Origin of the sequence: Variovorax paradoxus B4, from assembly GCF_000463015.1 — a bacterium.
Classification (GTDB): domain Bacteria; phylum Pseudomonadota; class Gammaproteobacteria; order Burkholderiales; family Burkholderiaceae_C; genus Variovorax; species Variovorax paradoxus_E.
Genome location: NC_022247.1, coordinates 2,634,041 through 2,688,769, shown reverse-complemented (window position 1 = coordinate 2,688,769; position 54,729 = coordinate 2,634,041). Strand labels below are relative to the sequence as shown.

58 protein-coding genes and 1 tRNA gene (2 of these 59 only partly in view) are annotated in these 54,729 nt (G+C 65.9%); 26 read left to right on the top strand and 33 right to left on the bottom strand.

What is annotated here, in order from left to right; all coding sequences use genetic code 11:
* Window positions 1–648, top strand: the 3' portion of a protein-coding gene (locus VAPA_RS12470; protein WP_041946437.1) for a TonB-dependent siderophore receptor. It extends 1,521 nt beyond the left edge of the window; the window shows 648 of its 2,169 coding nt (coding positions 1,522–2,169); its start codon lies off the left edge, out of view; it ends in the stop codon at window positions 646–648.
* A gap of 89 nt (window positions 649–737) precedes the next feature.
* Window positions 738–813, top strand: a tRNA-Asn gene (locus VAPA_RS12465).
* A 300-nt stretch (window positions 814–1,113) separates the two neighbouring features.
* Here VAPA_RS12465 and VAPA_RS12460 read toward each other — a convergent pair.
* On the bottom strand, window positions 1,114–1,347 hold the full coding sequence (locus VAPA_RS12460) for a hypothetical protein (RefSeq protein WP_021007126.1): 234 nt from the start codon (window positions 1,345–1,347) through the stop codon (window positions 1,114–1,116).
* Between the two features lie 99 nt (window positions 1,348–1,446).
* On the opposite strand from VAPA_RS12460, the gene VAPA_RS12455 reads away from it, so the two are divergent.
* The 3 genes from VAPA_RS12455 (at window position 1,447) to VAPA_RS12445 (ending at window position 2,876) form a co-directional block, all read left to right on the top strand.
* Window positions 1,447–1,851, top strand: a complete 405-nt coding sequence (locus tag VAPA_RS12455; protein WP_021007125.1) for a hypothetical protein — start codon at window positions 1,447–1,449, stop codon at window positions 1,849–1,851.
* 113 nt (window positions 1,852–1,964) lie between these two features.
* Complete coding sequence (locus VAPA_RS12450; protein ID WP_021007124.1) at window positions 1,965–2,198, top strand: hypothetical protein; 234 nt, start codon at window positions 1,965–1,967, stop codon at window positions 2,196–2,198.
* A 468-nt stretch (window positions 2,199–2,666) separates the two neighbouring features.
* The gene (locus VAPA_RS12445) at window positions 2,667–2,876 is read left to right on the top strand and encodes a hypothetical protein (RefSeq protein ID WP_021007123.1); all 210 of its coding nucleotides are present in this window, start codon (window positions 2,667–2,669) and stop codon (window positions 2,874–2,876) included.
* Between the two features lie 15 nt (window positions 2,877–2,891).
* Here VAPA_RS12445 and VAPA_RS12440 read toward each other — a convergent pair whose 3' ends face one another.
* The 5 genes from VAPA_RS12440 to VAPA_RS12420 all read right to left on the bottom strand — a co-directional run bounded on the left by VAPA_RS12440 (window position 2,892) and on the right by VAPA_RS12420 (window position 7,594).
* Complete coding sequence (locus VAPA_RS12440; protein ID WP_021007122.1) at window positions 2,892–3,194, bottom strand: hypothetical protein; 303 nt, start codon at window positions 3,192–3,194, stop codon at window positions 2,892–2,894.
* Window positions 3,195–3,214: 20 nt separating this feature from the next.
* The gene (locus VAPA_RS12435) at window positions 3,215–4,690 is read right to left on the bottom strand and encodes a DegQ family serine endoprotease (protein ID WP_021007121.1); all 1,476 of its coding nucleotides are present in this window, start codon (window positions 4,688–4,690) and stop codon (window positions 3,215–3,217) included.
* A gap of 94 nt (window positions 4,691–4,784) precedes the next feature.
* Window positions 4,785–6,113, bottom strand: coding sequence for an ATP-binding protein (locus VAPA_RS12430; RefSeq protein ID WP_021007120.1), 1,329 nt, complete (start codon window positions 6,111–6,113; stop codon window positions 4,785–4,787).
* Window positions 6,110–6,769 (bottom strand): response regulator, encoded by a 660-nt coding sequence (locus tag VAPA_RS12425; RefSeq protein ID WP_021007119.1) that lies wholly within the window; start codon window positions 6,767–6,769, stop codon window positions 6,110–6,112. Before VAPA_RS12425 ends, VAPA_RS12430 begins: the two co-directional genes overlap by 4 nt.
* Window positions 6,770–6,823: 54 nt before the next feature.
* Window positions 6,824–7,594 (bottom strand): IclR family transcriptional regulator domain-containing protein, encoded by a 771-nt coding sequence (locus tag VAPA_RS12420; protein WP_021007118.1) that lies wholly within the window; start codon window positions 7,592–7,594, stop codon window positions 6,824–6,826.
* Window positions 7,595–7,724: 130 nt separating this feature from the next.
* On the opposite strand from VAPA_RS12420, the gene pobA reads away from it, so the two are divergent.
* A complete protein-coding gene (pobA, locus tag VAPA_RS12415) occupies window positions 7,725–8,906 on the top strand; it encodes a 4-hydroxybenzoate 3-monooxygenase (RefSeq protein ID WP_021007117.1) in 1,182 nt (393 codons plus the stop codon).
* On the opposite strand, the gene VAPA_RS12410 is transcribed toward pobA, so the two are convergent.
* From VAPA_RS12410 to VAPA_RS12395, 4 genes are read right to left on the bottom strand one after another with little or no spacing between them, the layout of a single operon-like run.
* Window positions 8,903–9,304, bottom strand: a complete 402-nt coding sequence (locus tag VAPA_RS12410) for an SRPBCC family protein (protein WP_021007116.1) — start codon at window positions 9,302–9,304, stop codon at window positions 8,903–8,905. The genes pobA and VAPA_RS12410 overlap by 4 nt on opposite strands.
* Before the next feature lie 15 nt (window positions 9,305–9,319).
* Window positions 9,320–9,679, bottom strand: a complete 360-nt coding sequence (locus VAPA_RS12405) for a VOC family protein (protein WP_021007115.1) — start codon at window positions 9,677–9,679, stop codon at window positions 9,320–9,322.
* Window positions 9,658–10,569: a helix-turn-helix transcriptional regulator gene (locus VAPA_RS12400; RefSeq protein ID WP_021007114.1), complete on the bottom strand. Its 912-nt coding sequence runs from the start codon at window positions 10,567–10,569 to the stop codon at window positions 9,658–9,660. The genes VAPA_RS12405 and VAPA_RS12400 overlap by 22 nt, the downstream gene beginning before the upstream one ends.
* Before the next feature lie 39 nt (window positions 10,570–10,608).
* The gene (locus VAPA_RS12395) at window positions 10,609–12,939 is read right to left on the bottom strand and encodes a xanthine dehydrogenase family protein molybdopterin-binding subunit (RefSeq protein ID WP_021007113.1); all 2,331 of its coding nucleotides are present in this window, start codon (window positions 12,937–12,939) and stop codon (window positions 10,609–10,611) included.
* 219 nt (window positions 12,940–13,158) lie between these two features.
* On the opposite strand from VAPA_RS12395, the gene aat reads away from it, so the two are divergent.
* Genes aat through VAPA_RS12380 form a run of 3 tightly spaced genes read left to right on the top strand, consistent with a single transcriptional unit; the run spans window position 13,159 to window position 15,536 of the window.
* On the top strand, window positions 13,159–13,914 hold the full coding sequence (gene aat, locus VAPA_RS12390; protein ID WP_021007112.1) for a leucyl/phenylalanyl-tRNA--protein transferase: 756 nt from the start codon (window positions 13,159–13,161) through the stop codon (window positions 13,912–13,914).
* Window positions 13,911–14,660: an arginyltransferase gene (locus tag VAPA_RS12385; protein WP_021007111.1), complete on the top strand. Its 750-nt coding sequence runs from the start codon at window positions 13,911–13,913 to the stop codon at window positions 14,658–14,660. The genes aat and VAPA_RS12385 overlap by 4 nt, the downstream gene beginning before the upstream one ends.
* 30 nt (window positions 14,661–14,690) lie before the next feature.
* Window positions 14,691–15,536: an IclR family transcriptional regulator gene (locus VAPA_RS12380; RefSeq protein WP_021007110.1), complete on the top strand. Its 846-nt coding sequence runs from the start codon at window positions 14,691–14,693 to the stop codon at window positions 15,534–15,536.
* Between the two features lie 58 nt (window positions 15,537–15,594).
* Here VAPA_RS12380 and VAPA_RS12375 read toward each other — a convergent pair whose 3' ends face one another.
* The 8 genes from VAPA_RS12375 to VAPA_RS12340 all read right to left on the bottom strand — a co-directional run bounded on the left by VAPA_RS12375 (window position 15,595) and on the right by VAPA_RS12340 (window position 25,166).
* Window positions 15,595–16,776, bottom strand: a complete 1,182-nt coding sequence (locus tag VAPA_RS12375; RefSeq protein WP_021007109.1) for a serine hydrolase — start codon at window positions 16,774–16,776, stop codon at window positions 15,595–15,597.
* 115 nt (window positions 16,777–16,891) lie between these two features.
* The gene (locus VAPA_RS12370) at window positions 16,892–18,430 is read right to left on the bottom strand and encodes a 2-isopropylmalate synthase (protein ID WP_021007108.1); all 1,539 of its coding nucleotides are present in this window, start codon (window positions 18,428–18,430) and stop codon (window positions 16,892–16,894) included.
* 51 nt (window positions 18,431–18,481) lie between these two features.
* Window positions 18,482–20,185, bottom strand: coding sequence for a 2-isopropylmalate synthase (leuA, locus tag VAPA_RS12365; RefSeq protein WP_021007107.1), 1,704 nt, complete (start codon window positions 20,183–20,185; stop codon window positions 18,482–18,484).
* 184 nt (window positions 20,186–20,369) lie between these two features.
* Window positions 20,370–21,194 carry a CDP-diacylglycerol--serine O-phosphatidyltransferase gene (gene pssA / locus VAPA_RS12360; RefSeq protein WP_021007106.1) on the bottom strand — a complete coding sequence of 275 codons (825 nt, stop codon included), beginning with the start codon at window positions 21,192–21,194 and terminating at the stop codon, window positions 20,370–20,372.
* Between the two features lie 184 nt (window positions 21,195–21,378).
* Entirely contained in the window at window positions 21,379–22,395 is a 1,017-nt protein-coding gene (ilvC, locus tag VAPA_RS12355) for a ketol-acid reductoisomerase (RefSeq protein WP_018906096.1), read from the bottom strand.
* Between the two features lie 53 nt (window positions 22,396–22,448).
* Window positions 22,449–22,721, bottom strand: a complete 273-nt coding sequence (locus tag VAPA_RS12350) for a DUF4282 domain-containing protein (protein WP_021007105.1) — start codon at window positions 22,719–22,721, stop codon at window positions 22,449–22,451.
* 55 nt (window positions 22,722–22,776) lie between these two features.
* Window positions 22,777–23,268: an acetolactate synthase small subunit gene (gene ilvN / locus VAPA_RS12345; RefSeq protein ID WP_012747479.1), complete on the bottom strand. Its 492-nt coding sequence runs from the start codon at window positions 23,266–23,268 to the stop codon at window positions 22,777–22,779.
* Between the two features lie 113 nt (window positions 23,269–23,381).
* Window positions 23,382–25,166, bottom strand: coding sequence for an acetolactate synthase 3 catalytic subunit (locus VAPA_RS12340; RefSeq protein ID WP_021007104.1), 1,785 nt, complete (start codon window positions 25,164–25,166; stop codon window positions 23,382–23,384).
* 285 nt (window positions 25,167–25,451) lie between these two features.
* Here VAPA_RS12340 and VAPA_RS12335 point away from each other — a divergent pair, with 285 nt between their 5' ends.
* From VAPA_RS12335 to VAPA_RS12310, 6 genes are read left to right on the top strand one after another with little or no spacing between them, the layout of a single operon-like run.
* Window positions 25,452–26,018: an RNA polymerase sigma factor gene (locus tag VAPA_RS12335; protein ID WP_021007103.1), complete on the top strand. Its 567-nt coding sequence runs from the start codon at window positions 25,452–25,454 to the stop codon at window positions 26,016–26,018.
* Complete coding sequence (locus VAPA_RS12330) at window positions 26,015–26,437, top strand: DUF3619 family protein (protein WP_021007102.1); 423 nt, start codon at window positions 26,015–26,017, stop codon at window positions 26,435–26,437. The genes VAPA_RS12335 and VAPA_RS12330 overlap by 4 nt, the downstream gene beginning before the upstream one ends.
* 14 nt (window positions 26,438–26,451) lie before the next feature.
* A complete protein-coding gene (locus VAPA_RS12325; RefSeq protein ID WP_021007101.1) occupies window positions 26,452–27,348 on the top strand; it encodes a DUF3106 domain-containing protein in 897 nt (298 codons plus the stop codon).
* A 14-nt stretch (window positions 27,349–27,362) separates the two neighbouring features.
* Window positions 27,363–27,929 (top strand): RDD family protein, encoded by a 567-nt coding sequence (locus tag VAPA_RS12320; protein ID WP_041946100.1) that lies wholly within the window; start codon window positions 27,363–27,365, stop codon window positions 27,927–27,929.
* A complete protein-coding gene (locus VAPA_RS12315; RefSeq protein WP_021007099.1) occupies window positions 27,926–28,333 on the top strand; it encodes a diacylglycerol kinase in 408 nt (135 codons plus the stop codon). The genes VAPA_RS12320 and VAPA_RS12315 overlap by 4 nt, the downstream gene beginning before the upstream one ends.
* Before the next feature lie 31 nt (window positions 28,334–28,364).
* Window positions 28,365–28,955 (top strand): LOG family protein, encoded by a 591-nt coding sequence (locus VAPA_RS12310; protein ID WP_021007098.1) that lies wholly within the window; start codon window positions 28,365–28,367, stop codon window positions 28,953–28,955.
* Between the two features lie 24 nt (window positions 28,956–28,979).
* Here VAPA_RS12310 and VAPA_RS12305 read toward each other — a convergent pair whose 3' ends face one another.
* Both VAPA_RS12305 and VAPA_RS12300 read right to left on the bottom strand, forming a co-directional pair.
* On the bottom strand, window positions 28,980–29,318 hold the full coding sequence (locus VAPA_RS12305; protein WP_012747471.1) for a P-II family nitrogen regulator: 339 nt from the start codon (window positions 29,316–29,318) through the stop codon (window positions 28,980–28,982).
* Window positions 29,315–31,009 carry an NAD+ synthase gene (locus tag VAPA_RS12300; RefSeq protein ID WP_021007097.1) on the bottom strand — a complete coding sequence of 565 codons (1,695 nt, stop codon included), beginning with the start codon at window positions 31,007–31,009 and terminating at the stop codon, window positions 29,315–29,317. Before VAPA_RS12300 ends, VAPA_RS12305 begins: the two co-directional genes overlap by 4 nt.
* Before the next feature lie 19 nt (window positions 31,010–31,028).
* Between VAPA_RS12300 and VAPA_RS12295 the strand changes: the two genes are divergently transcribed.
* Window positions 31,029–32,210 (top strand): GNAT family N-acetyltransferase, encoded by a 1,182-nt coding sequence (locus tag VAPA_RS12295; RefSeq protein ID WP_021007096.1) that lies wholly within the window; start codon window positions 31,029–31,031, stop codon window positions 32,208–32,210.
* Window positions 32,211–32,240: 30 nt separating this feature from the next.
* Here VAPA_RS12295 and ppa read toward each other — a convergent pair whose 3' ends face one another.
* A complete protein-coding gene (gene ppa, locus VAPA_RS12290; protein ID WP_021007095.1) occupies window positions 32,241–32,768 on the bottom strand; it encodes an inorganic diphosphatase in 528 nt (175 codons plus the stop codon).
* Between the two features lie 254 nt (window positions 32,769–33,022).
* On the opposite strand from ppa, the gene VAPA_RS12285 reads away from it, so the two are divergent.
* Window positions 33,023–35,569 carry a sodium-translocating pyrophosphatase gene (locus VAPA_RS12285; protein ID WP_021007094.1) on the top strand — a complete coding sequence of 849 codons (2,547 nt, stop codon included), beginning with the start codon at window positions 33,023–33,025 and terminating at the stop codon, window positions 35,567–35,569.
* On the top strand, window positions 35,569–35,937 hold the full coding sequence (locus tag VAPA_RS12280) for a nuclear transport factor 2 family protein (protein WP_021007093.1): 369 nt from the start codon (window positions 35,569–35,571) through the stop codon (window positions 35,935–35,937). Before VAPA_RS12285 ends, VAPA_RS12280 begins: the two co-directional genes overlap by 1 nt.
* 47 nt (window positions 35,938–35,984) lie before the next feature.
* On the opposite strand, the gene VAPA_RS12275 is transcribed toward VAPA_RS12280, so the two are convergent.
* Window positions 35,985–36,617: a TetR/AcrR family transcriptional regulator gene (locus VAPA_RS12275; protein WP_021007092.1), complete on the bottom strand. Its 633-nt coding sequence runs from the start codon at window positions 36,615–36,617 to the stop codon at window positions 35,985–35,987.
* A 113-nt stretch (window positions 36,618–36,730) separates the two neighbouring features.
* Between VAPA_RS12275 and VAPA_RS12270 the strand changes: the two genes are divergently transcribed.
* Window positions 36,731–37,567 carry a metal-dependent hydrolase gene (locus VAPA_RS12270; RefSeq protein ID WP_021007091.1) on the top strand — a complete coding sequence of 279 codons (837 nt, stop codon included), beginning with the start codon at window positions 36,731–36,733 and terminating at the stop codon, window positions 37,565–37,567.
* Here the strand turns inward: VAPA_RS12270 and VAPA_RS12265 are convergent.
* The 8 genes from VAPA_RS12265 to VAPA_RS12230 form a co-directional block, all read right to left on the bottom strand.
* Window positions 37,561–38,142, bottom strand: a complete 582-nt coding sequence (locus VAPA_RS12265) for a hypothetical protein (RefSeq protein ID WP_021007090.1) — start codon at window positions 38,140–38,142, stop codon at window positions 37,561–37,563. The genes VAPA_RS12270 and VAPA_RS12265 overlap by 7 nt on opposite strands.
* 222 nt (window positions 38,143–38,364) lie before the next feature.
* A complete protein-coding gene (locus VAPA_RS33885; protein WP_012747462.1) occupies window positions 38,365–38,595 on the bottom strand; it encodes a hypothetical protein in 231 nt (76 codons plus the stop codon).
* The gene (locus VAPA_RS12255) at window positions 38,582–38,950 is read right to left on the bottom strand and encodes a hypothetical protein (RefSeq protein WP_021007088.1); all 369 of its coding nucleotides are present in this window, start codon (window positions 38,948–38,950) and stop codon (window positions 38,582–38,584) included. Before VAPA_RS12255 ends, VAPA_RS33885 begins: the two co-directional genes overlap by 14 nt.
* Before the next feature lie 17 nt (window positions 38,951–38,967).
* Complete coding sequence (locus tag VAPA_RS12250) at window positions 38,968–39,867, bottom strand: DUF6999 family protein (RefSeq protein ID WP_021007087.1); 900 nt, start codon at window positions 39,865–39,867, stop codon at window positions 38,968–38,970.
* The gene (locus VAPA_RS12245) at window positions 39,851–41,794 is read right to left on the bottom strand and encodes a StlD/DarB family beta-ketosynthase (RefSeq protein WP_021007086.1); all 1,944 of its coding nucleotides are present in this window, start codon (window positions 41,792–41,794) and stop codon (window positions 39,851–39,853) included. Before VAPA_RS12245 ends, VAPA_RS12250 begins: the two co-directional genes overlap by 17 nt.
* A gap of 3 nt (window positions 41,795–41,797) precedes the next feature.
* Window positions 41,798–42,748: a fatty acid desaturase gene (locus tag VAPA_RS12240; RefSeq protein ID WP_021007085.1), complete on the bottom strand. Its 951-nt coding sequence runs from the start codon at window positions 42,746–42,748 to the stop codon at window positions 41,798–41,800.
* Window positions 42,732–43,520: a sterol desaturase family protein gene (locus tag VAPA_RS12235; RefSeq protein WP_021007084.1), complete on the bottom strand. Its 789-nt coding sequence runs from the start codon at window positions 43,518–43,520 to the stop codon at window positions 42,732–42,734. Before VAPA_RS12235 ends, VAPA_RS12240 begins: the two co-directional genes overlap by 17 nt.
* Before the next feature lie 9 nt (window positions 43,521–43,529).
* Window positions 43,530–45,104: a phospholipase D family protein gene (locus VAPA_RS12230; RefSeq protein ID WP_021007083.1), complete on the bottom strand. Its 1,575-nt coding sequence runs from the start codon at window positions 45,102–45,104 to the stop codon at window positions 43,530–43,532.
* 44 nt (window positions 45,105–45,148) lie between these two features.
* On the opposite strand from VAPA_RS12230, the gene VAPA_RS12225 reads away from it, so the two are divergent.
* The 5 genes from VAPA_RS12225 to moeA all read left to right on the top strand — a co-directional run bounded on the left by VAPA_RS12225 (window position 45,149) and on the right by moeA (window position 50,398).
* Window positions 45,149–45,703 (top strand): peroxiredoxin, encoded by a 555-nt coding sequence (locus VAPA_RS12225; protein ID WP_021007082.1) that lies wholly within the window; start codon window positions 45,149–45,151, stop codon window positions 45,701–45,703.
* 48 nt (window positions 45,704–45,751) lie between these two features.
* Window positions 45,752–47,185 carry an aldehyde dehydrogenase family protein gene (locus VAPA_RS12220; protein ID WP_021007081.1) on the top strand — a complete coding sequence of 478 codons (1,434 nt, stop codon included), beginning with the start codon at window positions 45,752–45,754 and terminating at the stop codon, window positions 47,183–47,185.
* Window positions 47,186–47,286: 101 nt separating this feature from the next.
* Window positions 47,287–48,438: a GTP 3',8-cyclase MoaA gene (gene moaA / locus VAPA_RS12215; protein WP_021007080.1), complete on the top strand. Its 1,152-nt coding sequence runs from the start codon at window positions 47,287–47,289 to the stop codon at window positions 48,436–48,438.
* Complete coding sequence (gene mobA, locus VAPA_RS12210; RefSeq protein WP_021007079.1) at window positions 48,435–49,085, top strand: molybdenum cofactor guanylyltransferase MobA; 651 nt, start codon at window positions 48,435–48,437, stop codon at window positions 49,083–49,085. Before moaA ends, mobA begins: the two co-directional genes overlap by 4 nt.
* A complete protein-coding gene (gene moeA / locus VAPA_RS12205; protein ID WP_021007078.1) occupies window positions 49,082–50,398 on the top strand; it encodes a molybdopterin molybdotransferase MoeA in 1,317 nt (438 codons plus the stop codon). Before mobA ends, moeA begins: the two co-directional genes overlap by 4 nt.
* A gap of 33 nt (window positions 50,399–50,431) precedes the next feature.
* On the opposite strand, the gene rnhA is transcribed toward moeA, so the two are convergent.
* Window positions 50,432–50,881, bottom strand: coding sequence for a ribonuclease HI (gene rnhA / locus VAPA_RS12200; protein WP_021007077.1), 450 nt, complete (start codon window positions 50,879–50,881; stop codon window positions 50,432–50,434).
* A gap of 36 nt (window positions 50,882–50,917) precedes the next feature.
* Complete coding sequence (locus VAPA_RS12195) at window positions 50,918–51,673, bottom strand: class I SAM-dependent methyltransferase (RefSeq protein ID WP_041946098.1); 756 nt, start codon at window positions 51,671–51,673, stop codon at window positions 50,918–50,920.
* A gap of 19 nt (window positions 51,674–51,692) precedes the next feature.
* On the opposite strand from VAPA_RS12195, the gene gloB reads away from it, so the two are divergent.
* Window positions 51,693–52,472, top strand: coding sequence for a hydroxyacylglutathione hydrolase (gene gloB, locus VAPA_RS12190; RefSeq protein ID WP_021007075.1), 780 nt, complete (start codon window positions 51,693–51,695; stop codon window positions 52,470–52,472).
* On the top strand, window positions 52,469–54,076 hold the full coding sequence (locus VAPA_RS12185; RefSeq protein WP_021007074.1) for a transglycosylase SLT domain-containing protein: 1,608 nt from the start codon (window positions 52,469–52,471) through the stop codon (window positions 54,074–54,076). The genes gloB and VAPA_RS12185 overlap by 4 nt, the downstream gene beginning before the upstream one ends.
* Before the next feature lie 41 nt (window positions 54,077–54,117).
* Here VAPA_RS12185 and VAPA_RS12180 read toward each other — a convergent pair whose 3' ends face one another.
* Window positions 54,118–54,729: the 3' portion of an ABC transporter permease gene (locus VAPA_RS12180; protein WP_012747446.1), read on the bottom strand. 222 nt of this gene lie beyond the right edge of the window; only the last 612 of its 834 coding nucleotides appear in the window; its start codon lies off the right edge, out of view; its stop codon occupies window positions 54,118–54,120.

Sequence of the window (54,729 nt, the reverse complement as noted above, 5' to 3'; positions counted from 1 at the left end):
TCGCAGTACACCAACGCAGGCGAGGCGCTGCCTGCACTGACCTCGCGTCAGTGGGAACTGGGACTCAAGGGCGGCAGCGACGCCTTCGCCTGGCAGCTCGCGTGGTTCGACATCAAGCGCCCCATGACGAATCTCGACGCCTGCAACCGGCTCGGCACCACGCCCTGCGACGGTCGCTACGACGGCAGCGCCTTGCACCGCGGGCTCGAGGCGGGCGCGCAATGGAACACGGGGCCCTGGCGCCTTGGCGGCAGCGTGACCTTGATCGACGCCAAGCGCCGCGGAAGCACCGCCGAGCCCGCCACCAACGGCCAGTCGCCCACCAACGTGCCCAAGCAGGTGTTGCGCGCGCAAGCGGCCTACCGCGTGACTTCGGTGCCCGGACTCGAAGTGCTGGGACAGCTTTCGCATGAAGGCCGGCGCAACGTGCTGCCCGACGGCTCGATCACTCTGCCCTCATGGACGCGCGTCGATGCAGTGCTGCGCTACGACACCAGGCTGCGCGGCGTCCAGACGAGCTGGAGCATCGCCATCGACAACCTGTTCGACCGCCGCTACTGGAAGGAATCGCCCTACCAGTTCGGCCACATCTATCTCTTTCCCGGAGCGCCGCGCACGCTGCGGCTCGGCTTGAGCGTGTCGCTCTGAGCACCGGTCAAAAAATTTTCAGAAATTTATGGCGGCCGTATTCGCGCACTCGAAAGGCTCAAAAAACCACGCTATAATCTGAGGCTTGTTCCTCGATAGCTCAGTTGGTAGAGCGCCGGACTGTTAATCCGTAGGTCCCTGGTTCGAGCCCAGGTCGAGGAGCCACTACAAGCCGCAAGGCCTCTGGATGCCCCACTACTCAAAAGGTAGTGGGGCATTTCCTTTTGGAGCGGCTTATTTGGCAATCGCCAAATATCCAGTAGTCGCCGTAGCGCCGACCGACTCCACGCCGCCATATACCGCCTCGAGCGAAGGTCGACCCAACTTCGGTAGCCCAAAGCCCAGACAAAAAAACGCCCAGCACGCAGCTGGGCGGAATCCTTGAGGTGTCGCCACATCAAGGGCCCCGCAAAACCAAGATTCGGGGGCAACTGCAAATCAGGTTTCGAGCACCGGCTCGAGATGTCAGGTGTGGCCGACTTCCAGGCCAGCGGCCACCCGGCCGACGGAGCCGAGTCGCTCGGTGATCGGTTTCAGCCACTCCACGGCCGCAGCCTCGGGTGGCATCGATCGCAGGCGTTCATCGCGCCACAGATCACGGGCGACATCCTCCAGCTCGAGCGGGTCGACGGTGTGCCACTGCTGCTGCAGCCGATGCGCGCAAGCGGCAATCCAGAGAGTTGCGGGCATGTTTTCCATACCCCAATACTACTGTATATTCATACAGGTTTACAGCAAAGTGTTTCGATCCCGGCGGAAGTGCGCAGAGCTTTGCCGAACTCGACGGAGGACATGAACATGAACCAGGCTGAACTTTTTTACCCCCAAGCCGCAGTTCCACAGCCGGTCGCAGCCCCGCACACCGATGCCCCGGAAGACCCGCCCTTCAGGTTCGAAGACATCGAGCCGGAACCTCGGGTCGCGTACACCGTGCGGCTCGCCGACTATCCGCACCCGGCGGCCGATGCCGCCAAGGTTGCGGAGCAACGTTTTCGGCGCGAACTCGATCGACAGCTCGACGGCGAAGTCGTGCGGGCATTGCGCGCGTTCCAGAGTGCCAGCGAGTCCAGCGAAACCGATCTCACGAGAGAAGAGATGGCGCTGGCAAAGCGATGGATGAAGGCCTATGACGCGGCCCGAACTGCTGGCTTTCGCGACCTCGGCGATACCGATGAGGCGTTCTTCGACGTGCGGCCGATCTGAGCAACAGTCCTGTTGGCCATGCGCCCTGTCCGACGCCTGTAGGGTGATCCGCACGAATTCCATCGGCTCAGGCTGAGCGCAAGCCGTCACGGTTGGGCCATCATCGCCCGACGGTGCCAGCTACACCCATCGAGTACCTGCTCGAGATCGAGCACGCCAGGTTCCCGGTTCATGTCCGGGATCCGGAGTTGATCCAGGCCATTGCGGTTCTCAAGGCGCTGGGCTGCGTGGAAGCGGACATCTCTCCTCCGCTCGATCTTTGCAGTTCGTTCAGGAACTACGAATCCGCGGTGGTCGTGAAGATCACGTCAGAAGGAATCACGGAACTCGCGCTGGCATACGGCTGACCGTCGTCTTCGCTCTCTTCAGATTCTTCCGGTCTGGGACGAGTGGCTCATCCCCTCTTTTGAATTCGTCTGTCCGCCAACGGACTCCTCGGCTGGCGAACCCGCCGTCACTTTCACGGTGTCGATATCCCTGTTGCGGTGTCCCTTGGGTAGGATCACGGCCGAGGGATCCTCGGATGCCAGCTTCGGATCTTCGGAAGGATGGAAAGGCTTGCGCGTACGCGGCGTGGATAGTACCTCCGGTGTTTCGGACACCGTAGGACAGCTCGCTTGCGCATGCATGTAGGAGTGAGCCGCGGAAGATCTATCGATGGAGCGCTACGCCCCCTGCGGCACGGCAGGCCAGGAGCCCCAAGGCATTTAAGGCAGATCGAGAAATGCCAAAAAGAGGGTATATCCCAAACCACAAGTCAGGCGCCGAACGGTAACGACGCGTACATTAGCGCCAACGTACTATCGGCTTGGGCCATGCACTTGAAATCTCTACTCATCACCGCGCTGCTGCTTGTTGCGGGCGGTTTGTTCTGGTGGTGGGCCTTCGACGGCGGATTCATTGCCGTGATTGTTGCCATCGGCCTGGGTGCCGTGCTCTTTCTGGCCCTTCGGGGCAACAAGTCCATCAAGGACGAACTCGACGCGCAGGTTCCCGACAAGGATCCGGGCAACAAGGAATCCTGAGCCGGGGCGCCAGCCTCAGCGCAGCGCAAACGCCAGCGTCACCGCGCCCAGGGCCAGCAGCGCGAGGCCCGCGATGAAGACCATCTCGCCCCAGGCCTCCAGCCGCACGCCCGAGTTGCGCGAGCGCATCGAGATGAAAGACAGCAGCGCGCTGGCCAGGAAGACCAGCGCGTCGATGGCCAGCAGGCGGTCGATCAAGAGCCGCAGGTCGTCGCGCGGGCCCAGGTGGCCGATCGACATCACGGTCATGCACACGCCGATCATGGTGGCCGACGTGGGCAGGATGTGCGCCGAAAGGCCGCCCGCGGACGAAGCCATCTTTTGTCCCTGCGCGGGCTTCAGCCGATCCGCACCGGCACGAAGATCTTGTCTTCGCCGCGCTGGATCAAAAGGGCCACCGACTTGTCGGCCTTGGCCACCACCTCGCGCACCTGTTCCAGGCTCCTGGCGGGGGTGCCGTTGATGGCCAGCAGCACGTCGCCCGCCTGCACGCCGGCCATGGCGGAAGGGCCGGCCACATCCTCGACGAGCAGCCCGTTCTCGATGGCGGCCTCGCGCTTTTCCTGCGGCTGCAGCGGCCGCAGCGCGAGGCCGAGCTTGCCCTGGCCCGCCGCACTGTCGTTCTTGGCGACCTGTGCGGGCTTGTCGCTCGCATCGCCGAGCTGGGCGGAAAACTCCTGCCTTTCGCCCTGGCGCCAGACTTCGAGCGCGACCTTCTTGCCCGGCGTCAGCTGCCCGATCACCGCGGGCAGGTCGCCCGACGAAACGATGGGCTGTCCGTCCACCTTGCGGATCACGTCGCCCGCCTTCAGGCCGGCCTTGTCGCCAGGGCCGCCCTTCTCGATATTGGAGACCAGCGCACCCTCGGGCTTGTCGAGCTTGAAGGAGTCGGCAAAGGCCTGGTTCACTTCCTGCACCGCCACGCCGAGCCGCGCATGCGTGGCCTTGCCGGTTGCAACGATCTGGTCCTTCACCTGCACCGCCACGTCGATCGGAATGGCGAACGACACGCCCTGGTAGCCGCCGCTGCGGCTGTAGATCTGCGAGTTGATGCCGACCACTTCGCCGCGCGTGTTGAGCAGCGGGCCGCCGGAGTTGCCGGGGTTCACCGCGACGTCGGTCTGGATGAACGGCACGTAGCTGTCGTCGGGCAGTGAGCGGCCCTTGGCGCTCACGACGCCGGCCGTCACCGTGCTCTCGAAGCCGAAGGGCGAGCCGATGGCCAGCACCCATTCGCCGACCTTCAGGTCCTTGGTGTTGCCGAGCGCGAGCGTGGGCAGGTTCTTGGCGTCGATCTTGAGCACCGCGATGTCGGTCTTGGCGTCGGCGCCGAGCACCTTCGCGCGGTACTCGCGCCGGTCGGTCAGCTTGACGGTGACCTCCTTGGCGTCTTTCACGACGTGCGCGTTGGTCATGATGATGCCGTCGGGGCTCACGATGAAGCCAGAACCCTGCGCCCGCATCGGCACTTCGCGCTGCTGGGCGCGCGGGCCCATCTGGCCCTGGAAGCGGCGGAAGAACTGGAACATCGGATCGTCCGGATCGATGCCCTGCATCTCGACCGCAGCCTGGTCCCCCGACGCCTTGGCGGTGCCGGTCACGCTGATGTTGACCACCGCGGGGCCGTCACGCGAAGTGATGGTCGAAAAGTCGGGCAGCGTCACCATGGCTGCGGGTGCCATGCTCGTGGCGTTGGTGGTCGGCGCATTCACGGCACGGGCACTGGTGTAGGCGCCGGCACCGACGGCACCGATCACCCCGGCGGTCGCCAGGGCCAGAACCAGGGCATGGGGAGAAGTCAGGCGGGTGTTCATTTCTAGCTTTCCTTTCAATGCGTCTGCACGCAAACACGATGAAAGGAATGTCGGCCCGCTGGCTTAAGCGCGGCTTAAACCACGCGCGGCGATTTCAGGCCTTGGCGGCAAAGCGCACCAGCACCCGCAGGCCGCCCAGCGTCGGGGAAGCCGCGAGCGCGACCGTGGCGCCATGCAATTCGGCGATCGACTTCACGATGGCCAGGCCGAGCCCGCTGCCCGGCGCCTGCGGCTCGCCCGAGCGATAGAAGCGGTCGAGCACGCGTTCGCGCTCTTCCTGCGGCAAGCCGGGGCCGCTGTCGTCCACGCTCAACTCGACCGACGCGCCGAGGCTTGCGATGCCGACGTCGACGCGCCCCTCTTCGGGCGTGTACTTGACGGCGTTGTCGATCAGGTTGCGCAGCAGCATGCGCAGCGCCTCGGGCTGCCCGTTCACCACGGCCGGGTCGGCATGCGAGATGCCGATGTCGATGCGCCGGGCCTGTGCGGCCGCGACCGCATCCGAAATGGCCAGGCGCGCCACTTCGCCCAGGTCGACCGGTTCGGACTTTGCGCCCGCAGCCATGCTGGCCTCGTGCCGGGCCAGCGCGAGCATCTGCTCGACCAGGCGCGTCGCGCGGTCGATGCCTGCAACCAGCCGGCTTACGGCCAGCTCGCGCGACGCGGCATCGGATGCGCGCTGCAGGCCCTGCACCTGGAGCTTCAGCGCGGCAAGCGGCGAGCGCAACTCGTGCGCCGCGTCGGCGACGAAGTGCTTCTGGGCATCGAAGGCATGCCGCACCCGGTCGAACAGAAGGTTGAGCTCGTGCACCAGCGGGCGCACCTCGTCGGGCAGGTTCTCCTCACTCACGGGGGAAAGATCGTCGGCCTGCCGCGACGCGACCTGCCCGCGCACGCGCGCCACCGGCGCGAGCGAACGGCTCACGACCCACCACACCACCAGCATGAGCAGCGGCGCCATCAACGCCACCGGAGCGATGGTGCGCAGGGCCAGCGCGCCAGCCATGTTGCGGCGCGCCGCCATGTCCTGCGCGACCTGGATCACGAGCCCGCTCGTCTGCATCGAGAACACGCGGTAGGTGGTCCCCCGCGCGCGCACGTCGGCAAAGCCCAGCACCGCCAATTGCGGCAGCGCGGCCTGCTCGGCGGATTCGAAGATGCGCACGCCGTCGGCGGTCCACACCTGCACCACGAAATCGAAGTTCTGCTCGCCGCTGCCCAGGCCGCCCACGGCTGCGCTCGGCGGCAGGCCGGCGCGCAACGACAGCGCCATCTGCTGCATGTGGTAGTCGAAGATGTCGTCGGCCTCCTTCAGGACCGTGCGGTAGGCCACCAGCGCCTGCGCGCCGGCGGCCAGCACGATGGCCGCGAGCAGGAACCACAGCAGGCGCGCGCGCAGCGATCCGGTCAACGCGCGGATCATGTCTTCGGCACCATGTAGCCGACACCGCGCACATTGCGGATCAACTCTGCGCCCAGCTTCTTGCGCAGCCCGTGCACGTAGACCTCGACCGCATTGCTGCTGATCTCGTCCTTCCAGCTGTAGAGCTTTTCCTCGAGCTGGGCGCGCGACAGCACCATGCCGGGCCGCGCGATCAGCGGTTCGAGCACGGCCCACTCGCGCGCCGAAAGCACCACCGGCTGGCCATCCACCGCGACCTCGCGCGTGGCCGGGTTGATGCTCACGCCCATGTGTTCGTACACCGGCTCGGCGCGCCCCGCGGCACGGCGCAGCAAGGCCCGGATGCGGGCCAGCAGTTCGTCGAGGTCGTAGGGCTTGAGCACGTAGTCGTCGGCCCCCGCATCGAGTCCTTCGATGCGCTGCTGCACCGAGTCGCGCGCGGTGGCAATCAGCACCGGCATGCGCTGCTTGCGGGCGCGCAGGCTGCGCAGCACCTCGAGCCCGTCGCGGCGCGGCACGCCCAGGTCGAGCAGCACGAGATCGTATTGCTGGGTGCGCAATGCGGACTCGGCCGCCTCACCGTCTTTCACCCAGTCCACGGCGTATTGCTCGGCGCGCAGCAGGTCGAGCACGGCCTCGCCGATCATCACGTCGTCTTCGAGAAGCAGGAGTCGCATGGTGTTGTTTCGTCCGTTTCGGGATTCGAGGCGGCGGCCGCGTGGAAGTTCATCTCACAGCAGCGACCTGACTTCACGCGCCGCTTCGAAGAGCAGCGGCAGCATTTCGCGCTGGAGTGCCTCCTCCTGGTAGCGCGTACCGGACAGCACCACGTTGAGCGCAGCCACCGTGTGGCCCTGCATGTCGCGCAGCGGCACCGCGAGCGCCTGCACGCCGAGCTCGTGCTCTTCGCTGGCAAAGCAGTAGTCGTCCTTGCGCACGCGGGAGATCAGCTGTCGCAAGCCGCGCGCCTGGGTGGTGGTGTGCGGCGTGAGCCGCGCAAGGTGGCGCCCCTTGAGCCACCGCGTGAACTGGGCCGGCGCCATGGCCGCGAGCAGCACCCGCCCGGTCGATGTCGCGTGGGCCGGCAAGCGGGCGCCAAGGTGCAGGCCATAGGCCAGCACGCGGGTCGGCGTGCCGTAGGCGCCGCTGCGCGCGATGATGACCGCCTCTTCGCCATCGAGCACCACGGCCGAGAACGATTCGCCGGTCTGCGCCGCCAGCCGGTTCAGGGTGGGCTGCAGTGCGCGCGGCAGGCGCGACGACGCCAAGTAGCTGCCCGAGAAACGCAGCACCTTGGGTGCCATCCAGAAATAGCTGCCGTCGGTCTCCAGGTAGCCCAGGTGGGCCAGCGTGAGCAGGTGCCGGCGCGCGGCGGCGCGCGTGAGGCCGGCGCGCTCGGCGGCCAGCGTCGCGTTCAGGCGCTGGCGCTCGGTATCGAAGCTTTCGAGCACGGCCATTCCCTTGGCGATGCCCTCGATGAAGTCGGCTTTGGCGATGGTCATTCTGGTCGCGGTGCAAGTGTTGCGCGATGATCGCGCAGCCATTCGCATGATCGCACAGAGCCTTGCCGCACGCTGCGCCAGCCGGCCGCGCACGCCCTACGCTCCAGAAAACCCCATTGGAGACACGAACATGCGCACACAGGTCGCGATCATCGGCGCGGGCCCGGCGGGCCTGCTTCTCGGACAGCTGCTTTTCAAGGCCGGCATCGACAACATCATCGTCGAGCGTCAGAGCGGCGACTATGTGCTGGGACGCATCCGGGCGGGCGTGCTCGAGCAGGTCACCATGGATCTTCTGGCGCGCGCGGGCGTCGATGCGCGCGCCAAGGCCGAGGGGCTGCCGCACGAAGGCATCGAACTGCTGTTCAAGGGCGCACGGCACCGCATCGACATGCACGGCCTGACGGGTGGCAAGCAGGTCACGGTCTATGGCCAGACGGAAGTGACGCGCGACCTGATGGAGGCGCGTTCGGCCGAGGGCCTCGCCACCATCTACAGCGCAGCCAACGTCAGCCTGCATGACTTCGATTCGCAGCGCCCGCGCGTGCGCTACGAGAAAGACGGCCAGACGCACGAGATCGAATGCGATTTCATCGCCGGCTGCGACGGCTACCACGGCGTGAGCCGCGCCAGCGTACCGGCCGACGCCATCCAGACCTACGAAAAGGTCTACCCCTTCGGCTGGCTCGGCGTGCTGGCCGACGTACCGCCGGTGTCGCACGAACTGATCTACGCCAACACCGAGCGCGGCTTTGCGCTGTGCAGCATGCGCAGCGCGCACCGCAGCCGCTACTACGTGCAGGTGCCGGCTGACGAGCGGGTCCAGAACTGGAGCGACGAGGCCTTCTGGGACGAGCTGCGCGCACGGCTCGACCCCGAAGCCCGCGAGCGGCTGGTGACCGGTCCTTCGCTCGAGAAAAGCATTGCGCCGCTGCGCAGCTTCGTTGCCGAACCGATGCGCTTCGGCGCGCTGTTCCTGGCCGGCGACGCCGCGCACATCGTGCCGCCGACCGGCGCCAAAGGGCTCAACCTTGCGACGGCCGACGTGGGCTACCTCTCGCGCGCGTTCGAGATCTTCTACGGCGATAAATCGGCCTCCGCGCTCGACCGGTATTCCGACCTCTGCCTGCGCCGCGTCTGGAAGGCGGAACGCTTCTCGTGGTGGTTCACCTCGCTGATGCACCGCTTCCCCGAGACCGGCGCCTTCGGCCAGAAGATCCAGGAAGCCGAACTCGACTACCTGGTGCATTCGCACGCAGCCTCCACTGCGCTGGCGGAGAACTACGTGGGCCTGCCGCTCGAAGACTTCTAGCCGGCCGCTTCGAGCGTCTTCTTCATTGCCAGCCCGCCCTGCGCCATCATCGGCTCGATGTAGGCGGCGAGTTCGTCGGGCAGCACGTCGGTGATCCAGACGAAGCGCGAGCGCCCTTCGCCGTGCGCGAACACCTGGGCCGATGCATGGTGGTGGCTCGCCCTGCCGTCGGTGACGGTGTAGGCCAGGCGGCGGTTGGGCTCGTCGATGCCCACGAGCAGCTCGCGCGCCACCAGGCCGTTGGCAAAGCTGACGATGCGGGCGCCCTTGCCGTCCAGCTCGCAGCCGGTCAGAAAACCAGGCGCAAGGCGCGTGTGCACGGCGCCGAAATCGCGCAGCGCGTCCCAGACCCGCGCCGCTTCGGCTTCGACGATGAATTCCTTGTAGATCGTTGCCATGGGTTGCGCGCGCCTTCAGGGGCAGACCGCCTCCACGTTGTTGCCGTCCGGGTCGATCAGGAAGGCCGCATAGTAGGTCGGGCTGTAGTCGGTGCGCGGGCCTGCGCCGCCGTTGTCTGTGCCGCCAGCCTTCAGGCCCGCCTTGTGGAAGGCCTCGACCGCCTTGTGATCGGCCGCGCGGAAGGCGATGTGCGTTCCCGGCCCTTTGGCACCCTCGGTCGCATAGAGCCAGAGCGCGGGCTCGCCTGCGGGTCCGATGCCGGCATAGGTGTTGTCGTGGGAGCCCAGCACATGGCCGAGCGGCGCAAGCGCTGCCTCGTAGAAGCGCCGGCTCGCGGCAAGGTCTCTGACTTTCAGTCCGATGTGGTCGTACATGGCGATGACTTTCTGCTCGATGGGTGAATCAGGCGGTCATCATTGAGCAGGGCGGCCAGGCGGTCTTGGAAAATCTTGCGATCGCCTTTGGCGGCCTGGCGAAAGCCGCGCGGCGACACCCCGGCCGCGCGGTGGAAGGTGCGAACGAAGTTGCTCAGGTCGGCAAAGCCGACGTCGAAGGCCACATCGGTCACGGGCCGGTCGTCGTCCGCCAGCAGCCGCGCCGCGTGGCGCAGGCGCGAGCGGACCAGGTACTGGTGCGGCGTGACGCCGAGCACCTGCGAGAACAGGCGCAGGAAGTGGAACGAACTCAGTCCCGCTTCGGACGCCGCGCCTTCGAGGCCGATGTCGTCGTGCGAGTTCGCGTCGATCCACATCGCCGCATCGACCGCGCGGCGCCTGTCGCGTGCCACAGCGGATTGCGGCATGGGTTTGCTGCGCCCTTCCACCACCTCGACGAAACGGCTCGCGAACCACATGCCCAGCTCGTCGAGGCCCGCATCGCTCTGCCCCTCGGCCGCAACCTGCGCAAGTTCGCCAAGCACCATGAGTTCGGGCAGCGGAGGGAGACCTCCGGTGCGCCAGATTCGCCGGTCGCCGCCAATCAGGTCGACAAATCCCGGCGAGAGATGGAACGCCAGGCATTCGTCGCCGCACATGTGATGGTCGTGGGTGCAGACGTACTCGTCGCCTGGACAGCCCACCAGCACCGAGCCGGCCACCAGCTCATAAGCGTTGCCGCGCGCGCGGTAGCCGAAGCTGCCCTTGCGCACGTACGAGACCGAATAGTCCGAGTGCATCTCGGTGAACGGCCGCGCTCCAGGACCCGCGTCGCAGCGGTAGCTCGAAACGCGGATCGGGTCGGTCTGCAGTTCGGTGGTGACGACCATGGCGGATGTGCCCTCCGAACACCGGGGTGAAGGTGTCTTTCAGTCCACAGTGTGCATGGCTTGCCATACCCGCGCCGGGCTCAACGGCATGTGCAGGCGTGGAGCGCTCGCCGCAAGGCCATTGCGCGCGAAGGCATCGGCCACGGCGTTCACGATAGTCGGCGTGGCGCCGATGGTGCCCAGCTCGCCCACGCCCTTCACGCCCAGCGGATTGTTGGCGCATGGTGTCGACTCGTCCATTTCCATGTGGAACATGGTCTCGACGATGTCCGCGCGCGGCGCGGCGTAATCCATGAGGCTCCCGGTGAGCGGCTGGCCGGTTTCGTTGTCATACACCACCTGCTCGTAAAGCGCCTGGCCGATGCCCTGCACCGCGCCGCCTTCGAGCTGGCCGCGAACGATCATCGGGTTGATCACGCGGCCCACGTCGTTGACCGAGCTGTAGGCCACCACGCTGATCTCGCCCGTCGGCGGATCGATTTCGATCTCGCAGACGTGGCAGCCGTTGGGCCAGGTCGGGCCGGCCACGGTGCTGGTGGAGTCGACGAAGATCTCGCGCTCGGGCTGCTTGCCCGCCAGGGCGAACAGGTCGAGTTCAAGGTCGGTGCCGGTCACGCTGAAGATGCCGCGGGTGTAGGTGATGTCGTCGATGGCGGCCTCGAACTCCTGAGCTGCGAGCGCGCGCGCCTTGTCGATGGTGCGTTCGGCGCCAATGCGAACCGCCGATCCGCCGGTGAAGAGGGAGCGCGAACCGGCGCTGCCGAAGCCGTCGCCGCGGTCGGTGTCGCCGAGCACGACGCGCACCTTCTCGATCGGCACGCCGAAGGCATCGACCGCCAGTTGCGCAAGCGACGTGGCAATGCCCTGCCCCATGGCATTGACGGCGGAGAACACTTCGATCACGCCATCGGCCTGCACCGAGACCGTGACACGCTCCTCGAACACATTGCCGCCAGTCCATTCGAGAAATGTGGCAATGCCCAGGCCGCGGTGCTTGCCGTTCTTCGCCGACTCGGCGGCACGGGCCTCGAAACCCTGCCAGTCGGCCAGCGCCAGCGCCTGGTCCATCACCGACTCGAACTTGCCGGTGTCGTAGGTCTGCGCCATCGGGTTCTTGTAGGGCATCTGCTCGGGGCGGATGAAGTTGCGGCGGCGCAGCGCGATGCGGTCGATGCCGGTCTGGCGGGCGGCCTCGTCCATCAATCGCTCGATGGTGAAGATCGCCTCGGGACGGCCCGCGCCGCGGTAGGCGCCCGTGGGCGCGGTGTTGGTGAGCACCGCCTTGAAATGGAAGTCGATGGTCTGGATGTCGTAGACACTGGTCTGCACCCACGGGCCGATCAGGAGCTGGATCGCAACGCCGGTGCCGGTGGCATAGGCGCCGACGTTGGCCAGCGTCCTGATGCGCAGCGCAAGAATCTTTCCGTCCGCATCGAGCGCGAGTTCGGCCTTGGCCTCGATGTCGCGGCCATGCGCGCTCGAAAGAAACTCTTCGCTGCGGTCGGCCACCCACTTCACGGGGCGCTTGACCTGCAATGCGGCAAAAGCAACGGCAATGTCTTCCGGATAGGCACCCGTCTTCATGCCGAAGCCGCCGCCCACGTCGCCCACCACCACGCGCACCTTTTCCTTCGCGAGGCCGATGGCGGCGCAGATCGAATCGCGCACACCCGAAGGCATCTGGGTACTCATGCGGATCGTCAGGCGGCCCGATTCGGCGTCAGGCGCCGCGAGCACCGAGCGCGGCTCGATGGTCAGCGCCACGACGCGCTGGTTGACCACGTCGAGCGCCACCACGTGTTTTGCCTTGGCAAAGGCGGCCGTCGCGGCGTCGCTGCTGCCGTGCCGCATTTCGGCGGCGACGTTGCCGGAGGCTTCCTCGCACAGCAGCGGCGCGTCGTCGGCGGTGGCGCTTGCGAGGTCGACCACCATGGGAAGCGCTTCGTAGTCGACCACCACCGCCTCGGCGGCATCGCGCGCCTGCTGGACGGTTTCGGCCACCACCGCGGCCACGGCCTCGCCCACGAAGCGGGCTCTGTCGTACGCCATGGCCAGGCGCGGGGGGCTGGCACAGTCGCTGCCGTCGGCCCGCTTGAAGCCCACGGCGCCCGGCATGGGCTTGACGCCGGCCTCGGCCAGCTCGGCGCCGGTGATCACGCGCAGCACGCCGGGCATGGCAGCGGCAGCGGCCGTGTCGATCGACACGATACGCGCATGCGGATAGGGAGACCGAAGGAAGACGAGATACGTCTGGCCGGGGAGCGTGACGTCGTCCGTATAGCGGCCTGCACCGGACAGCAGGCTCTCGTCCTCGAGGCGGCGCACCGCCTGGCCGCTGCCGAAACGCGTGGGGGTGGAATCTGTGGTCAACGTGGTCCTCTTGGGCAGGCCTCCACCGGGCAACGCTGGCCTGGCAGGTCCGCATGGAGTGCAAATGGGAAGCAGCACTATATGGGCATCGGATAGTCTTGTGCGCTTGGAGGGCAGCGCCTGTGGCGCGCGGGCCGCAATCGTTTGCTTTTTCGCTGGAGAACGGGCATTTTTCCTACACTGGCCGAAGCGCGTGCGAAGCCGTGTATACCTACGGGCATGCAACAACTGCCCTGGCTCGAACCCGGCGACGCACTGCCCGATCCCGCCTGCGCCTGGGGCGAGCACGACCCCGTCCCCGGGCTGCTCGCCGCCGGTGGAGCGCTCGACGTCGATACCCTGGTGCACGCTTACAGCCATTGCGTGTTCCCCTGGTTCAGCGAAGACCAGCCGATCCTCTGGTGGAGCCCCGACCCCCGCATGGTGCTGCAGGTGGCCGAATTCAAGCTCCACAGGTCGCTGCGCAAGACGCTGGCCCGGTTCACCCAGACGGCCGGCTGCGAGGTGCGCATCGACCACGATTTCGCCGCGGTCATCACGGCCTGCTCGCAATCGCCGCGCACCGGCCAATCGGGCACGTGGATCGTGCCGGACATGGTGGAGGCCTACATGGCCCTGCATCGGGCCGGCCATGCGCACAGCGTGGAAACCTGGATCGACGGCAAGCTGGCAGGTGGCCTCTACTGCGTGGGGCTGGGCCGTGCGGTGTTCGGCGAGTCGATGTTCACCCGCCGTCCGGATGCCTCCAAGATTGCGCTGGCCGCGCTGGTGTGCCTGTGCCGCCGCTTCCAGGTGAAGATGATCGACTGCCAGCAAAACACCTCCCACCTGGCAAGCCTGGGAGCCCACGAAATGTCGCGCAGTCGCTTCGTGGCGCACGTGGCAAGGGCCCGGGAACAAGAGGGCCCACGATGGTATTTCGAGCCCGTATACTGGAAAGAACTCCTTTCCACGCGACCTGCTCAATCGACGTGACGCACCTCAAGGATCTTCCGCTTCACACGCTGCAGTTCTACGCGACGGCGCCCTACCCCTGCAGCTACCTGCCGGACCGCCAGGCCCGCTCGCAGGTGGCCACGCCCAGCCACCTGATCCACAACGACGCCTACTCCGACCTGGTGCTCAGCGGCTTCCGGCGCAGCGGCATGTTCACCTACCGGCCCTATTGCGACGGGTGCCGCGCTTGCATACCGCTGCGCGTGCTGGTCAACGGCTTCCAGCCCACGCGCAGCCAGCGCCGCGCCGTGAAGCAGCACCAGAATCTGCTGGCGCGCGTGCTCAAGCTGTGCTTCGTGCCCGAGCACTACCAGCTGTATCTTCGCTACCAGACCGGCCGCCATGCCGGCGGCGGCATGGACCACGACAGCATCGACCAGTACACCCAGTTCCTGCTGCAGAGCCGGGTCAACTCCAGGCTCGTCGAATTCCGCGAGGCGCTGCCGGACGGCACGGCGGGCGCGCTCCGGATGGTGTCGATACTCGACGTGCTGAACGACGGCATTTCTGCGGTCTATACCTTCTACGAACCGGACAGCAGCGCAGGCTACGGCACCTACAGCGTGATGTGGCAGATCGAGCAGGCCCGCAAGCTCGGCCTGCCGCACGTCTACCTCGGCTACTGGATCGAAGGCAGCGCCAAGATGAACTACAAGGCGCGCTTTGCGCCGCACGAACTGCTGATCGACGGACGCTGGCAAGCACCATCCGATTTCACAAGGTAAAATGGCGCCCGGTCCACACCGCATCGCGCCATGAGAAAAAACCAATCCGACGTTCCTGCCGTTCCAGTCATCCAGGTGATCGAGCGCATGTTCGCGCTGATCGACGTGCTCGCTTCCCGCGAAGAGGCCATTTCGCTGAAGGAAATCAGCGAAAAGACGGGCCTGCACCCCTCCACCACCCACCGGATCCTCAACGACCTGGCCGTCGGCCGCTTTGTCGACCGGCCCGAGGCCGGCAGCTACCGGCTCGGCATGCGGCTGCTGGAACTCGGCAACCTGGTCAAGGGCCGGCTCAACGTGCGTGACGCCGCCCTGGGACCGATGCGCGAGCTGCACAAGCTCACCCAGCAGCCCGTCAACCTCAGCATGCGCCAGGGCGACGAGATCGTCTACATCGAGCGCTCGTACAGCGAGCGCTCGGGCATGCAGGTGGTGCGCGCCATCGGCGGCCGGGCCGCCCTGCACCTGACTTCGACCGGCAAGCTGTTCCTGGCAGCCGACGATCCACAGCGCGTGCGCAGCTACGCCACGCGAACCGGCCTGGCCGGCCATACGCGCAACAGCATCACGCAACTGCCTGCGCTCGAGCGCGAACTGTCGAAGGCGCGCCAGTACGGCATTGCTCGCGACAACGAGGAACTCGAACTGGGCGTGCGCTGCATGGCCGCCGGCATCTACGACGACCAGGGCAAACTGGTGGCGGGGTTGTCGATTTCCGCGCCGGCTGACCGGCTGGACGAAGGATGGCTGCCCAAGCTGCAGGCCACGGCCAACGAAATCTCAGGCGCGCTTGGCTACAAGGATGCCGCCGCCGTGGCGGCGGCCGGCTCCGCGGCGATTGGTGCCAGCGGCGCTTCAGGTCCCATCGCGGGCTGATCGAGCAGGCTCCGCCGCGGTTCTCGGCATGCCGCCCTTTTCAGGGCGGCGGGTTCCATCAACCGGCGACTTGGTAAGCCGCAGTGCTGCGCGCTGCAGCCGGCGAGCCCGTCGAGGCATGCGTGGCCTCGACCCAGCGGCGAACACGCTCCGCATCGGCAATGCGGCTGAACTTGCCGGCCGAATCCAGGAACACCATGATCAGCTTCCGCCCCGCCACCTTGGCCTGCATTACTAGGCACTGGCCGGCTTCGGAGATGTAGCCCGTCTTCTGCACGCCAATTTCCCAATCCGGGCTCTTCACGAGACGATTGGTCGTGTTGAACTGCAACACGCGGTTGCCCACTTCGACCTGGTATTCAGGCGAGGTCGAGAGCGAGCGCACCGTGGCGTCGGAATAGGCGGCATTGACGAGCAGCGCGAGATCCTGCGCGCTCGACTGGTTGCGGCTCGACAGCCCGGTGGGCTCCACGTAGCGCGTGTCCTTCATGCCGAGCATCTTCGCCTTGGCGTTCATGATGCTCACGAAGGTTGCAAGGCCGCCGGGATAGGTGCGGCCCAGTGCATGCGCCGCGCGGTTCTCGCTCGACATCAGGGCAAGGTGCAAGAGCTCGCCGCGCGGAAGCGTGGTGCCGACCGTCAGGCGCGAACGGCTGCCCTTTTCGGTATCGACGTCGTCCTGCGTGATGGTGATCAACTCGTCGTTCGGAAGACGGGCTTCGCTGATCAAGAGGCCGGTCATCAGCTTGGTGAGCGATGCAATCGGGAGCACCGCGTGATCGTTCTTGCTGAACAGCACTTCGTGCGTGTCCTGGTCGATCACGAGCGCGACGCTCGACTTCAGGTCGAGCACGTCATCGGTTCCGTGCAGGCCGGCCAGCTGCCCGAAGGACTGGCGCGCAGGCGTCTCGACACGAACCACCGAACGGCGTTGCACGGCAACCACGGTCTTGCCGTTCTTCTGGCGAATGGAGGCCACCACGTTGCGGCCGCCGCGAACGACTTTCTCGCTTCGATCGACTTTGCCGCCACGCGGCGCCTTGGCAGAACGCTTGACTTCCACCGGCACCGGTCCTGCGGCCTTCTTGGCCACGGAGGCCTTGGCTGCAGTTGTTTTTTCCTTCTTGGCGGCCTGTGCACCGGACAGCAAAAACGCCGTGGCGCAGAGCGCGACGGCGACGAATTTGACTGCGGGCAAGAACCGCTGGCTGGAAACTCGGCGGGAGCGGGTTTCGGGCATTAATAAATCTCCAGCGGCGAAAATGAGAACCGCAGTGTATCCAAATCAAAAAAGGCACGCAATATCAGTTACTTGCGTCCTGTTCTTCAATCGAATAACAAGAATCGCCTGTCACCTAACCTTGTGCCGCCACTTTCTCAGCTTGGCTCTGTAACTTGTTGAGCGCACTCAAGTAAGCCTTTGCCGACGCAACCACGATGTCCGGATCTGCCCCGACACCGTTGACCACCCGCCCTGCATTTTGTAACCGAACTGTAACCTCTCCTTGGCTTTCCGTCGAGCCACTTATCGCGTTGACAGAGTAAAGCACCATTTCAGCGCCACTCCTGACGTGCGATTCGATGGCCTTGAGAGAAGCATCGACCGGGCCATTGCCATCGGATTCACCGGTGACTTCCTTGCCCTGAACGGTGAACACGACCTTGGCATGGGGACGTTCGCCGGTTTCGCTGTGCTGGGAGAGCGAGACAAAAGCAAACTGCTCGTCAACGTTCGACAGCTCTTCCGCGCTGACGAGCGCGAGGATGTCCTCGTCGAAAATTTCGGACTTGCGGTCAGCCAGTTCCTTGAAATGCATGAAAGCCGTGTTGATGTCGGCCTCGCTGGCCATGGTCACGCCCAGTTCCTGCAGCCGCTGCTTGAATGCATTGCGGCCGCTGAGCTTGCCCAGCACGATCTTGTTGGCGGCCCAGCCCACGTCTTCGGCCCGCATGATCTCGTAGGTGTCGCGGGCCTTGAGCACGCCGTCCTGGTGAATGCCCGAGGCATGCGCGAAGGCGTTGGCACCCACCACGGCCTTGTTAGGCTGCACCACGAAACCGGTGGTCTGGCTCACCATGCGGCTCGCGGCCACGATGTGCCGCGTGTCGATGTTGAGGTCGAGGCCGAAGTAGTCCCTGCGCGTCTTGACCGCCATCACCACTTCCTCGAGCGAGCAGTTGCCCGCACGCTCGCCCAGACCGTTGATCGTGCACTCCACCTGGCGCGCGCCGCCGATCTTCACGCCAGCCAGCGAGTTGGCCACCGCCATGCCGAGGTCGTTGTGGCAATGCACCGACCAGATGGCCTTGTCGCTGTTGGGCACGCGCTCGCGCAGCATCTTGATGAAGTTGCCGTAGAGCTCGGGAATGGCGTAGCCCACGGTGTCGGGCACATTGATGGTTGTGGCGCCTTCGTTGATCACGGTCTCCAGCACGCGGCAGAGAAAGTCGGGGTCGCTGCGGTAGCCATCCTCGGGGCTGAACTCCACGTCGGACACCAGATTGCGCGCAAAGCGCACGGCAAGCTTCGCCTGCTCGTGCACTTCGTCCGGCGACATCCGCAGCTTCTTTTCCATGTGAAGCGGCGAGGTCGCGATGAAGGTGTGGATACGCCCGCGCGCCGCGCCCTTGAGCGCCTCGGCTGCACGCGAGATGTCGCGGTCGTTGGCTCGCGACAGGCCGCACACCGTCGAATCCTTGATGGCGTTGGCAATGGCCTTGACGGCTTCGAAATCGCCGTTCGAACTGGCTGGAAAGCCCGCTTCGATGACGTCGACCTTGAGCCGTTCGAGCTGCTTGGCGATGCGCATCTTCTCGTCGCGCGTCATCGAAGCGCCGGGCGACTGCTCGCCGTCGCGCAAGGTGGTGTCGAAAATAATGAGTTGGTCGGTCATCGTGGATCTCCTTGGTTCGTTGGCACCTTGCGCGTACGGCGGGGAACGGCGTCAGGCGAGCTCAACCACCGATTGTGCGCTGTGCGCGCCGCGGGTCCGCGCGCGCTGCACGCCCGAGACAATGGCCTTCAGCGAAGCCGAGATCACGTTCGCGTCGATGCCCACGCCGAACAGCGTCTGGGCCTCGTCCACGCGCAGTTCGAGGTACGCCACCGACTTGGCATCGGCGCCCGCGCCGATGGCGTGCTGGTGGTAGTCCATCACGCGCACGGTATGGCCGGTGGCCTTGCTCAGTGCTTGCGTGAAGGCGTCGATCGGCCCGTTGCCGCGGCCTTCGATGGCGCGGATCTCGCCGTCCCAGGGCAGGTCGCCGCGCAGCACCACCGAGGCGCTGGCGCCCTCGCCTTCTTCCTCGATCACGCGGTGCTGCAAAGAATGCGCGGCCTCGAGGCCGTATTCGCGCACGAACAGCTCCCAGAGGTCGGCGGCGGTGAGCTCCTTGCCGGCCACGTCCATCACGCGCTGCACGGTCTGCATGAACTCCATCTGCAGGCGGCGCGGCATCTCGAGGCCGTATTCGCTTTCGAGCAGGTAGGCCATGCCCCCCTTGCCCGACTGGCTGTTGACGCGGATCACGGCCTCGTAGCTGCGGCCCACGTCCTTCGGATCGATGGGCAGGTAGGGCATGTCCCAGATGTCGCCCTCCTTGCGCGCAGCGAAGGCCTTCTTGATCGCGTCCTGGTGCGAGCCCGAGAACGAGGTGTAGACGAGATCGCCCACATACGGGTGGCGCGGATGTACCGGAATCTGGTTGCAGTGCTCGACCGTCGCGCGGATCTCGTCGATGTTCGAGAAGTCGAGCTCCGGTGAGACGCCCTGGGTGTAGAGGTTGAGCGCGACGTTGACGAGGTCGAGATTGCCGGTGCGCTCGCCGTTGCCGAACAGGCAGCCCTCGATGCGCTCGGCGCCCGCCATCAGCGCCAGCTCGCCTGCCGCCGTGCCGGTGCCGCGGTCGTTGTGCGGGTGCACGCACAGCACGATGGCGTCGCGGCGCGCGAGGTTGCGGTGCATCCACTCGATCATGTCGGCGAAGATGTTCGGCGTGGAATGCTCGACTGTCGTGGGAAGGTTGACGATGCACTTGCGCTGCGGCGTCGGCGCCCAGACTTCCGTCACCGCGTCGACCACGCGCTTCGAGAACACGACATCGGTGCCCGAGAACATTTCGGGCGAGTACTGGAAGGTCCACTGCGTGCCCGGCTGCTTCGCGGCGAAGTCGTTGAACATGCGCGCATGGCTGCTGGCAAGCTCGACGATCTGGTCTTCGTCCATGCCGAGCACCACGCGGCGCATCACGGGCGCCACGGCGTTGTAGAGGTGGACGATGGCGCGCGGCGCCCCCTGCAGCGATTCGAAAGTGCGGGCGATGAGATGGTCGCGCGCCTGTGTCAGCACCTGGATCGTCACGTCGTCGGGAATGCGGTCTTCCTCGATCAGTTTGCGCACGAAGTCGAATTCGATCTGCGAGGCGGAGGGAAAGCCGACTTCGATTTCCTTGAAGCCGATCGCCACGAGCGTCTCGAACATGCGCATCTTGCGCGCGATGTCCATCGGCTCGACCAGCGCCTGGTTGCCATCGCGCAGGTCGGTCGACAGCCAGATCGGGGCCTTGGTCAGCACGGCATCGGGCCAGGTGCGGTCCTTGAGGCCGATCGGGGCGAATGCGCGGTATTTGGCTTGAGGTTGCTTCAGCATGTCGATTTCTCTGTGATGGTTGGAATCAACCAGCAACCCCAAAGACAAACGGCCCGTTGCTGGTGCGAACGGGCCGTGGTGAGGGATTTGCGCGTGCGCTACCGTCTCCGCCCGTGAGGGAGGGCTAGTAGGGCCAGCAGCGAAATCTTGGTCATGAGGGTTGTGAATGTAGCACAAGCCAGCTTCAGTTATGCAAGCCCCGTTCGTCGGGCTCTTCGGTCGAGGTGCTGATCACGCTCGCCTGCTGCCCCTTTGCCTTGCGCCAGGCGTAGACCACATAGCCGCTCAAGCCATAGGCCACGAACAGGCCAAACAGCACCGTCGGCGGATGGATGTTGATGACCGCGATGCCGAGCGCGATGAGCACGATCACCACGAAAGGCACGCTCTTTTTCATCTGGACATCCTTGAAGCTGTAGAACGGCGCATTGGTGACCATCGAAAGTCCGGCATAGAGCGTGAACGCGAAGGTGATCCACGTGATCTGCGTCCACGAGAGATACAGCACCTCGCCGCCCCGCTTGCCCCACTCGGTCATGAGCCAGATGAAGCCGGCCACCAGTGCGGCCGCGGCCGGCGACGGCAGCCCCTGGAACCAGCGCTTGTCGACCACGCCGGTATTGACGTTGAAGCGCGCCAGGCGCAGCGCCGCGCAGGCGCAGTAGACGAAGGCCGCAATCCAGCCCCAGCGGCCCAGTCCCTTGAGCGACCATTCATAGGCGATGAGCGCAGGAGCGGCGCCGAACGACACCATGTCGGACAGCGAATCCATCTGCTCGCCGAACGCGCTCTGCGTGTTGGTCATGCGGGCCACGCGGCCGTCCAGGCTGTCGAGGATCATTGCGGCGAACACGCCGAGCGCCGCAAGATCGAAGCGCGCGTTCATCGCCATCACGACCGAATAGAAGCCGCCGAACAGCGCAGCGAGCGTGAACAGGTTCGGCAGTATGTAGATGCCCTTGCGGCGCTTGCGCGGCGGCACCTCGTCGGGAACCGTGTCGTCATGCATTGAATTTGCCTCCGTCCCTCGTGGGCACTGCGCGAACAGCTATCCATTCGATAGCTTCTTGATCTGTAAATCGCATGGGTTCGCAGTGTAGTTCAGGGGGATGGTTCGCCCCGTCATGAAAAAAGGCCACCCCAGCGGGTGGCCCTCGGAAAACGGGTGCCGCGGCACCCGGTTCATCGGCGGATCAGTTGCGGGTCTGGTCGACCAGCTTGTTCTTCTTGATCCACGGCATCATCGCGCGCAGCTTCTCGCCGACGACTTCGATCTGGTGCTCGGAGTTCAGGCGGCGGCGGCTGATCAGCGTCGGAGCGCCGGCAGCGTTTTCCAGCACGAAGCTCTTGGCGTATTCGCCGGTCTGGATGTCCTTGAGCACTTGCTTCATGACCTTCTTGGTCTCTTCGGTCACGATGCGCGGGCCGGTGACGTACTCGCCGTATTCGGCGTTGTTCGAGATCGAGTAGTTCATGTTGGCAATGCCGCCTTCATAGATCAGGTCGACGATCAGCTTGAGTTCGTGCAGGCATTCGAAATACGCCATTTCGGGCGCGTAGCCGGCTTCCACCAGCGTTTCGAAACCGGCCTTGATCAGCTCGACCGTGCCGCCGCACAGAACCGCTTGTTCGCCGAACAGGTCGGTTTCGGTTTCTTCGCGGAAGTTGGTCTCGATGATGCCGGCCTTGCCGCCGCCGTTGGCCGTGGCGTAGCTCAGCGCGAGGTCACGCGCCTTGCCGCTCTTGTCCTGGTGCACGGCCACGAGGTGGGGCACGCCGCCGCCTTGCGTGTAGGTGCTGCGCACGGTGTGGCCGGGGGCCTTGGGAGCGACCATCCACACGTCGAGGTCGGCGCGCGGCTGCACGAAGCCGTAGTGCACGTTGAAGCCGTGCGCGAAGACCAGCGAAGCGCCTTCCTTGATGTTCGGTGCCACGTCGTTCTTGTAGACATTGGCGATCTGCTCGTCGGGCAGCAGGATCATGACCACGTCGGCGGCCTTCACGGCGTCGGCCACTTCGGCGACCTTGAGGCCGGCCTTCTCGACCTTGGGCCAGGAGGCGCCGCCCTTGCGCAGGCCGACCACGACCTTGACGCCGCTGTCGTTCAGGTTCTGCGCATGCGCATGGCCTTGCGAGCCGTAACCGATGATTGCGACCGTCTTGCCCTTGATGAGGCTGAGGTCGGCGTCCTTGTCGTAGTAAACCTTCATGATGCGTCTTTCCTATTTAATCTCTGGCACCCCCTGTGCGGGGGTGCGTTCACTCACAGTTGGCCGGAGGGATTCCGGTCCTTCATTTGCTGGTTGATGGACACGAGGTTGTCGTGAATGCGGAACAGCAGGATCAGCAATTCGCTGTAGACGCGAACCATGATCGCGCCAAAAATCAAAATGGCGATGCCGGTAAGAATGCCTCTGAAGCCGCCGCTGAAAAGCGCGCTCACACCGGAAATCAATACCACCAGCAACCCCAGGAAATACAGTATCCGGATGACGATCGGGGTGACCATCTTCTCGAAACCCAGCAAGTCTTGCATTACCTTCTCCTCGTGTGTTGGTTTAGAACAGTGGAACTGAGGGGATCTTCACCCCCTACACGCGCAGGATGCGCTCGCCGCGCCCGATGCCGCTGGCACCGGTGCGGACGGTCTCGAGGATAGCGCTACGGTCGATCGCTTCCAGGAAAGCGTCGTTCTTGCCGTGGTCGCCGGTGAGTTCGATGGTGTAGCTCTTGTCCGTGACGTCGATGATGCGGCCGCGGAAGATCTCGGCCATGCGCATCATTTCCTCGCGCTCCTTGCCGACTGCGCGCACCTTCACCATCATGAGTTCGCGCTCCGTATAGGCGCCTTCGGTCAGGTCGACGACCTTCACCACTTCGATCAGCCGGTTGAGATGCTTGGTGATCTGTTCGATCACGTCGTCCGAGCCGGCGGTGACGATGGTCATGCGCGAGAGGCTCGCGTCCTCGGTCGGTGCGACGGTCAGCGATTCGATGTTGTAGCCACGGGCCGAGAACAGGCCCACCACGCGGGAAAGAGCACCCGGCTCGTTTTCCAGCAGCACTGCAATGATGTGTTTCATGTTTGCGTGACTCCTCTTTTCGCCGCCCTCCCCCGTGCACGGTAATGCGCGGGCTCGGCGGGCAATAGATTCGTCAGTAAAGAGTGATTGAAAGCGAATGCGCCGAGGATCGCTCAGAGATCTTCGGAACCCAGCAGCATCTCGGTGATGCCCATGCCCGCCTTGACCATCGGGAACACGTTCTCGGTGGGGTCGGTGCGGAAATCCATGAACACCGTGCGGTCCTTGAGCTTGCGTGCTTCGCGCAGCGCCGGCTCCACGTCTTGTGGACGCTCGATCAGCATGCCGACATGGCCATAGGCCTCGGCCAGCTTCACGAAATTGGGGAGCGCGTCCATGTAGCTGTGGCTGTAGCGGCCGGAGTATTCGATCTCCTGCCACTGGCGCACCATGCCCAGGTAGCGGTTGTTGAGCGAGCAGATCTTGATCGGCGTGTTGTATTGCAGGCAGGTGGAGAGTTCCTGGATGCACATCTGCACCGAGCCTTCGCCGGTGATGGTGAACACTTCCGAATCGGGCTTCGCGAGCTTGATGCCCATGGCGTACGGAATGCCGACGCCCATGGTGCCCAGGCCGCCCGAATTGATCCAGCGGCGCGGCTCGTCGAAGCGGTAGTACTGCGCGGCCCACATCTGGTGCTGGCCCACGTCCGACGTGATGTACGCGTCGGCGTCCTTGGTCATGTTCCAGAGGGTTTCGACCACGTACTGCGGCTTGATCACGTCCTTGTTGCCGCGGTCGTACTTGAGGCAGTCGCGCGAGCGCCAGGCCTCGATGGTCTTCCACCAGTCGGCCAGTGCGCCGGCGTCGGGCTTGGTGGTGCTCTCGCGGATCATCGAGATCAGTTCGGTGAGCACGTCCTTCACGTCGCCGACGATCGGGATGTCGACCTTCACGCGCTTGGAAATGCTCGACGGATCGATGTCGACGTGGATGATCTTGCGTTCGTTCTGCGCGAAATGCTTCGGGTTGCCGATCACGCGGTCGTCGAAGCGCGCGCCCACGGCCAGCAGCACGTCGCAGTTCTGCATCGCATTGTTGGCTTCGATGGTGCCGTGCATGCCCAGCATGCCCAGGAACTTGCGGTCGCTCGCCGGGTAGGCGCCCAGGCCCATCAGCGTGTTGGTGACCGGATAGCCGAGCATGTCGACCAGCGTGCGCAGTTCGTTGCAGGCGTTGCCAAGCAGCACGCCGCCGCCCGTGTAGATGTACGGGCGCTTGGCATTCAGCAGCAGCTGCAGCGCCTTGCGGATCTGGCCGCCGTGGCCCTTGCGCACCGGGTTGTACGAGCGCATCTCGACCTTGTCGGGATAGCCGGCGTACGGGGTCTTCTTGAAGGAGACGTCCTTGGGCACGTCCACCACCACCGGGCCGGGACGGCCGCTGCGGGCGATGTGGAAGGCCTTTTTCATCGTCATGGCCAGATCCTTGGGATCCTTGACGAGGAAGTTGTGCTTCACGATGGGGCGGGTGATGCCCACGGTGTCGCATTCCTGGAAGGCATCCAGGCCGATGGCGGCGGTGGGTACCTGACCCGAGATGATCACCATCGGGATCGAGTCCATGTACGCCGTGGCGATGCCGGTGACCGCATTGGTCAGGCCGGGGCCCGAGGTGACCAGCGCCACGCCGACCTCGCCGGTGGCACGCGCATAGCCGTCGGCCGCGTGGACGGCTGCCTGCTCGTGGCGTACCAGCACGTGCTGGATGGTGTCCTGCTTGTAGAACGCGTCGTAGATGTACAGAACCGCGCCACCGGGGTAGCCCCAGATGTACTGGACGCCTTCGGCCTGCAGTGCCTTGACCAGCACTTCAGCGCCCATGAGTTCTTGCGTTGGGTTGCCGGCGCCAGAGGACGCGGCTGCTGCGGAAGCGAGTTCCGCCTTCGAGATTTCCATGATCAACCTTTGGAGTTTTTTCGGGAACGAAAAACCTTGGGTGCCCCTTGCCAGCCCTTGTGGGGCCGCGCCAGGACTTGAGGCCAAAGCCATGAGCGGACTGATGTTCCGCCGGACCGTGACCCGTTTGCCTTTTGACTTGCAGCGCGGATTATGACATTGATGGGCTTGCCGCCGCGCAAAAATCCCCATGAAAAGGCACGGGGGCATAATCCGCGGCAGAAAAACATAAGCGCTTCCCGATACCCCCATTCCCCACGCGGCGCCCGCGGCGCCCCCTCTCGCTTGGCCACTGAACAAGAACTTTCCGACTTTCTGAAGAGCGTCGAACGGCGCGCTTTCAAGCGCTCGGTCTACCACGTGCGGGACGAGGAAGCGGCACTCGACATCGTGCAGGACAGCATGATGAAGCTGGCGCAGCACTACGGCGACAAGCCGCAGGAAGAGCTGCCGATGCTGTTCCAGCGCATCCTTTCGAATTGCACGCTCGACTGGTTCCGCCGGCAGAAAACCCGCCGCGCCCTGTTCTCCAACCTCGGCGACTTCGAATCTGCCGGCGACGACGGAGATTTCGATCTGCTGGAGAACTTCGTCTCGCCAACCGACTCCAGAGAAACGGAGAGTGCCGAGGACACGACCCGCCGCGCCCAGGTCTTCCACGAGATCGAAGAACAGATCGCAGCTTTGCCAGGTCGTCAACGCGAGGCTTTCCTGATGCGTTACTGGGAAGAAATGGATGTGGCGGAGACGGCCGCTGCAATGGGCTGCTCCGAAGGCAGCGTCAAAACCCATTGTTCGCGGGCCGTACACGCCCTGAGCAAGGCGCTCAAAGCCAAGGGAATTTCGCTATGAACACTAAGGTTTCAACCTCTTCTTTTGCTGCCGAGGATCAATTCGGCCAGCGTGTCGCTGCGCGGCTGTCCGACGGCAGCCGGGAGCTGCCGCACGACATCGGCGAGCGGCTGCGGGTGGCGCGCGCGCAAGCCGTTGCCATGCGCAAGCAGTCGCCCCAGTTGCGGGCAGCTTCGGTGGTCATGCAATCCGGGCATGTGGCAACAATGGGCGGCGGCTGGTGGACCCGCATCGGTTCGGTGGTGCCCCTGATTGCGCTGGTTGCGGGGCTGATCACCATCAGCGTGCTGCAGGACGAAGACCGTGCCAGCGAACTGGCGGAAGTCGATTCCGCACTGCTCACGGGCGATCTCCCTCCGGCCGCCTACACCGACCCTGGTTTTGCCCAGTTCCTCAAGGCCGACGGCGCCTCTGACTGAGTCCCGTTGAACGAATGCGACGCCCTTCCGCCTCCCGCACCGCTACGCCCCGCCCGCTGCGCCCGCCAACGTCGGGCGCAGTCATTTGGGCGGGCGCGCTCGCCGTTGCGCTGTTCGGCCTGACACTCGCCAGCGCCCAACCTCGTTCCGAGCCGCTCAAATCTGCCGGCGGTGCCGCGCAAGCGGCAACGGCTTCGGCCTCGGCTTCGGCTTCGGCTTCGAAGACCGCTCCAGCGACCAAGCCATACTGGAGCGAACTCACCGCGGAGCAGCAGCAGGCGCTGCGGCCGCTCGCGTCGCACTGGCACGCCTTGAACCCGGGGCACAAGCGCAAATGGCTGGCACTGTCACGCAATTACGCGAACATGTCGGCCGATGACCAAACCACCCTGCACAGCCGCATGATCGAATGGGCAGCCCTGAGCAATCAGCAGCGGGCCCAGGCGCGCCTCAATTTTGCCGAGGTGAAGCGCGTCCCTGCCGACGAACGCAGGGCCAAGTGGGAGGAGTACCAGGCCTTGAGCGCGGAAGAAAAGCGCCGGCTGGCGGAGCGCGCCCCCGCCAAGCCGCGCGGTGCCGCCATTCCGGTGCGTCCTGTTCCAGCCCAGAAACTCGTGACGGTGCCGGCCGTGACGCCTGCGGGGCAGCACACGCCCCGCATCATGCTGGCCCCGCCTGCAACGCCCCTGCCAGCCACGGCGCCTGCCGCCGCCATCATGGTGGCTTCGCCGCCGGAGCGCGTCCCGTCCGTCGTGTCCACGCCCTCCCCGTCCGACGCGTCCGCCGCCGCGTCGCAGCCGGTTCCGGCCGAGGCGCAGGTACCCATGCCATCGGCTGCCGCCCAGGTTTCGCCGCCATCGTCCGCTTCCAATCCTGCAGGCCGTGGCGCCGAGCAGTCCTCGCCCCCCTGATCCCCAAGGTTTCGATGGCTTCAAATTCTTCCGAATTCTCGGAATCGAATCCCTCCTCATCGCTCGCAGATACTCCCCCCAGCGCTCCTCTTCTGATAGTGCCCGGCTTGTGGCGACGCATGGCATGCTGGCTGTATGAGGGCATGCTGTTGTTCGCGGTGGTGTTCGTTGCAGGCTGGCTGTTCAGCACGCTCGGCCAGATGCGGGACGCCATGGATTCCCGCCGGCACTTGCTCCAGGCCTTCCTGTTCGTGGTGTTCGGCGTCTATTTCGTCTGGTTCTGGACCCGGGGACAGACGCTGGCCATGAAAACCTGGAACATCCGCATCGTCGATGCGCAAGGGCGCCCCCTCACCCAGGGCCGGGCGCTGGCGCGCTACCTGCTCAGCTGGATCTGGTTCCTGCCGCCGCTGGCCGCCATCGCACCTTTCAAGCTTTCGGGTGGAGAATCCACGGTGCTGATCTTCGGATGGGTTGCCGTCTGGGCATTGCTGGCGCGCTTTCACCCCGAGCGCCAGTTCTGGCACGACGCCTGGGCCGGTACGCGGCTCATAACCTCCAAGCCGATGAGCCGCCGATGAGTGCCTTGCCCAAGCTTCCCGACCCCGCCGTGAACCCGCAAAAGGCCCGCAAGGGCCTGGAGCGCGTGTGGCATGCAACCCTGATCTCGCTGCACGGCCTTCGGGCAGGCTGGAGCGAGCCGGCCTTTCGCCAGGAAGCCATCATGGCCATCGTGATGATTCCGGCTGCCTTCTGGCTCGGCCGCAGCTGGATCGAGGTGGCCCTGCTCGCCGGCAGCGCCATCCTCGTGATGATCGTCGAGCTGCTCAACACCGCGGTCGAAGCCGCCATCGACCGCATCGGCCCCGAATGGCACGACCTCTCCAAGCGCGCCAAGGACATGGGAAGCGCCGCCGTGCTGCTGTCGCTCACCCTTTGCGGGGGCATCTGGCTGGCGGCGCTGTGGCAGCACTTCGCGTCATGAAGACGCCCGCCGCACGAGGCATGATGGCGGCATGAATCCTGAATTTTCGATCTGTGTGTATTGCGGCTCGCGACCCGGCGAGCGAGTTGAATTCTCCAAGGCCGCGGAAGCGGTCGGCCAGTGGATCGGCCAGCACCGCGGCCAATTGGTCTACGGTGGCGGACGCACCGGCCTGATGGGCACGGTGGCCGAAGCCACCCGCAACGCCGGCGGCCGGGTGGTCGGCATCATTCCCAAGGCGCTGGTCGACCGGGAACTGGCCAATCCCCTGTGCGACGAGCTCCACGTGGTCGACACCATGCACGAACGCAAGGCCATGATGGGCGAGCGCGCCGACGCCTTCGTCGCGCTGCCGGGCGGCATCGGCACCTTCGAGGAATTGTTCGAGATCTGGACCTGGCGCCAGCTCGGCTACCACGACAAGCCCACCGGCATTCTCAATACCGCCGGCTACTACGACGGCCTGCTGGGCTTCCTGGCGCACAGCGTGCGCGAGGGCTTCATGGGCGATTGGCAGATGAACCTGATCCGCACCGGCACCAACCCCACCGAACTGCTCAGCGCGCTGCGCGCCGAAGTTCCCCTGCACCCGCGCGCCGACCGCCTGGCCGAAAACCTGTAGCGTGCAGCCTGGGGGCGAGCCCCTTCAAACGGCGTTTTCGTTTTCCTCGCCGGTGCGGATGCGCACGATGCGTTCCACGCCGGTGACGAAGATCTTTCCGTCGCCGATCTTGCCGGTGCGTGCGGAATTGACGATGGCTTCGATGCAGCGCTCCACGTCGCCTTCATTCACGACCACTTCGACCTTCATCTTGGGCAGGAAGTCGACCACGTATTCCGCACCACGGTAGAGCTCGGTGTGCCCCTTCTGGCGCCCGAAGCCCTTGACCTCGGTCACTGTGAGACCGGTAACGCCCACTTCAGCCAGGGCTTCGCGTACGTCCTCGAGCTTGAAGGGTTTGACGATGGCGGTGATCTGCTTCATGGTTTTTGCGCTCCGGCGGTTTCGTTGAACTTGCTGGTGATAGGGTAACGCCAATCCTTGCCGAAGCTTCGATGGGTCACCCGAATGCCCACAGGCGCCTGGCGCCGTTTGTATTCGTTGATCTTGATGAGCCGCGCAACCCGCTCGACCACCGCACGCTCGTAGCCGGCGGCAATGATCTCGTCGATGCCCTCGTCGTCCTGCATGTAGCGTGCCAGGATTCCGTCGAGGACGTCGTAGGGCGGCAGGCTGTCCTGGTCGGTCTGGTCGGGCCGCAGTTCGGCACTCGGGGGCCGCGTAATGATGCGCTCGGGAATCGGCGAGGCACCAGTGCCGTACGGGTCATGGGCATTGCGCCAGCGGGCCAGCGCGAACACGGTGGTCTTCAGCAGGTCCTTGATCACCGCGAAGCCGCCCGCCATGTCGCCATAGAGCGTGCAGTAGCCGGTGGCCATCTCGCTCTTGTTGCCGGTGGTGAGAACGATCGAGCCGAACTTGTTCGACAGCGCCATCAGCAGCGTGCCGCGGATGCGGGCCTGGATGTTTTCCTCGGCCGTATCCTCGGGCAGGCCCTTGAACTCCCCGGCCAGCGCACCCTTGAACGATTCGAAGGTGTGCTTGATCGAGATCTCGTCGTAGCGCACGCCCAGGCGGCTTGCCATCTCGCGCGCGTCGATCCAGCTGATGTCGGCGGTATAGGGCGAAGGCATCATGACGGCGCGCACCTTGTCCTTGCCGAGTGCATCGACCGCGATGGCAAGCACCAACGCCGAATCGATGCCCCCGGAGAGCCCCAGGATGGCGCCGGGAAAGCCGTTCTTGCCGATGTAGTCGCGCACGCCCAGTACCAGTGCATCCCACAGCTGGGCTTCCGCTTCGCGCGGCACGGCGATGGCCGAAGGTTCCGCCACGACACCGATGCCCTGCGGCGAGCGCTTCAGTTGCATGAAAACCAGCCCCTCCTTGAAACTCTCGGCCTGCATGGCGGGGGCGCCGTCAGCCTGCAGCGCAAAGGATGCGCCGTCGAAGACCACTTCGTCTTGCCCGCCCACCAGGTGCGCGTAGACCAGCGGCAGGCCCACGGCGCGGGCGCGGTCGGCCATCCGCGCCACGCGCTCGCCCTCCTTGCCGACGTGATACGGCGAGGCGTTGATGACGGCCAGCACCTCGGCGCCCGCCGCTCGAGCCAGTTCGGCTGGCTCGTCGAACCAGGCGTCTTCGCAGATCAGCACACCCACCGAGACGCCGCCGGCCTCGAACACGCAGGTGCCCTGCCCCGGCGTGAAGTAGCGGCGCTCGTCGAACACCTGGTAGTTCGGCAGTTCGCGCTTGGCGTAGGTTTCGAGGATGCGGCCTTCCTTGATGACGCTGGCGGCGTTGTAGCGCATCTGCACCGCCACCGAGCGGCTTCGCAGGCTGCCGCCCGTCGGATGCCCCACCACCACGACCATGTCTTTGAGGTCGGCCAGTGCGGCGGCAATGCCTTTCACGGCATCATCGCAGGCTTCGGTGAAGGCGGGACGCAGGAAAAGGTCCTCTGCCGCATAGCCGGCAATCGAGAGTTCGGGCGTCAGCAGAACACGCGCACCTTCGGCGTGGGCCTGGTGCGCGGCATCGACGATTTTTCTCGCGTTGCCGGCGAGGTCGCCCACCACAAAATTGAGTTGCGCGATGGCGAGCTTGAGCGTCATACGGAAGGAAGAAAAAGGCTTGAACGATTATGTCATTCGGGTGGTGGCGTCGCTGTCGGACCTGGAGCCGAAAGCATGGAACGCGCTGCTCGCGGCCGAGGCGCAGCCGTCGCCCTTCATGCGCTACGAATACCTCGCGGCTCTGCACGACAGCGGCAGCGCCTCGCCCGAAAGCGGCTGGATGCCGCAGTTCATTACCCTGTGGCGCGGCGAGCAGCTGCGGGCGGCCTGCCCGGCCTACATCAAGACCCATTCCTATGGCGAGTATGTCTTCGACTGGGCCTGGGCCAATGCCTACGAACAGCACGGGCTCGCCTACTATCCCAAGGCAGTGGTGGCGGTGCCATTCACGCCGGTGCCCGGCGCACGCCTGCTGGCCCGCGATCCGCAAGACCGCACGCTGCTGGTGCAGGCATTGGTGGCCTGGTGCAAGAAGGAAGAACTCTCGTCGCTGCATCTGCTGTTCGGCGCGGACGCCGACATTGCCGCCTGCACCGAAGCGGGCCTGATGCTGCGCAATACGGTGCAGTTCCACTGGACGAATGCCGCCCCGGGGGAATCAGGCGAAACAGCCGGCTACGTGGACTTCGAATCCTTTCTCGCCAGCCTGTCCCACGACAAGCGCAAGAAGATCCGCCAGGAGCGCCGCAAGGTGGCTGAGGCCGGCGTGACCTTTCGCTGGTCACGCGGCGCCGACATCGCCCGATCGGACTGGGATTTCTTCTACCGCTGCTATGCACGCACCTATCGTGAGCACGGCAACCCGCCCTACCTTTCACGCGACTTCTTCCAGCGCATGGCCGACACCATGCCCGAAGCCTGGCTGCTGTTCGTCGCCGAGCGCGAGGGAAAGCCGATTGCCACGAGCCTGATCGCGCTGTCCACGCACGGGGACGAGGCGCTGGTGGCCTACGGCCGTTACTGGGGCGCCGTGGAGCGCGTCGACTGCCTGCATTTCGAGGCCTGCTACTACCAGCCGCTGGCCTGGTGCATTGCGCACGGCGCCAGGCGCTTCGAAGGCGGCGCGCAGGGCGAACACAAGATGGCGCGCGCATTGATGCCGGTGAAGACCACCAGCGCCCACTGGCTGGCACACCCCGGCTTCGCCGACGCGGTCGAGCGCTTTCTCGAGCGCGAGGGCGAAGGCATCGAGAACTACATGGACCACCTGGGCGAACGCAGCCCCTTCAAGGCGGGCTGAGCGGCTGCGAACGCGTGCAGGGCCGAGCGATTACTTCTTGTAGGCAGCGATGCCGTCGACGACTTCCTTCTTGGCCGCGTCGATGCCTTCCCAGCCCAGCACCTTGACCCACTTGCCGGCTTCCAGGTCCTTGTAGTGCTCGAAAAAGTGGCTGATGGCCTTCAGGCGCATCGGGTTCACGTCGTCGACCGACTTCCAGTGGCTGTAGATCGGCAGCACCTTGTCGGTGGGCACGGCCAGCACCTTGCCGTCGACGCCGGCTTCGTCTTCCATCATCAGGATGCCCAGCGGGCGGCACGGCACCACGACGCCGGGCAAGAGCGGATACGGCGCGATCACCAGCACGTCGACCGGGTCGCCGTCGCCAGAGAGGGTCTGCGGCACGTAGCCGTAGTTGGCCGGATAGTACATCGCGGTCGTCATGAAGCGGTCCACGAAGATCGCGCCCGATTCCTTGTCGACTTCGTACTTGATCGGGTCGGCGTTCATCGGGATTTCGATCACGACATTGAAGGCGTCGGGGATGTTCTTGCCGGGGGAGACTTTGTCGAAGGACATGACGTTTTCGAGTAGTTGAAAAGTATGAGGAGAGATGGGGACAAACCCGGAGTTTACTTTCCGTGTCACGGCCCGGTCGCACGCGCTCTCGTTTTTGCCTGTAAATTGCACCCGTTGGCCAATCGGCTCCGCACCTCGGTGCTGCGAGCTTCGAGGAAGCAACGCGACGGAAAACCTGGGTCCCGTACGCGTTGCGCGCAGGACCCATGCTGTCCGTCTCCACAAGTCACAACGAACGAATGGAGAAGCAAAGCATGATCGGCAACACCCCCCTGATACTCGCCATCGTCTGCGGCCTCGTGGCCGTGGGCTACGGTTTCTGGGCTCGAAGTTGGATTCTCGCCAAGGATCCCGGCAACGCGCGGATGCAGGAGATCGCGGCAGCCATCCAGGCCGGCGCATCGGCCTACCTCGCCAAGCAATACACCACCATCGCGGTGGTCGGCGTGGTCCTGGCCATCCTCATCGGCCTGTTCCTCGACGCAACCACGGCCATCGGCTTCGTGGTGGGAGCGGTGCTTTCGGGCGCCTGCGGCTTCATCGGCATGAACGTGTCGGTACGCGCCAACGTGCGCACCGCGCAGGCGGCCACGCAAGGCATCGGCCCGGCGCTCGACGTCGCGTTCCGCGGCGGCGCCATCACAGGCATGCTGGTGGTGGGGCTGGGGCTCCTGGGCGTCTCGGTCTTCTACTGGTTCCTGGCGGGCAACGGCAACCTCACGCCGGACCGCAGCCTCTCGGCCATCCTCAATCCGCTGATCGGTTTTGCCTTCGGCTCCTCGCTGATCTCGATCTTCGCGCGGCTGGGCGGCGGCATCTTCACCAAGGGCGCCGACGTGGGCGCCGACCTGGTGGGCAAGGTCGAAGCCGGCATTCCGGAAGACGATCCGCGCAACCCGGCCGTCATTGCGGACAACGTGGGCGACAACGTCGGCGACTGCGCCGGCATGGCGGCCGACCTGTTCGAGACCTATGCCGTCACCCTGATCGCCACCATGGTACTGGGCGCGCTGATGGTCACGGCCGCGCCGCTCAACGCGGTGCTCTATCCGCTGGCACTGGGCGGTGTGTCGATCATCGCCTCGATCATCGGCTGCTTCTTCGTCAAGGCCTCGCCTGGCATGACCAACGTGATGCCGGCGCTCTACAAAGGCCTGGCGGTCGCGGGCATCCTGTCGCTGATCGCGTTCTGGTTCGTCACGAGCTGGATCATCCCCGACAACGCCATTGCCCCGAGCGGCAGCCAGCTCAAGCTGTTCGGCGCCTGCTTCGTGGGCCTGGCGCTGACGGCCGCGCTGGTGTGGATCACCGAGTACTACACCGGCACGCAGTACAAGCCGGTGCAGCACATCGCACAGGCCTCCACCACGGGCCACGGCACCAACATCATCGCGGGCCTCGGCGTCTCGATGCGCTCGACGGCATGGCCGGTGATCTTCGTCTGCATCGCCATCATGGCCTCGTATGCGCTCGCGGGCCTGTTCGGCATCGCGGTGGCTGCCACGGCCATGCTCAGCATGGCGGGCATCGTGGTGGCGCTCGATGCCTACGGCCCCATCACCGACAACGCCGGCGGCATCGCCGAAATGAGCGAGATGCCCGCCAGCGTGCGCGACATCACCGACCCGCTCGACGCCGTGGGCAACACGACCAAGGCCGTGACCAAGGGCTACGCCATCGGCTCGGCCGGCCTCGCCTCGCTGGTGCTCTTTGCCGACTACACCCACAAGCTGGAGAGCTTCGGGCTGAACATCAGCTTCAACCTGAGCGACCCGATGGTGATCGTCGGCCTCTTCATCGGCGGCCTGATCCCCTACCTGTTCGGCGCCATGGCCATGGAAGCCGTGGGTCGCGCGGCCGGCGCGGTGGTCGAGGAGGTGCGCAGGCAGTTCCGCGAGATCCCCGGGATCATGGAAGGCACCGGCAAGCCCGAGTACGGCAAGGCCGTGAGCATGCTGACCGGCGCGGCCATCAAGGAAATGATGATTCCCTCGCTGCTGCCGGTGGTGGTGCCGATCCTGGTCGGCCTGCTGCTCGGGCCGAAGGCGCTGGGCGGCCTGCTGATGGGCACCATCGTGACCGGCCTGTTCGTCGCCATCTCGATGTGCACGGGCGGCGGCGCATGGGACAACGCCAAGAAGTACATCGAGGACGGCCATCACGGCGGCAAGGGCTCCGAGGCGCACAAGGCCGCCGTCACCGGCGACACCGTGGGCGATCCCTACAAGGACACGGCCGGCCCGGCGGTGAATCCGCTGATCAAGATCATCAACATCGTGGCGCTGCTGATCGTGCCGCTGGTGGTCAAGTTCCACGGCGGCGACGCGGCTGCAGCCGTGCCGCACAAGGTCGAGACACCCCCGGCCGCTACCGCGCCGGCTGCTTCTTCGGCGCCCGCAGCGCCGGTGCAGGCACCTGCGCCCGCAACGCCGGCGGCAGCGGTTGCCTCCGGCGCCGTGGCAGCCGCCGAAGCCGCGGCCGTGAAGGTCGAGAACGGCGTGGTGAAGTTCTATTTCGAGAGCGGCAAGGCCGAGGTCGCGCCCAATGCCAAGGAAGCGTTGGCCGACGTCATCAAGGCCGTGCAGAGCGGCAGCACCCTGCTCGTGAGCGGCTACCACGATGCGAGCGGCGATCCGGCCAAGAACGCCGAACTCGCCAAGCAGCGCGCGATGGCCGTAGGCGATGCGCTCAAGGCCGCCGGCGCGCCCGCGGACAAGATCGAGCTTGCCAAGCCCGAGCAGACCCAGGCGGATGGCCCCCCGGGCGAAGCCCGCCGCGTCGAAGTGAAGGTCAAGGCCTGATGCCCACCACGGAAAGACTCGAAGCCTTCATTGCCGCCGTGGAAAGCGGCGCGCACGCCAAGGCCATCGAGAACTTCTACACCGAGGACGCGACCATGCGGGAGAACCAGGCCGAGCCCCGGCGCGGCCGCAGCACGCTGGTTGCCCGCGAGCAGGCGACGCTGGATCGCACGGCCTCTGTGGTTTCGACCTGCGTGCGCCCGGTGTTCGTGAACGGCGATCACGTGGTGATCCGCTGGGTCTTCGATTTCCGCTTCAAGGATGGCAAGGCCATGCGCATGGAAGAGCTCGCCTGGCAGCGCTGGGAGGGCGACCGCATCGCCCAGGAAGAGTTCTTCTACGATCCGTCGCAGGCCAGGCCCGCCTGACGCGAACCGCAGGCCGAGGCCTCCCTGCTCGGCCCCGCCCCTTTTCGCTACCTGGTGCTCTCGGCCGCCACCGCGCGTACCAGGCGCGTGGCCGGCGGCACCAATTGGCCCAGATCACCCACCCGGTCCTGTTCGATGGCCTGGAGCACCAGTTCGTTGATGCCTCCCACCACCGTCATCGCCATTTCACTCGTCAGGTGCGCCACGGGGCCGCTGTGCGCGCCGCCGCCGCTGTTGATGGCCGCCTGGATGAAGCCGGCGATCTCGTCATTCACCCGGCGCCGCGCCGCCAGCCCCGGCATGCCGAGGCCAAGAATCTCCACGAACAGCGTGCGCAGCAGCGCCGGGTCCTGCGCAAGGTAATCGAAATACGCGCTGATCGCCCGCTCCACCTGCGCATGCCAAGGCTGCGCCGGATCGAAGGCCTCGCTCACGGCGCGCAGAGCCAGCTTGCTCGCCGCCTCGTACAACGCGATCAGGCACTCGGACTTGGTCGTGAAGTGTTCGTAGAAGGTGCGGCGCGAAACAGCGGCCTCGCGCACGATGTCGGCAATGGTGGTGTCCGCGTAGCCCTTGGTGGCCACGGCGCGCGCCATGCCTTCCAGCAGCCGGGAGTAATGCTCGTGGGCGGGCTCCCCGGAGGGACCGGCAAGGGCTGGTTTTTCGGTCGCGATGCTCATGGAGAAGACATTTTCCTACGCATTGGTACTTGACGGTACCAGCCATGGAGCGCACCATTCCGAAAAATTGGTACGAGCGTGTACCGGACTGTACTTTCCAAGGACCACTTGCCATGACCGATCTTGTCGTGCGCCGCCTCTTGATCGACCTCGAGACGCCATTCGGCCGCAACTGGTGCGGTGGCGACGCATTCTCCACGGCTTTTTTCAATGCGCTGTCGATGAGCTTCCCGTTCGGCGAGCAGTTCTTCATCGATGCCGTGCGCGATGCCGCGACCACGCTGCCGGCGCAAACGCAGGAAAAGTTTCGCGCCGAGGTTCGCGGCTTCATCGGCCAGGAGGCCACGCACCGCCGCATTCATTCGCTTTTCAACGCCCATCTGCAGGACCAGGGGCTGGCCGATGGCTGGACGCCCCGCGCCGCCAGGCGCATGCAACTGATGGAAGGGGCCGATCCCCGCCATGCGCTGGCGGTCACCGCGGCCACGGAACACTTCACCGCCATGTTCGCCGAATGGCTGCTCGCCCATCCTGGAGTGCTCGATGGCGCCGAGCCGCGGCTGCGGACCATGTGGCTTTGGCACAGCGCCGAGGAACTGGAGCACAAGGCCGTCGCCTTCGACATCTACAAGGCTGCGCAGGGGTCGGACCCCTGGCGAAAACGCTGGTTCCGTCGGGTCACCGTGATGTTCCTGGGCGATCTGATGCGCCAGACCGTCGACAACCTGCGTCACGAAGGCCAGTTGTGGAAATGGGCAACCTGGAAGAGCGCCGCGCGCATCCTGCTGGGCAGAGGCGGCCTGCTCGGAGGCAACTGGCACGCCTGGCGCAGCTACTTTCGCGCCGATTTCCATCCTGCGCAGCAAGACAGCAAACTGGCGGCACGCTGGCTCGAGAACAACCGCGCGCAGTACACCCCCGTAGGCGCGGCAGCCGACGCTCTTCAGTAGAAGCTGGCTCGATGCGTGGGGGGGCTGATGGCCGCCCGCTGCTCGGGGCGCATGGTCAGGTCGTGCAGGGTATCGAAGTCCGAAGGGGCATCCGGAACGCGCATCACGACTTCCAGTTCATTCAGCGAAGCAACCCACAGGCCCGCGGCCGACTCGGCGGGTTCGTCGTTCGCGAAGGTGCCATCGCGGATGTAGAGGGTTTCGCCGTCGGGGCGTTCGGCGTGCAATTCGATCAAGCGCGAAATCGAAAAGTTGTAGGTCACCAGCTTTTCGCGCGTATTGCGGTCTTTGCCGCCGCAATTGAACGAGCCTTCCGCCGCAATGACGATGCAGGAGCCCTCCACGCCCTCGTCGACGTGGCTTCCAGTGCGCCAGATGGCATTCGGCAGGCGCACACGCACCTTGTCGATCACCAGGTCGCGCTGCTTGTTGAGGCTGCCCAGCGGCGGAACCAGCGAGCGCAGTTGGCGCAGGCGCTCCGCAAAGATGTTGTCCATGAGGAATTCCACATGGTGCGTCGCACTGCCGGAGGAACGCTTAACCACCTGCATGACCACATGACGCGACTTGTTCATTGCAGGTTCCTTCCGCAAATCGCCCGGCAGTGGGCGTCATTGCATTTATACGAAATCATTTGCCGTCGGCTACAAATTAGAACTTTTGACCGATGCTATAAATGCATCAATTGTGTCCAACTGTATATCTATTGCAGCGGATTTGGAAAGAAAATCTGCAATGAGCGCGCTCGGGCATGTCGCCAAGGCGTCGCCCGGCCCTGCTAGGCCGGCGAATCCGGTTTATTCAAGGGATTCGTCGAGCGCCTTGCACGAGGGTGCGCAAACGGTTTGCGACTTGCCCAGCACCTGGCGGGTGCGCAATTGCGACCGTACGCGGTGCTTTCCGCACATGAAGCAGGACATGGTCGCCCCGCTGAACGACGCCGAGGCACGAAACGGCGAGCCCGGTGCCTTCGACTTGTAACGCAGGCCATCGGCCACAACGGCGGTCTTGACCTCAGCTTTGGCCATCGGCTTTGTCCTTTTTCGGTTCAGTGTTGCGCATGGCGCGTGCAATGGCTTCTCTCGCGCTGACTTCGGCTGCAAGCGCCATATCGAGCGCCGAGCGGCAGAGGCCGGCATGTTGGTAATTGAGGTTTTCGTAGACCTCGGCGGCGGCAGGATAGGCGTCGAGCAGACGGCCCAGGTCGGCGCCCGGTTCAACGTCGTTGAATTCGTGCACCAAGTGTTCTACCACCGAGCGGTATTGTTCGGCGCCTACGGGAACGGCGCTGTGCTCGAGCCGCTCCAGCAGTTGAGCCAGCACGTGGGTCACTGCCAGATCGGTCTTGGGAGACGGATTGTGGGTCGTGTTCATGGATTGCATCTGGGGGCAGCATACGCTTATGCAAGTGGCTGCTCCGGCGTGGGGGTCGCCCCGTGCGCGGCCTGCATGCGCCGCAGCAGGCTGTGCAGCATTTCCGTCGACAGCCCGTGAATCACCAGCCGGTGCCCGGCCCGCAGCGTCGAAAGCGGCACCAGCGGATGCTTGTTGTTCACCAGGATGAGGTGTTCCGGGGCCCCCAGCAAGGTGGCCGCGTAGATGCCGATGGTTTCATCCAGTTGCAGCGAATTGGCGGCGCGCCAGAAGTCGTTGTCCGTCAGCATCAGCTGGTACAGCGGCGTGAAAAGCTCGATGGCGCTCTGCAGGTCGAGGAAGTTGAGCTTGCCGTGCGGCATGTCCGAAAGCCGCAGGCCCGGGTCCCTGATCATCGAAAAATCGACTTGGGGCGCCTTGCCCAGCACCAGCCCCTTGTCGCGCAGCGCCTGGTTCAGCCGAATCACGAAGTTGAAGAGATTCAGGTCGTGTTTCAGGAAGGTCTCGTCCTTGAGAGCGTCGATGTCGGCCGGCTCCAGCGGCGAGGTGCCCACGGGCGCCGGCGAATTGCGGCCGATGAAGCCCAGCACCTGCGAGCCGAGGTGGAAATGCCGCAGGATCAGCCAGTTCGCTTCCGGCGAGACGAAGCGTTTCAGCCCCCAGGCCAGCAGCCGGTGCAGCAGCTTCGAGTGCGACCAGTTGCGCGGCACGAACACTTTCACGACCTGGATCAGGATGATCGTGAGCCGCGCCACCGGCCGCAGGAACGGCAGCAGGTACTGGCGCGAACCCGAGCTCGAATCGGCCAGCCACGCCGCCTTGACCTCGTCGGGCAGCGGCGTGCTCTGGTCGAGATAGAGCGCGAGCCAGGGACTGGGATCGCGCTCGTCGTGCCCCTGCGCAAGAAAATCAGGCGTTCGGCTCATGTGGCATTCGCTCCGTGATGTGCTGAAACTGCATCAGGTACAGCGCGGCCGTATGGCGCGCCGTGTCGATGATCTGGCGGGCCGCCCGGCCCTGGCCTCCGGCGCCCTCGCCGCCTTCCACGGCCATCACCATCTCGACCGCGGCAAGCCAGCGGTTCAGGTGGTTCTCGTCGTTGTGGCCGTGGTACTCGAGAAAGCGGAAGGCGTCGGGCGGCAGCCTCAGGCCGGCCTTGATCAGCGGCAGCAGCGCGGGAACGATGCGCTGGCCCGTGCCCTCGATGATGTAGATCGCACCCAGCAGGCCGATCGGGTTGCGTGTGGCGGCCAGGCTATGCAGGTAGGCGTTGAGCGCCTCTCCGCCGGGGTTGCGGCGCAGATCGTCGATCCGCGCCACGGTGCCACCGGCTTTCCGATAGTCGCTGAAGAGGATGTTGAAGTCGTCCTGCTCCTCGCCCGCATGCACGTCGATCAGCGCGGCCAGCGCCTGGTACGGCCCGGTCAGCGAAGCGGCGCCTTCGCGCATCCAGCGGCTGCCTTCGCGCACTTGCGGGATCCACTGCTCCATCCAGTTCAGGTAGTCGGGCAAGGCAAGGCGGCGCTCGCGGATCTGGCGGATCAGCGGCGTGCGCCAGGCGCGCGAGCGGTAGTCGTGCCAGATGCCGGCCAGTTCGGTCAGGAGCGCGCCAAGGCCTTCGGGCGCGGCGGCCGGATCATGCGGCGGCGCAATCGCGGCTTCGTCGTCCAGGGCCGCTTCGGCCGTCACGCGCGGACCGCCCATCGCCCGAGCGGGCGCCTCGGCAGACTCGACCTCCAGCAGCATGTAGGCGGCCATGAAGCGCCCCGATTCCGGCACATAGCAGAAGATCTGTTCCCCGGGCTTCAGCGCTTTGGTGTGCAGGAACTCCGACAGCATGATCAGGATCGACGCGGCCCCCGTATTGCCGCGCCAGGCCAGGTTGCTCCACCAGCGCTCGCGCGGAATGGCCAGGTCGGCCTTGGCCATCAGGTCCTCGACCACGGGAATGAATTTCTCCGACGAGTAGTGGCACAGGAAGTGATCGACCCGCTTCGGATCGAGCCATCCGCCCTGCACCAGCGTTGCGTATTCATGAATGCCGATGTCGAACAGGTGCGGCAGCAGGCGTATGTCCTGCCGCAGCGACAGGGCACCCGCCACCTCCGCCTCGGCCCACGAACCGAAATCGAGATGGCCGCGCGCGCGGTCTTCGGTCAGGCCCAGCTGCATGCAGACCGGGTAGTCCCCCGAGAATGCACGCTGATGCACCCACTTCAGCCGCAGGCGCAGCCCGGGGCTGCCGGCCAGCGCGGGCGTGCCGTCGGACAGCAGCAGCGCGCCCGCGCCGTCGGAGAGCATCCAGCGCAGGAAGTGCGAATCGAAATCGGTTTCGTAGCCGCGTGCCGCGAAGCGCGAGCGCTTGAAAAGCCGCGACGGCATCTCGCTGGCCACCGCGAGCGCGCTGCGGTGCGCACCCAGCTCGATGCCCTGCGCGGCCGACTGGATGGCCGACACGCCCGCGGCGCAGATGCCGTGCACCGACAGCGTTTCCATGGGCGGCGCCGCCAGCTCGCCCTGGATCATGTTGGCGAAACCGGGCATCAGCGTGTCGCCGCCCGAAGAGCCGCTGGCCAGCAGCGACACCCGCGACAGCTCGGCACCGCCGCGCCGCAGGCAGTCGCGGATCGCGCCTGCCGCCAATTGCGTATTGGTGTGGCGCGTCACGCCCTCCTCGTCGATCGCATAGTGCCGCGTGAGGATGCCGTTCTCGGCCAGGATGCGCCGCTTGATGCGCTCCGACATCCGGTTGAGCGGCGCAATGTAGGCGTCCATGCGCTCGTTGGGAATGGGCTCGCCGGGCATGAAGTAGCCGGCGCTCTCGATGTAGACGCGTTGGAATGGGACGGGCATGGTTCAGTGGGTTGAAGACTCGGGCGGCACGGGCGGCATCAGCGAACGGCTGCGAAAACGCGGCCACAGCGCTCCCAGCACGAACACGCGAACCATGTAGGGCACCAGTCCCTGCTCGTTGAGCCCGGGGGCGACCTGCGCGCGGTAGCGCGTGCGGTGCAATTGCGCGAGCTCGGACCAGTGGACATGCGGGTTCTCGTGATGTGCGGTGTGCAGGCCGATGTTGAACAGCAAGGGGTTCACCAGCCCCTCGAAATTGCGCGCGTAGTTCAGGCGGGTACTTGCGGTATCGCGCCGCGCCTCCGCGCCTGGCCCGGGCCGGCGTCCATCGGCATGCGCATGCTGCAGATAGTTGGTCGCCAGCAGCCAATGCAGTCCGTGCAGCTGCGGCACGATCACGAACAGCAGGGCCTTGCGCCAGTCGAGCAGCAGCAGCGCGCTCCAGCTGCCGAGCCACAGCGCGTACTGCGCCATGCAGTAGCGCCAGGGCCCCGGCCAGTGCCTGCGAAGCCGGCCGAGCCAGCCGAAGAACACCGGCACCAGCACCCACACGGCCTGGAACGGATGCAGCAGGTAGCCCCGCAGATGGTTGGTGTCGCCGCCGAAGCGGTAGGTGCGCGCCACATCCCGCGGCCCATGCCGGTGGCGGTGGTGGTTGGCCACGTGCGCCGGCCAGAAGACGAAGGTCGGATGCCCCTGCAGCAGCGTGATCCAGAAGTCGGTGAACCGGTTCATGCGCCGCCCGCGCCAGATGCGCAAATGCACGTGGTTGTGGTGGATCACGCCCACGCCAAGCGTCAGGAACAACATCGGCGCATAGAGCAGCACGGCAAAGCCATGCACCCACTGCCATCCTGCCAGCGCCGGAAGCGCCGCCAGATAGGCAAGGCTCTGCCAGTCGCGCCAGTGGCGAAGGCGTGCCGGCCGGCGCGGCGCGTCAGGCCGGCGTGCCATGCTGCCGTCGGCGTTGCTGCTTCTCGCGGAAGGCCAGGAACTGCGGCTCGGCCGCATCGGCGGCAATGCGCGTGTCGAACAACCGGTCCATGAAAGTGAACTGGAAGCCGTAGTTGCCGCTGTGGCAGGCGTGGTGCAAATGGTGCCGGCGGCTCGCGGCAAACCAGTGGCTGTACGGTACCCCGGGAAAGAAGTCGTAGTTCGAATGCCCGATGCTGTTGAAGAACAGGCTGAACAGCGGCACCGACGCGAGCGACCAGATGCTGAAGTCGTGCAGCAGCATCGGCAGCAGGATCACGTTGCCGAGCATGGCCGCCTCGACCGGATGAAAGCTGTACGTGGCCCATGGCGTGGTCACGACCGAGCGGTGATGCGGCCCGTGAAAGCGCCGCAGCCAGCGCGTGTGCAGCAGGCGATGGTTGAGCCAGAAATGAACGTCGTTCCAGATCGCGAGCACCAGGACTTCGATTGCGATCTGGCGCCATCCCGCGTCGGCATCGAGCCGCGCCCAACCCAGCTGAAGCAAGCCCCACGGAAACACCATGCCCAGCCCGAACACGAGCACCGACACGCCCGACTGCGCCATTTCGCGGCGCAGCTGCCCCGGCTGCAGCGGCCGGGGGTCGAGCATGCGCCCGATGCCGAGCGCCGGCAGCACCCGCCGGGTCGACAGCCAGTTGAGAGCACCGAACCCCAGATAGATGCCGCCGAAAAAGATCAGCCCCCAGAACATCACCTGCAGGGCCGACAACGAAATGAAGCTTTGCGCCATCCCCCGAGGCTACAGCAGCATTTCGGGAACCAGAGGCGCAATGATCAGGTTGTGGAGCCGCTGGAAGAAGCTCGATTCCGGCTCCGACGTGAGGATGACTTCCTTTTCGCCATCGGTCGTGAGCCACTGCAGCGTGCCGGTGTCCTTGGCAATGCGCAGGCGGTACGAGTTCTGCAGCTTGCTGATGTTGATGACGCGCAGCATCTCGCGCGCCAGCTGGGGGCTGTCGACCACCACGCCCATCTCGGTGTTCTGGCTCGCCGAGCGCGGATCGAGGTTCATCGAGCCGATGAAGATGCGCGTCTTGTCGATGGCCGCGGTCTTGGAGTGCAGCCGCCCCAGCGATTTGCCGAACATGCCGAAGCGCTCGCCCGCGGTGGTGCGCTGCGGGCTTAGCTCGTACAGGTCGGCGCCGCTCCTGAGCAGCCGCTCGCGGTAGCGCGCATAGCCGGTGTGCACCAGCGGTTCGTCGTTGGCGGCCAGCGAATTGGTCAGCAGGGTGAGCTTGACCTTGCGCTTGGCCAGGTCCTCGAACGCCGCCATGCCGCGCTCGCCCGGCACCAGGTAGGGAGAGGTCAGGTCGACCTCGAACTTGGCGTCCATCAGCAGCGTCCAGACCTTCATCGTCACGCTGGTGGCAATGGCCTCGTCCTCGGTCATCGTGGTGGGCTTGGTGGGCGGATCGGCAATGGCGCGGGCCTCGCCCCACAGCAACCCCATGCGGCCGCCGTCGAGTTCTTCCGCGATCGGCCCGTAGCCCAGGACGTCCGACGGCGGAAGCACGATCTTCGGCGGCGCCGCCGCCATGCCGATCCAGGCGTCGAAGTCGGCGCCCGTGGGCGTGCGGCCGCCCTCTCCGCGGACGATGTCGGCCACGGGCCAGACCTGCTCGCTGTTCCAGTAGGCATCGAAGATCGACTCCAGCTGCGGCAGCACCTTGCCCACCACCAGCGCGTCCATGTCGATGAAGTTCTGCGCCTCGCTCAGCACGAAATACTCGTCGGCGATGTTGCGGCCGCCCACCACCGCCATGACGCCGTCGGCGATGAAGAGCTTGTTGTGCATGCGGTGGTTGAGTCGCCCGATCTCGTGCGGCGAAGCCGCGAAGCGCGAGAGAAAACCGTTGCGCCCGCAGCAGAACGGATTGAACAGCCGCACGTCCACGTTGGGCGTTGCGGAAAGCGCCAGCAGCAGCTGCTGGCTTTTGACGGTGTAGAGATCGTCCACCAGCAGCCGTACCTGCACGCCGCGCGCGGCCGCCTCGCGCAGCGCACGCATCAGGAGGCGTCCGGTGGCGTCGTTCTCGAACTGGTAGTACTGAACCGCCAACGAGCGCTGGGCACGCTCTGCGAGCTGGACGCGCGCATCCAGCGAATACACGCCGAGCGGCATCAGTCTGAAGCCCGAGTGCTCGCCGGGCGGCGTCGAGGCGGCTGCGATCCTTGCCAGCGTGGTGGACGGATCGGCCGCGGCGGCATTCACCGCCGCCCGCTCGCGCGCCGGCGGCAGCGAGCCGCAGGCCGCCAGCGCCGCGGCGATGGCGCCGGCAAGACAGATCCGCAGAAGTCGGGTCAAGGGGTTCATGATGGCATCCTAGAATTCGTTTCACACCTGCTCGGAGTTACACCATGGCAAGACCGATCCTCTCACGCATCGCACTGATGTCGGTCGCAGCCGGGCTGGCACTCCCCGCCTGGGCCGCCCTGGACATCGGCGACCCGGTACCCAAGTTCATCGCCACCGCCGCGTTGGGCGGCAAGACTTTTCGCTATTCGCTGGCGGATGCCTTGGCCAAGGGGCCGGTAGTGGTGTACTTCTTTCCGGCGGCCGACTCCAGCGACTGTTCGATCGAAGCGCATGCCTTCGCCGAAGCCATCGACCAGTTTGCCGCGCTCGGCGCCACCGTCATCGGCGTGTCGGCCGACGACATCAACACGCTCTCGAAGTTTTCGGTCAAATCCTGCCAGAGCCGGTTTCCCGTGGCCTCGGACGAGTCGAAGTCCGTGATCAACGGTTTCGACGCCCTGATGCAGACCCGGCCCGACTTCGCCAACCGCCTGTCCTACGTGATTGCGCCGAACGGCAAGGTGGCCTATTACTACCAGAACCTGAATCCCGACAAGCACGTGGAGCGCATGCTCAACGCGGTTCGGGCCCTGCCACGGCCGGGTTCACCCAAGTAGAAAGTGCGCGGCGGCGGGGTTGCCCGGCTTCGCGCAAAATCCCGTCCCATGCAACTCAACTTCATCGCCAACGCCGACGTCCCGTCATCCTCCGGCCGCACCCTGCAGGTGCTCGATCCCTCCGACGGCCAGCCTTTCGACGAAATCCAGCGCAGCAATGCGGCCGACATCGACTCCGCCGTGCGCGCGGCGCGCGACTGCTTCGAGGGCGTCTGGCACAAGGTGAGCGCGGCCGACCGCGGCCGACTGCTCTACAAGCTCTCGCAGAAGATTGCCGAGCACGTCGACGAACTCGCGCTCATCGAGCAGCGCGACTGCGGCAAGCCCGTGAAGCAGGCCCGCGCCGACGCGCTCGCGCTGGTGCGCTATTTCGAGTTCTACGCCGGCGCCTGCGACAAGCTGCACGGCGAGACCATTCCCTACCAGGACGGCTACAGCGTCTTCACCTGGCGCGAACCGCACGGCGTCACGGGCCACATCATTCCGTGGAATTACCCGATGCAGATCTTCGGGCGCAGCGTGGGCGGTGCCCTGGCCGCCGGCAACGTGTGCGTGGTGAAGCCGGCCGAAGACGCCTGCCTCTCGCTGATCCGTGTGGCGCAGTTGGCGGCCGAAGTCGGCTTTCCGGCCGGCGCGCTCAACATCGTGACGGGCTACGGCCATGAAGTGGGCGACGCGCTTGCGCGGCACGAAGGCATCGACCACATCAGCTTCACCGGCAGCCCGAAGATCGGCACGCTGATCCAGCAGGTGGCGGCGGAGCGGCATTGCCCGGTCACGCTCGAGCTCGGCGGCAAGAGCCCGCAGATCATCTTTGCCGACGCCGACCTCGACGCGGCCATTCCGGTGATCATCAACGCCATCGTGCAGAACGCTGGCCAGACCTGCTCGGCCGGCTCGCGCGTGCTGATCCAGCGCGGCATCTACGAGCCGCTGCTCGGACGCCTCGGCCGTGCCTTCGAGGCCCTGCGCGTCGGCCCCGCGGCCATGGACCTGGACGTCGGCCCGCTCATCCGCCAGACGCAGCAGCAGCGCGTGTGGGATTTCCTGAGCGACGCCCAGGTGGCGGGCATCCCGATGGTGGCCCACGGCATCGTGGTCGACGAAGCGCCCGAAACCGGCTTCTACCAGGCCCCCACCCTGCTGCGCGACGTGCCGGTGAACCACCGCCTGGCGCAGGAAGAGGTGTTCGGCCCGGTGCTCGCCGCGATGCAGTTCGCCGACGAGGACGAGGCCGTGGCGCTCGCCAATGCCACGCAGTTCGGCCTCGTCGCCGGCGTGTGGACGGCCGATGGCGCGCGCCAGTTCCGCATGGCCAAGCGGGTGCGCAGCGGCCAGGTGTTCATCAACAACTACGGCGCCGGCGGCGGCGTGGAACTGCCGTTCGGCGGCGTCAAGTCGTCGGGCTACGGACGCGAAAAGGGTTTCGAGGCGCTGTACGGCTTCACCACGCTCAAGACCGTGGCCATCAAGCACGGCTGAGGCCCTCGCCGCGTGCAAGGCCAGGTTCCGGGCAGCACTCGATGAGGAGTAGCCCTTTTCGGGTCGACCCATGCCCGATGGAGTAAATTGCCCATTGCCCCATGAACCGCAAAAGCACAACCGTCATTCCGCTCTCCGAGATCGGCCGCGCGCGCCCTGCCGTGGCGGTTCCGGAGGTCGCCGTGCCCGCCACGGGGCGGCTGCTCGACCGCCTGGGCCGGCCACTCACCGACCTGCGCATCAGCGTGACCGACCGCTGCAACTTCCGCTGCAGCTACTGCATGCCGAAGGATGTGTTCGACAAGGACTACCAATACCTGCCGCACAGCGCGCTGCTGAGCTTCGAGGAAATGACCCGGCTCGCCCGCCTGTTCGCGGCCCATGGCGTGCGCAAGATCCGCCTCACCGGCGGCGAGCCGCTGCTGCGCAAGAACATCGAGGCGCTGATCGAGCAGCTGTCCGAAATCCGCACCCCGGGCGGTGAACCGCTCGCGCTCACGCTCACCACCAACGGCTCGCTGCTGCAGCGCAAGGCGGCTGCGCTGGCAACGGCCGGCCTGCAGCGCGTGACCGTGAGCCTCGACAGCCTGGACGATGCGGTGTTCCGCCACATGAACGACGTCGATTTTCCGGTGGCCGACGTGCTCGCGGGCATCGACGCGGCGCTGGCCGCGGGCCTCGGCCCCTTGAAGGTCAACATGGTGGTCAAGCGCGGCACCAACGAGCAGGAAATCCTGCCGATGGCGCGCTATTTCCGAGACCACCACGGCGGCAAGGCGGTGCTGCGTTTCATCGAATACATGGACGTGGGCGCCACCAACGGCTGGCGCATGGACGAGGTGCTGCCCTCGGCCGAGGTCATTGCGCGCATCGGCGCCCAGTTTCCGCTGGTGCCGCTCGAGCCCAGCGCGCCGGGCGAAACCGCCCAGCGATGGGCCTACGCCGATGGCGGCGGGGAAATCGGCGTGATCAGCAGCGTGACCCAGGCCTTCTGCCACGACTGCAGCCGCGCGCGCCTGTCCACCGAGGGCAAGCTCTACCTCTGCCTCTTTGCGAGCGCGGGCCATGACCTGCGTCCCTTGCTGCGCGGCACGGCCACCGACGAGGACATCAGCTCCGCCATCGGCCACATCTGGCAAGGCCGCGCCGACCGCTATTCCGAACTGCGCGCGCTTCGCGGCCCCGAAGGCAGCGAGCACGACGCCAGCGACCCCGCGCCGCGCCGCGTCGAAATGAGCTATATCGGCGGATGACCCCAAAAACACAAGATTCCATTTCCCCCGGCGAGATCACCGGCCTGCTGCTGGCCGGCGGCCGCGGCTCGCGCATGGGCGGTATCGACAAGGGCCTGCAGAACTTCAATGGCTCGCCGCTCGCCATGCACGCCGTGCTGCGCCTGGGCATGCAGGTGGGCGAGGTCATGATCAATGCCAACCGCAACCTGGCGGCCTACGAGTCCTTCGGCGTTCCGGTCTGGCCCGACAGCCTGGCCGACTATGCCGGCCCGCTGGCGGGCTTCCTGACCGGCCTCGAACGCTGCGAAACGCCCTATCTCCTCACCGTGCCCTGCGACACGCCGCTGTTTCCGCTCGATCTGGCGAGCCGGCTGGCTGAGGCCCTGACGGCCAACGACGCGGAAATTGCCATGGTCAACGCCCCCGAGGCCGCCGCCGAACCCGGCGCGGCGCCGGTGTTGCGGCCGCAGCCGGTGTTCTGCCTGCTGCGCACCACGCTGCTCGAAAGCCTGGTGAACTTCACCCAGTCCGGTGGTCGCAAGATCGACGCCTGGACCGCGCAGCACCGCACCGTGCTCGTGCCCTTCGACCGCCCCGGCGACGCGCCCGACGCCTTCTTCAATGCCAACACGCTGGCCGAACTGCACGCGCTGGAAAACCGATGAGCCGCATCGCCGACATTGCCGCCGCCCTTGCAGGCTATGACCCCCAGGCGCTGAGCGTCGGCGGCGTCCAGGCCTTTCTGGCGCAACTGGTGGCGCCAGCCGTGGTCTCGGAACGCGAAGAGGTCGCACTGCGCGAAGCGCTGGGCCGCGTGCTGGCCGAAGACGTCATTTCGCCGGTCAGCGTGCCGCCGCACGACAACTCCGCGATGGACGGCTTTGCCTTCGACGGCGCGATCCTGCGGGACGATTCGTCCACGGATGCATCCATCGAGCTGCGCGTGGCGGGTACCGCATTGGCAGGCGCGGCGTGGCGCGGCGCGCTGGCTGCCGGCGACGCGGTTCGCATCATGACGGGCGCGGTCATGCCCGAAGGGCTCGACACCGTGATTCCACAGGAATTCTGCAAGGTCGACGGCGACCGCGTGCGCTTTCCTGCCAAGGTGCTTCGCCGCGGCGACAACCGCCGCTTTGCAGGCGAAGATCTCATGCAGGGCCAGCCGGCCTTGCGCCGCGGCGAGCGCCTGTCGCCCGCCGCGCTGGGCATGGTCGCCAGCCTGGGACTGCCGTCGGTGCCCGCGCTGAGGCGGCTGCGCGTGGCCTATTTTTCGACCGGCGACGAGATCCTGAGCCTTGGCGAGCCGCCGCGCGAAGGCGCGGTGTACGACAGCAACCGCTACACGGTGTTCGGCCTGCTCACGCGGCTGGGCTGCGAAGTGGTCGACCTGGGCCTGGTGCGCGACGACCCGGCCACGCTCGCCGCCACGCTGCAGCAGGCCGCGAGCCAGGCCGACGCCATCATCACCAGCGGCGGTGTGAGCGTCGGCGCCGCCGACCATACGCGCGCCGTGATGCAGCAGCTCGGCGACATGGCTTTCTGGCGTGTGGCCATGCGCCCCGGCCGGCCGATGGCCGTCGGGCTCGTTCCCCGCAGCCAGCAGGCCCCGCCGCAGCCAGGCTCGGCGGTGCTCTTCGGCCTGCCCGGCAATCCGGTGGCCGTCATGGTCACCTTTCTTGCCTTCGTGCGGCCTGCCCTGCTGCGCATGATGGGATGCCACGAAATTGCCGCGGCGCCGCCGCCCCTGCTGCGCGCGCGCGCCGCGAGCGCCATCCGCAAGAAGCCCGGGCGCACCGAATACCAGCGCGGCTTCGTGCGGGCGGTGGCCGGTGCGCTGCCCGAGGTTCGCATTGCCGGCAACCAGGGCTCCGGCGTGCTGAGCTCGATGGTCGAGGCCAACGGGCTCGTGGTGCTGCACCACGACCAAGGCAACGTGGCCGCGGGCGACGAAGTCGACGTGATGATGCTGGAGGCCTGACCCGCCCCCAGGGCTGCGCGCACTTCCAGCGGCTCAGATCCGGCCCAGGGCCTTGTCCACGCCTTTGTTGGCGAGCATGTCGGCGCGTTCGTTGCCGATGTCGCCCGAGTGGCCCTTGACCCAGCGCCATTCGATCAGGTGGCCTCCCTCGGCCACCAGCTTGTCGAGTTTCTGCCAGAGTTCGACGTTCTTGACCGGCTGCTTGGTCGAGGTGCGCCAGCCCTTGGCCTTCCAGCCGCGGATCCATTCGGTGATGCCCATGCGCACGTACTGGCTGTCGAGGTAGAGGATGACCTTGCAGGGCCGCTTGAGCGCGGCCAGGCCCTCGATGACGGCGGTGAGCTCCATCCGGTTGTTGGTGGTGTTGAGTTCGCCACCGAACAGTTCCTTTTCGGTGGCGCCCGACTTGAGCCACGCGCCCCAGCCGCCGGGGCCGGGATTGCCTTTGCACGCACCATCGGTATAGATCACGACTTCGTTCAAAACGCTCTTTTCCTTCTTCTTTCAATATTTCAATGCTCAATCGGCGCGGTCGGCCTTGGCCTTGTGCATCTTGCCCGCGATGGGTACCGGCGCGGTGGCGCGCGCCGCTGCGCGACGCCAATCGGCGCTGAGCAGGCGCATGCCACGCACCCGCTTGACTGCCACCAGGAAATACACCGCACCGAAGATGGGCCACCAGCGTTCGCCGGCGGTGTCCATCCAGCGGCAGCGTTCGAGCCAGGCCTCGCTGCGCACCGCGGGCCGGTAGATGCCAAAACGCCCCGACTCCACCTCGAAACTCAGGAGCCGCAGCCAGTCACGCATGCGCCAGTAGCCGATGAACTCGCCGCCCTCGGGCAGGAAGAGGTCGCCGAAGCCGAGCCTGCGGTACAGGTGCGCGCGGCGCTGCCGCATGCCCCAGAGGCTGGCCGGATTGAGCCCGCAGATCACCACCCGGCCCTCGGGCACCAGCACCCGCTCCACTTCGCGCAAGGCCGCATGGGGGTCCTGGCTCAGCTCCAGCGCGTGCGGCAGCACCACCAGGTCGAGGCTGTTGGCGGCAAACGGCAACGCCGCAAAATCGGTGAACAGCGCAGCCCTGCCCGACCGCTGGTCGGGGTCGGGCAAGGCCAGCCAGCGGTGCGGCATGCGGTTGGTGCGCAGGCCCTCGACTCCGGCGGCGCCGAGCTGCAGCGCGTGGTAGCCGAAAACATCCGCCACGGCCTCGTCGAACTGGGCCTGCTCCCACGCGAGCAGGTAGCGGCCGGGGGGGGTCGCGAACCAATCCTGCAAACCTATAATTTGACCGCTCATGACCCTCGTTCCGCTGCCCGCCTTCGCTGACAACTACATCTGGATGCTGCAGGACGGGTCCAACGCGATCGTGGTGGACCCGGGCGACGCTCAACCGGTGTTCGACGCCTTGACGCGCGACAAGCTGCAGCTCGCCGCGATTCTAGTCACGCACCATCACCCCGATCACACCGGCGGCGTTGCCGCGCTCCATGCGGCAACCGGCGCACCGGTCTTCGGCCCGGCGCGCGAGCGCATTCCGCAGCCCTTCACCCCCCTGTCGCACGGCGACAGCGCCGAGGTGCTCGGACTGCGCTTCGCGGTCATCGACGTGCCGGGCCACACGGCCGGCCACATCGCCTACTTCCTGCCCGCAAGCGCGGGCCAGCCGCCCCTGCTTTTTTGCGGCGACACGCTGTTCTCCGGCGGGTGCGGCCGGCTGTTCGAAGGCACGCCGGCGCAAATGCTGGCTTCGCTCGATGCGCTCGCCGCGCTGCCGGGCGACACCCGCGTATGTTGTGCGCACGAATACACACTTGCTAACCTGCGTTTCGCCCAAGCGGTGGAACCCGGCAATGCCAATCTGACTCAGTACACCGCGCACTGCGAAAGCCTGCGCGCGCAAGGGCAACCCACGCTGCCCTCGCAACTGGCCACCGAACGCCGGATCAACCCCTTTCTTCGCAGCCGCGAAGCCACCGTCCTTAGAGCGGTGCGCGACCACGCCGAGCTTTCCGCCGATGCGGCCGAAGCCGACGTGTTTGCCGCGCTGCGCCAATGGAAAAACGACTTCCGATGAAACTTATCGCTGCTGTCTGCCTTGCAGGCTCACTGTTGCTCGCGGGCTGCGCGGGCACCACCAGCCCGTCTTCCTCCACCACCCCCGCGCAGTCCACCGCCGGCGGCACCGGCACCAAGGCCTCCGGCAGCGCGGCGCCGGTCTACCCGGGCGGGCCGCTCACCCCCATCACCAGCAGCGAAGCCCATTCGCAGAGCGTCGTCACGCTGGCGCCGCCCGCCGACATGTGGGACCGCATCCGCCGCGGCTTCAAGATGCCGAACCTCGAGAGCGACCTGGTGCGCGACCGCGAGCAGTGGTATGCCAGCCGGCCCGACTACATCCAGCGCATGACCGAGCGCTCGAACAAGTACATCTTCCACATCGTCGAGGAGCTCGAGCGGCGCAACATGCCGACCGAACTCGCGCTGCTGCCGTATATCGAGAGCGCGTTCAACCCGCAGGCCATTTCCAGCGCGCGCGCCGCGGGCATGTGGCAGTTCATGCCGGCCACCGGCACCGACTTCGACCTGAAGCAGAACATCTTCCGCGACGACAGGCGCGACGTGCTGGCGTCGACGCGCGCCGCGCTGGACTACCTGCAAAAGCTCTACGGCATGTTCGGCGACTGGCAGCTCGCCCTGGCCGCCTACAACTGGGGCGAAGGCAGCGTGAGCCGCGCGATCGCCAAGAACCAGCGCCTGGGCCTGCCCACCACCTACAGCGATCTTTCCATGCCGGCCGAAACGCGGCTCTACGTCCCCAAGCTGCAAGCGGTGAAGAACATCGTGGCCAATCCGCAGTCGTTCAACACCGAGCTGCCGCTGATTGCGAACCACCCGTACTTTCAGACCGTGACGCTGACGCGCGACCTCGACGTCGAACTGGCCGCCAAGCTGGCCGACATCCGGCTCGAAGACTTCCGCGCCCTCAACCCGGCCGCGCACAAGCCGGTGCTGCTTGCCGCCGGCACACCGCAGATCCTGCTGCCCTGGGACAACGCAGCCGTGTTCCAGCGCAACTTCGATGCGTACTCGCAAGGCCAGTACGCCAGCTGGACGGCATGGGTCGTTCCCAGCACGATGACGGTGGCCGACGCCGCCCAGCGGTCGGGCATGAGCGAGGCCGACCTGCGCGCGCTCAACAGCATCCCGCCGCGCATGCTCATCAAGGCCGGCTCGACGCTCATCGTGCCGCGCGGCGCCCGCGTCAAGGAGGACGTGACGGCGCTGGTGGCGGACAGCGGCCATCTGAGCTTCCAGCCCGAAATCGTCAATCGACGCACCACCGTCAAGGCGGGGCGCAACGACAGCGTGGCCAGCATCGCGCGCCGCTACAAGCTCAAGCCCGACAGCGTGGCCGAGTGGAACGACGTCAAGCTCAATCACGCGTTCAAGCGCGGCTACAGCGTGGTGGTGTACCTGCCGGTTCGCGCTGCGCCCGAAGCCCGTGTCGGCTCGGGTGCGGGATCGGCTCGCGGCCGAGCCGCCGTCGCCTCCAAGCGCGGCGGCAGCCCGGTGAAGGCGGTTGCTGCACGCGGCAGCAACGTGGTGAAGTCGCCGGCAGGCAAGCAGGTCGTGCGCGAGAAGCGCGGCGGCACGCCGTCGAAGAAGAAGAAACGCTGAAGCCGACGTGACGGGGCCGAAAGCCCGAACGCACCGCAGCGCTAGAGTTTTTCGGTCTCCCCGCTGCGCGGCTGCCACTTCATCAGCCGTTTCTCTATCAGGCCGACAAGGCCGTCGAGCAAGAGCGCGAAGGCCGTCAGCACCACGATGCCGGCAAAGACGGTGTTGACGTCGAAGGTGCCTTCGGCCTGGAGGATCAGGTAGCCCACGCCGCGCGCCGAGCCCAGGTACTCGCCGACCACCGCACCGACGAAGGCGAGGCCCACCGACGTGTGCAGGCTCGAGAACACCCAGCTCGTCGCGCTTGGCAGGTAGACCGTGCGAAGCAGCTGCCGCTGGTTGGCGCCGAGCATCTTCGCGTTGGCCAGCACCACCGGGCTCACCTCGCGCACGCCCTGGTAAACGTTGAAGAAGACGATGAAGAACACCAGCGTGACGGCCAGCGCCACCTTGCTCCAGATGCCCAGGCCGAACCACAGCGCGAAGATCGGCGCCAGGATCACGCGCGGCATCGAGTTGGCGGCCTTGATGTAGGGGTCGAGAATCAGGCTCGCCGTGGGCGCCAGCGCCAGCCAGAGCCCGCAGGCCAGGCCCAGCACGGTGCCGATGCCGAAGGCCAGCACTGTCTCGAGCAACGTGGTGCCGAGGTGCCG

Bases quoted from the DNA above. Each gene is read 5' to 3' on its own strand.
- VAPA_RS12265 (WP_021007090.1), bottom strand. From the start codon at position 38,142: ATGAACAAGTCGCGTCATGTGGTCATGCAGGTGGTTAAGCGTTCCTCC.
- VAPA_RS12370 (WP_021007108.1), bottom strand. From the start codon at position 18,430: ATGACCGACCAACTCATTATTTTCGACACCACCTTGCGCGACGGCGAG.
- VAPA_RS12185 (WP_021007074.1), top strand. From the start codon at position 52,469: ATGAAACTTATCGCTGCTGTCTGCCTTGCAGGCTCACTGTTGCTCGCG.
- VAPA_RS12430 (WP_021007120.1), bottom strand. From the start codon at position 6,113: ATGATCCGCGCGTTGACCGGATCGCTGCGCGCGCGCCTGCTGTGGTTC.
- VAPA_RS12240 (WP_021007085.1), bottom strand. From the start codon at position 42,748: ATGGCACGCCGGCCTGACGCGCCGCGCCGGCCGGCACGCCTTCGCCAC.
- VAPA_RS12455 (WP_021007125.1), top strand. From the start codon at position 1,447: ATGAACCAGGCTGAACTTTTTTACCCCCAAGCCGCAGTTCCACAGCCG.
- VAPA_RS12305 (WP_012747471.1), bottom strand. From the start codon at position 29,318: ATGAAGCAGATCACCGCCATCGTCAAACCCTTCAAGCTCGAGGACGTA.
- VAPA_RS12440 (WP_021007122.1), bottom strand. From the start codon at position 3,194: ATGGCTTCGTCCGCGGGCGGCCTTTCGGCGCACATCCTGCCCACGTCG.
- VAPA_RS12350 (WP_021007105.1), bottom strand. From the start codon at position 22,721: ATGCAAGACTTGCTGGGTTTCGAGAAGATGGTCACCCCGATCGTCATC.
- ilvN (WP_012747479.1), bottom strand. From the start codon at position 23,268: ATGAAACACATCATTGCAGTGCTGCTGGAAAACGAGCCGGGTGCTCTT.
- VAPA_RS12235 (WP_021007084.1), bottom strand. From the start codon at position 43,520: ATGGCGCAAAGCTTCATTTCGTTGTCGGCCCTGCAGGTGATGTTCTGG.
- VAPA_RS12400 (WP_021007114.1), bottom strand. From the start codon at position 10,569: ATGGTCGTCACCACCGAACTGCAGACCGACCCGATCCGCGTTTCGAGC.
- VAPA_RS12435 (WP_021007121.1), bottom strand. From the start codon at position 4,690: ATGAACACCCGCCTGACTTCTCCCCATGCCCTGGTTCTGGCCCTGGCG.
- VAPA_RS12275 (WP_021007092.1), bottom strand. From the start codon at position 36,617: ATGAGCATCGCGACCGAAAAACCAGCCCTTGCCGGTCCCTCCGGGGAG.
- VAPA_RS12320 (WP_041946100.1), top strand. From the start codon at position 27,363: ATGGCTTCAAATTCTTCCGAATTCTCGGAATCGAATCCCTCCTCATCG.
- VAPA_RS12280 (WP_021007093.1), top strand. From the start codon at position 35,569: ATGCCCACCACGGAAAGACTCGAAGCCTTCATTGCCGCCGTGGAAAGC.
- leuA (WP_021007107.1), bottom strand. From the start codon at position 20,185: ATGCTGAAGCAACCTCAAGCCAAATACCGCGCATTCGCCCCGATCGGC.
- VAPA_RS12255 (WP_021007088.1), bottom strand. From the start codon at position 38,950: ATGCAATCCATGAACACGACCCACAATCCGTCTCCCAAGACCGATCTG.
- VAPA_RS12315 (WP_021007099.1), top strand. From the start codon at position 27,926: ATGAGTGCCTTGCCCAAGCTTCCCGACCCCGCCGTGAACCCGCAAAAG.
- VAPA_RS12325 (WP_021007101.1), top strand. From the start codon at position 26,452: ATGCGACGCCCTTCCGCCTCCCGCACCGCTACGCCCCGCCCGCTGCGC.
- VAPA_RS12230 (WP_021007083.1), bottom strand. From the start codon at position 45,104: ATGAACCCCTTGACCCGACTTCTGCGGATCTGTCTTGCCGGCGCCATC.
- VAPA_RS12300 (WP_021007097.1), bottom strand. From the start codon at position 31,009: ATGACGCTCAAGCTCGCCATCGCGCAACTCAATTTTGTGGTGGGCGAC.
- VAPA_RS12375 (WP_021007109.1), bottom strand. From the start codon at position 16,776: ATGCCCGAAACCCGCTCCCGCCGAGTTTCCAGCCAGCGGTTCTTGCCC.
- ilvC (WP_018906096.1), bottom strand. From the start codon at position 22,395: ATGAAGGTTTACTACGACAAGGACGCCGACCTCAGCCTCATCAAGGGC.
- VAPA_RS12250 (WP_021007087.1), bottom strand. From the start codon at position 39,867: ATGAGCCGAACGCCTGATTTTCTTGCGCAGGGGCACGACGAGCGCGAT.
- VAPA_RS12220 (WP_021007081.1), top strand. From the start codon at position 45,752: ATGCAACTCAACTTCATCGCCAACGCCGACGTCCCGTCATCCTCCGGC.
- ppa (WP_021007095.1), bottom strand. From the start codon at position 32,768: ATGTCCTTCGACAAAGTCTCCCCCGGCAAGAACATCCCCGACGCCTTC.
- pobA (WP_021007117.1), top strand. From the start codon at position 7,725: ATGCGCACACAGGTCGCGATCATCGGCGCGGGCCCGGCGGGCCTGCTT.
- VAPA_RS12310 (WP_021007098.1), top strand. From the start codon at position 28,365: ATGAATCCTGAATTTTCGATCTGTGTGTATTGCGGCTCGCGACCCGGC.
- VAPA_RS12425 (WP_021007119.1), bottom strand. From the start codon at position 6,769: ATGCGACTCCTGCTTCTCGAAGACGACGTGATGATCGGCGAGGCCGTG.
- VAPA_RS12245 (WP_021007086.1), bottom strand. From the start codon at position 41,794: ATGCCCGTCCCATTCCAACGCGTCTACATCGAGAGCGCCGGCTACTTC.
- gloB (WP_021007075.1), top strand. From the start codon at position 51,693: ATGACCCTCGTTCCGCTGCCCGCCTTCGCTGACAACTACATCTGGATG.
- VAPA_RS12225 (WP_021007082.1), top strand. From the start codon at position 45,149: ATGGCAAGACCGATCCTCTCACGCATCGCACTGATGTCGGTCGCAGCC.
- VAPA_RS12270 (WP_021007091.1), top strand. From the start codon at position 36,731: ATGACCGATCTTGTCGTGCGCCGCCTCTTGATCGACCTCGAGACGCCA.
- VAPA_RS12380 (WP_021007110.1), top strand. From the start codon at position 14,691: ATGAGAAAAAACCAATCCGACGTTCCTGCCGTTCCAGTCATCCAGGTG.
- moaA (WP_021007080.1), top strand. From the start codon at position 47,287: ATGAACCGCAAAAGCACAACCGTCATTCCGCTCTCCGAGATCGGCCGC.
- VAPA_RS12420 (WP_021007118.1), bottom strand. From the start codon at position 7,594: ATGACCATCGCCAAAGCCGACTTCATCGAGGGCATCGCCAAGGGAATG.
- VAPA_RS12405 (WP_021007115.1), bottom strand. From the start codon at position 9,679: ATGTACGACCACATCGGACTGAAAGTCAGAGACCTTGCCGCGAGCCGG.
- VAPA_RS12330 (WP_021007102.1), top strand. From the start codon at position 26,015: ATGAACACTAAGGTTTCAACCTCTTCTTTTGCTGCCGAGGATCAATTC.
- aat (WP_021007112.1), top strand. From the start codon at position 13,159: ATGCAACAACTGCCCTGGCTCGAACCCGGCGACGCACTGCCCGATCCC.
- moeA (WP_021007078.1), top strand. From the start codon at position 49,082: ATGAGCCGCATCGCCGACATTGCCGCCGCCCTTGCAGGCTATGACCCC.
- pssA (WP_021007106.1), bottom strand. From the start codon at position 21,194: ATGCATGACGACACGGTTCCCGACGAGGTGCCGCCGCGCAAGCGCCGC.
- mobA (WP_021007079.1), top strand. From the start codon at position 48,435: ATGACCCCAAAAACACAAGATTCCATTTCCCCCGGCGAGATCACCGGC.
- VAPA_RS33885 (WP_012747462.1), bottom strand. From the start codon at position 38,595: ATGGCCAAAGCTGAGGTCAAGACCGCCGTTGTGGCCGATGGCCTGCGT.
- VAPA_RS12340 (WP_021007104.1), bottom strand. From the start codon at position 25,166: ATGGAAATCTCGAAGGCGGAACTCGCTTCCGCAGCAGCCGCGTCCTCT.
- VAPA_RS12445 (WP_021007123.1), top strand. From the start codon at position 2,667: ATGCACTTGAAATCTCTACTCATCACCGCGCTGCTGCTTGTTGCGGGC.
- VAPA_RS12285 (WP_021007094.1), top strand. From the start codon at position 33,023: ATGATCGGCAACACCCCCCTGATACTCGCCATCGTCTGCGGCCTCGTG.
- VAPA_RS12460 (WP_021007126.1), bottom strand. From the start codon at position 1,347: ATGGAAAACATGCCCGCAACTCTCTGGATTGCCGCTTGCGCGCATCGG.
- VAPA_RS12410 (WP_021007116.1), bottom strand. From the start codon at position 9,304: ATGGCAACGATCTACAAGGAATTCATCGTCGAAGCCGAAGCGGCGCGG.